Annotated in this window: 45 protein-coding genes, 2 tRNA genes and 1 other RNA gene (1 of these 48 cut by a window edge); 28 read left to right on the top strand and 20 right to left on the bottom strand. The window is 71.0% G+C overall.

Translation table 11 applies throughout. The annotated features are described in order from the left end of the window. The first annotated feature begins 285 nt into the window (after nt 1-285). Together QQX13_RS12770 and QQX13_RS12775 are read left to right on the top strand one after the other, a co-directional pair. On the top strand, nt 286-936 hold the full coding sequence (locus QQX13_RS12770; RefSeq protein ID WP_301153594.1) for a hypothetical protein: 651 nt from the start codon (nt 286-288) through the stop codon (nt 934-936). A gap of 26 nt (nt 937-962) precedes the next feature. After that, on the top strand, nt 963-1,598 hold the full coding sequence (locus QQX13_RS12775; RefSeq protein WP_301153595.1) for a hypothetical protein: 636 nt from the start codon (nt 963-965) through the stop codon (nt 1,596-1,598). Nucleotides 1,599-1,688: 90 nt separating this feature from the next. On the opposite strand, the gene QQX13_RS12780 is transcribed toward QQX13_RS12775, so the two are convergent. Together QQX13_RS12780 and QQX13_RS12785 are read right to left on the bottom strand one after the other, a co-directional pair. Next, a complete protein-coding gene (locus tag QQX13_RS12780) occupies nt 1,689-2,732 on the bottom strand; it encodes an aspartate-semialdehyde dehydrogenase (protein ID WP_301153597.1) in 1,044 nt (347 codons plus the stop codon). Then, the gene (locus QQX13_RS12785; RefSeq protein WP_301121977.1) at nt 2,729-4,000 is read right to left on the bottom strand and encodes an aspartate kinase; all 1,272 of its coding nucleotides are present in this window, start codon (nt 3,998-4,000) and stop codon (nt 2,729-2,731) included. The genes QQX13_RS12780 and QQX13_RS12785 overlap by 4 nt, the downstream gene beginning before the upstream one ends. Nucleotides 4,001-4,116: 116 nt before the next feature. On the opposite strand from QQX13_RS12785, the gene QQX13_RS12790 reads away from it, so the two are divergent. Further along, nucleotides 4,117-5,625 carry a carboxylesterase/lipase family protein gene (locus tag QQX13_RS12790; protein WP_301153599.1) on the top strand — a complete coding sequence of 503 codons (1,509 nt, stop codon included), beginning with the start codon at nt 4,117-4,119 and terminating at the stop codon, nt 5,623-5,625. On the opposite strand, the gene QQX13_RS12795 is transcribed toward QQX13_RS12790, so the two are convergent. Next, entirely contained in the window at nt 5,622-6,185 is a 564-nt protein-coding gene (locus QQX13_RS12795) for a TetR/AcrR family transcriptional regulator (protein WP_301153600.1), read from the bottom strand. The two genes, QQX13_RS12790 and QQX13_RS12795, sit on opposite strands and share 4 nt — an antisense overlap. A gap of 122 nt (nt 6,186-6,307) precedes the next feature. Between QQX13_RS12795 and QQX13_RS12800 the strand changes: the two genes are divergently transcribed. Continuing rightward, on the top strand, nt 6,308-7,249 hold the full coding sequence (locus tag QQX13_RS12800) for an ABC transporter ATP-binding protein (protein ID WP_367281261.1): 942 nt from the start codon (nt 6,308-6,310) through the stop codon (nt 7,247-7,249). Beyond that, entirely contained in the window at nt 7,246-8,415 is a 1,170-nt protein-coding gene (locus QQX13_RS12805; RefSeq protein ID WP_301121971.1) for an ABC transporter permease, read from the top strand. Before QQX13_RS12800 ends, QQX13_RS12805 begins: the two co-directional genes overlap by 4 nt. A 130-nt stretch (nt 8,416-8,545) precedes the next feature. On the opposite strand, the gene recR is transcribed toward QQX13_RS12805, so the two are convergent. The 3 genes from recR to ffs form a co-directional block, all read right to left on the bottom strand. Next, entirely contained in the window at nt 8,546-9,142 is a 597-nt protein-coding gene (recR, locus tag QQX13_RS12810; protein WP_301121969.1) for a recombination mediator RecR, read from the bottom strand. A gap of 44 nt (nt 9,143-9,186) precedes the next feature. Then, nucleotides 9,187-11,229 carry a DNA polymerase III subunit gamma and tau gene (locus QQX13_RS12815; protein WP_301121967.1) on the bottom strand — a complete coding sequence of 681 codons (2,043 nt, stop codon included), beginning with the start codon at nt 11,227-11,229 and terminating at the stop codon, nt 9,187-9,189. A 77-nt stretch (nt 11,230-11,306) separates the two neighbouring features. Continuing rightward, nucleotides 11,307-11,403: signal recognition particle sRNA small type (gene ffs / locus QQX13_RS12820), an RNA gene on the bottom strand. Between the two features lie 67 nt (nt 11,404-11,470). Between ffs and QQX13_RS12825 the strand changes: the two genes are divergently transcribed. Together QQX13_RS12825 and QQX13_RS12830 are read left to right on the top strand one after the other, a co-directional pair. Then, nucleotides 11,471-11,558: transfer RNA gene (locus QQX13_RS12825), tRNA-Ser, on the top strand. A gap of 30 nt (nt 11,559-11,588) precedes the next feature. After that, on the top strand, nt 11,589-12,290 hold the full coding sequence (locus QQX13_RS12830; protein ID WP_301121965.1) for a LytR C-terminal domain-containing protein: 702 nt from the start codon (nt 11,589-11,591) through the stop codon (nt 12,288-12,290). Between the two features lie 49 nt (nt 12,291-12,339). Here QQX13_RS12830 and arfA read toward each other — a convergent pair whose 3' ends face one another. From arfA to QQX13_RS12845, 3 genes are read right to left on the bottom strand one after another with little or no spacing between them, the layout of a single operon-like run. Next, entirely contained in the window at nt 12,340-13,839 is a 1,500-nt protein-coding gene (arfA, locus tag QQX13_RS12835) for an arabinosylfuranosidase ArfA (RefSeq protein ID WP_301121963.1), read from the bottom strand. 39 nt (nt 13,840-13,878) lie between these two features. Continuing rightward, entirely contained in the window at nt 13,879-14,928 is a 1,050-nt protein-coding gene (locus QQX13_RS12840; protein ID WP_301121961.1) for an arabinan endo-1,5-alpha-L-arabinosidase, read from the bottom strand. Further along, the gene (locus tag QQX13_RS12845; protein WP_301121959.1) at nt 14,925-16,232 is read right to left on the bottom strand and encodes an alpha-galactosidase; all 1,308 of its coding nucleotides are present in this window, start codon (nt 16,230-16,232) and stop codon (nt 14,925-14,927) included. Before QQX13_RS12845 ends, QQX13_RS12840 begins: the two co-directional genes overlap by 4 nt. Nucleotides 16,233-16,625: 393 nt before the next feature. Here QQX13_RS12845 and QQX13_RS12850 point away from each other — a divergent pair, with 393 nt between their 5' ends. The 5 genes from QQX13_RS12850 to QQX13_RS12870 all read left to right on the top strand — a co-directional run bounded on the left by QQX13_RS12850 (nt 16,626) and on the right by QQX13_RS12870 (nt 22,080). Beyond that, entirely contained in the window at nt 16,626-18,038 is a 1,413-nt protein-coding gene (locus tag QQX13_RS12850; protein WP_301121957.1) for an ABC transporter substrate-binding protein, read from the top strand. 66 nt (nt 18,039-18,104) lie between these two features. Next, on the top strand, nt 18,105-19,064 hold the full coding sequence (locus QQX13_RS12855) for a carbohydrate ABC transporter permease (RefSeq protein ID WP_301121955.1): 960 nt from the start codon (nt 18,105-18,107) through the stop codon (nt 19,062-19,064). 16 nt (nt 19,065-19,080) lie between these two features. Then, nucleotides 19,081-20,019, top strand: coding sequence for a carbohydrate ABC transporter permease (locus tag QQX13_RS12860; RefSeq protein ID WP_367281262.1), 939 nt, complete (start codon nt 19,081-19,083; stop codon nt 20,017-20,019). Between the two features lies 1 nt (nt 20,020). After that, complete coding sequence (locus QQX13_RS12865) at nt 20,021-21,382, top strand: arabinan endo-1,5-alpha-L-arabinosidase (RefSeq protein ID WP_301121953.1); 1,362 nt, start codon at nt 20,021-20,023, stop codon at nt 21,380-21,382. 8 nt (nt 21,383-21,390) lie between these two features. Continuing rightward, entirely contained in the window at nt 21,391-22,080 is a 690-nt protein-coding gene (locus QQX13_RS12870; RefSeq protein WP_301121951.1) for a YesL family protein, read from the top strand. A 31-nt stretch (nt 22,081-22,111) separates the two neighbouring features. Here the strand turns inward: QQX13_RS12870 and QQX13_RS12875 are convergent, their stop codons facing one another. Beyond that, complete coding sequence (locus QQX13_RS12875; RefSeq protein ID WP_301121949.1) at nt 22,112-23,104, bottom strand: LacI family DNA-binding transcriptional regulator; 993 nt, start codon at nt 23,102-23,104, stop codon at nt 22,112-22,114. A gap of 245 nt (nt 23,105-23,349) precedes the next feature. On the opposite strand from QQX13_RS12875, the gene QQX13_RS12880 reads away from it, so the two are divergent. After that, nucleotides 23,350-25,053, top strand: a complete 1,704-nt coding sequence (locus tag QQX13_RS12880; RefSeq protein WP_301121947.1) for a SulP family inorganic anion transporter — start codon at nt 23,350-23,352, stop codon at nt 25,051-25,053. Nucleotide 25,054: 1 nt separating this feature from the next. Here the strand turns inward: QQX13_RS12880 and QQX13_RS12885 are convergent, their stop codons facing one another. Together QQX13_RS12885 and QQX13_RS12890 are read right to left on the bottom strand one after the other, a co-directional pair. After that, nucleotides 25,055-26,116, bottom strand: a complete 1,062-nt coding sequence (locus QQX13_RS12885) for a DUF998 domain-containing protein (protein ID WP_301121945.1) — start codon at nt 26,114-26,116, stop codon at nt 25,055-25,057. A 59-nt stretch (nt 26,117-26,175) separates the two neighbouring features. Further along, nucleotides 26,176-28,152, bottom strand: a complete 1,977-nt coding sequence (locus tag QQX13_RS12890; protein ID WP_301121943.1) for an amidase — start codon at nt 28,150-28,152, stop codon at nt 26,176-26,178. A gap of 127 nt (nt 28,153-28,279) precedes the next feature. Here QQX13_RS12890 and QQX13_RS12895 point away from each other — a divergent pair, with 127 nt between their 5' ends. From QQX13_RS12895 to QQX13_RS12925, 7 genes are all read left to right on the top strand, one after another. Continuing rightward, nucleotides 28,280-30,184: an amylosucrase gene (locus QQX13_RS12895; RefSeq protein ID WP_301121941.1), complete on the top strand. Its 1,905-nt coding sequence runs from the start codon at nt 28,280-28,282 to the stop codon at nt 30,182-30,184. 366 nt (nt 30,185-30,550) lie between these two features. Continuing rightward, a complete protein-coding gene (locus QQX13_RS12900) occupies nt 30,551-31,525 on the top strand; it encodes a LacI family DNA-binding transcriptional regulator (RefSeq protein WP_436968580.1) in 975 nt (324 codons plus the stop codon). 157 nt (nt 31,526-31,682) lie between these two features. Next, the gene (locus QQX13_RS12905; protein WP_301121934.1) at nt 31,683-32,999 is read left to right on the top strand and encodes an ABC transporter substrate-binding protein; all 1,317 of its coding nucleotides are present in this window, start codon (nt 31,683-31,685) and stop codon (nt 32,997-32,999) included. 53 nt (nt 33,000-33,052) lie between these two features. Further along, entirely contained in the window at nt 33,053-33,997 is a 945-nt protein-coding gene (locus tag QQX13_RS12910) for a carbohydrate ABC transporter permease (protein ID WP_301121932.1), read from the top strand. A gap of 92 nt (nt 33,998-34,089) precedes the next feature. Beyond that, nucleotides 34,090-34,899 (top strand): carbohydrate ABC transporter permease, encoded by an 810-nt coding sequence (locus tag QQX13_RS12915; RefSeq protein ID WP_301121930.1) that lies wholly within the window; start codon nt 34,090-34,092, stop codon nt 34,897-34,899. Nucleotides 34,900-34,937: 38 nt separating this feature from the next. Then, nucleotides 34,938-36,596, top strand: coding sequence for a glycoside hydrolase family 13 protein (locus tag QQX13_RS12920; protein WP_301121994.1), 1,659 nt, complete (start codon nt 34,938-34,940; stop codon nt 36,594-36,596). Beyond that, a complete protein-coding gene (locus QQX13_RS12925) occupies nt 36,593-37,996 on the top strand; it encodes a mannitol dehydrogenase family protein (RefSeq protein ID WP_301121928.1) in 1,404 nt (467 codons plus the stop codon). Before QQX13_RS12920 ends, QQX13_RS12925 begins: the two co-directional genes overlap by 4 nt. 106 nt (nt 37,997-38,102) lie before the next feature. Here QQX13_RS12925 and QQX13_RS12930 read toward each other — a convergent pair. The 3 genes from QQX13_RS12930 to QQX13_RS12940 all read right to left on the bottom strand — a co-directional run bounded on the left by QQX13_RS12930 (nt 38,103) and on the right by QQX13_RS12940 (nt 39,760). Then, nucleotides 38,103-38,193: transfer RNA gene (locus QQX13_RS12930), tRNA-Ser, on the bottom strand. 33 nt (nt 38,194-38,226) lie between these two features. Then, on the bottom strand, nt 38,227-39,324 hold the full coding sequence (locus QQX13_RS12935; RefSeq protein ID WP_301121926.1) for an FUSC family protein: 1,098 nt from the start codon (nt 39,322-39,324) through the stop codon (nt 38,227-38,229). A 4-nt stretch (nt 39,325-39,328) separates the two neighbouring features. Continuing rightward, a complete protein-coding gene (locus QQX13_RS12940; protein WP_301121992.1) occupies nt 39,329-39,760 on the bottom strand; it encodes a nucleoside deaminase in 432 nt (143 codons plus the stop codon). A gap of 108 nt (nt 39,761-39,868) precedes the next feature. Between QQX13_RS12940 and upp the strand changes: the two genes are divergently transcribed. From upp to QQX13_RS12965, 5 genes are all read left to right on the top strand, one after another. After that, nucleotides 39,869-40,510 (top strand): uracil phosphoribosyltransferase, encoded by a 642-nt coding sequence (gene upp / locus QQX13_RS12945; RefSeq protein WP_301121924.1) that lies wholly within the window; start codon nt 39,869-39,871, stop codon nt 40,508-40,510. Between the two features lie 460 nt (nt 40,511-40,970). Beyond that, the gene (locus QQX13_RS12950; protein WP_436968581.1) at nt 40,971-43,892 is read left to right on the top strand and encodes a ribonucleoside-diphosphate reductase subunit alpha; all 2,922 of its coding nucleotides are present in this window, start codon (nt 40,971-40,973) and stop codon (nt 43,890-43,892) included. A 29-nt stretch (nt 43,893-43,921) separates the two neighbouring features. Beyond that, nucleotides 43,922-44,911, top strand: a complete 990-nt coding sequence (locus QQX13_RS12955; RefSeq protein WP_301121922.1) for a ribonucleotide-diphosphate reductase subunit beta — start codon at nt 43,922-43,924, stop codon at nt 44,909-44,911. A gap of 215 nt (nt 44,912-45,126) precedes the next feature. Next, the gene (locus QQX13_RS12960; protein WP_301121920.1) at nt 45,127-46,410 is read left to right on the top strand and encodes a multidrug effflux MFS transporter; all 1,284 of its coding nucleotides are present in this window, start codon (nt 45,127-45,129) and stop codon (nt 46,408-46,410) included. 49 nt (nt 46,411-46,459) lie between these two features. Next, nucleotides 46,460-47,068 carry a DJ-1/PfpI family protein gene (locus tag QQX13_RS12965; protein WP_301121918.1) on the top strand — a complete coding sequence of 203 codons (609 nt, stop codon included), beginning with the start codon at nt 46,460-46,462 and terminating at the stop codon, nt 47,066-47,068. 28 nt (nt 47,069-47,096) lie between these two features. Here QQX13_RS12965 and QQX13_RS12970 read toward each other — a convergent pair whose 3' ends face one another. Further along, a complete protein-coding gene (locus QQX13_RS12970; protein ID WP_301153602.1) occupies nt 47,097-50,150 on the bottom strand; it encodes a sigma-70 family RNA polymerase sigma factor in 3,054 nt (1,017 codons plus the stop codon). Between the two features lie 178 nt (nt 50,151-50,328). Between QQX13_RS12970 and QQX13_RS12975 the strand changes: the two genes are divergently transcribed. Together QQX13_RS12975 and QQX13_RS12980 are read left to right on the top strand one after the other, a co-directional pair. Further along, complete coding sequence (locus QQX13_RS12975; protein ID WP_301121914.1) at nt 50,329-51,102, top strand: hypothetical protein; 774 nt, start codon at nt 50,329-50,331, stop codon at nt 51,100-51,102. Between the two features lie 159 nt (nt 51,103-51,261). Next, the gene (locus tag QQX13_RS12980; protein ID WP_301121912.1) at nt 51,262-51,864 is read left to right on the top strand and encodes a TetR/AcrR family transcriptional regulator; all 603 of its coding nucleotides are present in this window, start codon (nt 51,262-51,264) and stop codon (nt 51,862-51,864) included. Nucleotides 51,865-51,895: 31 nt separating this feature from the next. Here QQX13_RS12980 and QQX13_RS12985 read toward each other — a convergent pair whose 3' ends face one another. The 4 genes from QQX13_RS12985 to dnaK all read right to left on the bottom strand — a co-directional run bounded on the left by QQX13_RS12985 (nt 51,896) and on the right by dnaK (nt 55,876). Continuing rightward, entirely contained in the window at nt 51,896-52,330 is a 435-nt protein-coding gene (locus QQX13_RS12985) for a heat shock protein transcriptional repressor HspR (RefSeq protein ID WP_301121910.1), read from the bottom strand. 14 nt (nt 52,331-52,344) lie between these two features. Further along, a complete protein-coding gene (locus tag QQX13_RS12990; protein WP_301121908.1) occupies nt 52,345-53,316 on the bottom strand; it encodes a DnaJ C-terminal domain-containing protein in 972 nt (323 codons plus the stop codon). Nucleotides 53,317-53,334: 18 nt separating this feature from the next. Next, nucleotides 53,335-53,931 (bottom strand): nucleotide exchange factor GrpE, encoded by a 597-nt coding sequence (locus QQX13_RS12995; protein WP_301121906.1) that lies wholly within the window; start codon nt 53,929-53,931, stop codon nt 53,335-53,337. Between the two features lie 76 nt (nt 53,932-54,007). Next, entirely contained in the window at nt 54,008-55,876 is a 1,869-nt protein-coding gene (dnaK, locus tag QQX13_RS13000; protein ID WP_301121904.1) for a molecular chaperone DnaK, read from the bottom strand. Between the two features lie 347 nt (nt 55,877-56,223). Between dnaK and QQX13_RS13005 the strand changes: the two genes are divergently transcribed. After that, nucleotides 56,224-56,929: the 5' portion of a TIGR03557 family F420-dependent LLM class oxidoreductase gene (locus QQX13_RS13005; protein WP_301121902.1), read on the top strand. 296 nt of this gene lie beyond the right edge of the window; only the first 706 of its 1,002 coding nucleotides appear in the window; the start codon lies at nt 56,224-56,226; its stop codon lies off the right edge, out of view.

The following is a 56,929-nucleotide window of genomic DNA, read 5'->3' on the forward strand; positions in this document are numbered from 1 at the left end:
GTGTGGGCCGCCGCGCGGCCCCCCCCCCCCCCCCCCCCTTCGTCGTCTCCGCCGCGAGTCGTCTCGGCGGTCGGGTGCGCGCCGGCAGTGCGTCGCGCGACGCCTCCCGCCCGCATCGTCGCGCGATGCCCTCTCCCCGCGCGCGGACGGCCGGCACAACCTTTCGCGCCGCCCGTCTGTTCTAGGGTGCGAGGTCCCCAAGGGTGGCCGCGCTCACTGCGACTCGTGGGCCCGTCCAAAGGGGGAGGGCGCCCGCCGGCGCACCGGGGGCCGGGGGAGAGGATCATGACACGATCCACGCTCAAGCCCGCCCTGCTCGCTGTCGCCGCGGCGATCGGGCTCGCCGTGGCGATGGCCACGCCCGCCTCGGCACGCACCGAGGTCGACAGGTACGAGTTCCCGATGGGGCGGCTGTACGACAACCACATCGCCCCGACGTCCGGAGTGACCGCGCTCGAGCAGGACCTGGTCGTCATCGTCGGGTTCAGCGCGCCTCAGTTCTGCGCGGACGCACCGCCGGAGCTCGCCGACGAGCTCGACCGCATCTCCGGCGACGGCACGATGATCCACGAGAGGCTCGTCAACCAGCGCGCCACCATGGAGGTCTACGACGGCGGCGGCCTCGGGGTGTTCGACTACTTCGCCGGCGTGTACTGCCCGGCCCTGGCGGCCGGTGACCCGCCGGAGCCGGTGGGGGTCGGCGTGGCGAACCTGCAGGACCGGTCCGTCGTCGACATCAGCGCGTTCCCGGAGGTCACCATCTCCAGCGTGAACAGCGCGCACGGAACGGTCGTGACCGGCTCCGGCGAGCGCTGGGCGGTCTCCACGTACGCGGAGGTCGACCTCTACCTCGTGATCGATCCGGTGACGGACATGCCGATCGTGTTCGAGCAGTATCCGAGCGTCACCTCGGTCGACGTGCGGAACCGGCGCTGACGCGCGCGGAACTGGAGGAGAACATCATGAAGCTGCCGACTCGTCTCTCCATGCTCGGCCTCGGTGTCGCCGCCCTGGCGCTCGCCGCCGCGGTCCCGGCCGGGGCCGCGCCGTCGGACCCGGTCTACACGGCCGACTATCCCGTCGAGCTCATCTACGACAACCAGGTCACCGGCGGCGTCGAGGACTACGTCGCCTTCGTCGGATGGACGGCGGCCGACGCCTGCGCCTATCCGGCCGGGGACACCCCGGTGACGGCGATGACGGTGAAGCGCACCGGCGCCGACGGCGACGTGTACCGGCTCACCACCCGCGTCCACGCCGAGGTCTACGCCTACACCGGAGGTGGGGTCTTCGACTTCATCGACGAGTACTGCGCGACGGGGCTGCCGGAGCCGTACGCCACAGGCGAGGGCGTCCTCCGCGTTCGCGGCTCGTCGACGTACGCGCCCGGGTTCGAGCTCGGGCCGGACGACTGGTACATCGACGCCTTCTACGCGCCGCCGCCGGGACAGGTCGACCGGTCGGAGCAGAACTGGTTCCGCGGCTCGCTGCGCACCGCGGACGGCGCTCGCGTCCAGGTCGCGGCGTACGCCGCCGTGCCCACGTTCTACGGCCCGCCCGCGGCGGTCTCGATCGACGTCTGGGGCGGCGCCCGCTAGGCAGGCGCCCCGCATCGTCCCGACACGCGCCGAGGCCCGGGTCCCCGCTGGAGGGGGGCCCGGGCCTCGGTCGGACGATGCGGCGGTCGCCTACGCGTTCGCCCCGAGCTTCGCGGCGACCAGCTCCGCGATCTGCACCGCGTTGAGCGCGGCGCCCTTGCGGAGGTTGTCCCCGGACACGAACAGCACCAGGCCACGCGTGCCCTCGAGGGACCGGTCCTGACGGATCCGGCCGACCAGCGAGACGTCGCCACCGGCGGCCGCGAGAGGCGTCGGCACCTCCTCGACCCGCACGCCGGGGGCGGCGGCGAGGATCTCGTACGCGTCCTCGGGGGTGATGCCGCGCTCGAACTCGGCGTTGATCGAAAGCGAGTGACCGGTGAACACGGGCACGCGCACGCAGGTGCCCGCGACCATCAGCTCGGGCAGGCCCAGGATCTTGCGCGACTCGTTGCGGAGCTTCTGCTCCTCGTCGGTCTCGTTGGAGCCGTCGTCGACCACGGAGCCGGCCAGGGGCACCACGTTGAACGCGATCGGCGCGACGTACTTCACGGGCGTCGGGAACTCGACCGCCGAGCCGTCGTGCGCGAGCGCCTTCGCGCCGTCGACCACGGCGGCGGCCTGCGAGTGCAGCTCCTCCACGCCCGCGAGGCCCGAGCCCGACACGGCCTGGTACGAGCACACGACCAGGCGCTCGAGGCCGGCGGCCTCGTGCAGCGGCTTCAACACCGGCATGGCGGCCATGGTGGTGCAGTTGGGGTTGGCGATGATCCCCTTGGGGATGTCGTCCAGCGCCTCGGGGTTGACCTCGGAGACCACCAGCGGCACCTCGGGGTCCTTGCGCCACGCCGAGGAGTTGTCGATCACGATCGCGCCCGCCGCGGCGAAGAGCGGCGCATACTCCTTGGACGCGGCGCCGCCCGCGGAGAACAGCGCGATGTCGATCCCGGCGTAGTCGCCCGAGGCGACGTCCTCGACCACGATCTCGCGGCCCAGGTGCTCGAGCGTGCGTCCCGCGGAGCGGGCGGACGCGAAGAAGCGCACCTCCGCATCGGCGAAGCGCTCCGCGACCAGCTCGCGCATGACGGCGCCCACCTGCCCGGTGGCGCCCACGACTGCAACTGTCAGGCTCATCGTCCCGTCCCTCCGTAGACCACGGCCTCGCCCTCGGTGGAGTCGAGGTCGAACGCGGTGTGCACCGCCTTCACCCCCTTCTCGAGATCCGCGTCGCGGGTGACCACGGAGATGCGGATGTCGGAGGTGGTGATCATCTCGATGTTGACGCCCGCGTCGCGCAGCGCCGCGAAGAACTTCGCGGAGACGCCCGAGTTGGAGCGCATGCCGGCACCGACCAGCGAGATCTTGCCGATCGTGTCGTCCGTCGCGAGGGCGGCGTAGCCGATGCCCTCGTGGTCGCCCTCGATCGCGGCGATGGCCGCGGGGATCGAGGCCTGCGGGAGCGTGAAGGAGATGTCCGTGACGCCCGTGTTGGTCGCCGAGACGTTCTGCACGATCATGTCGATGTTGACGTCGGCACGTGCGACGGCCTCGAACAGCCGGGCCGCGGAGCCCGGGACGTCGGGGACGCCCGTGACCGTGATCTTGGCCTCGGAGCGGTCGTGCGCGACTCCCGCGATGATCGGGTCTTCCATGTCATCTCCTTCCTCGGTGCCGTCCGTCACCCACGTGCCCTCCAGGCCGGAGAAGGAGGAGCGCACGTGGACGGGGACGTTGAACCGGCGCGCGTACTCGACGCAGCGCGGCATGAGGACCTTGGCGCCGGAGGCGGCCAGGTCGAGCATCTCCTCATAGGTGATGCGGGTGAGCTTGCGGGCGGCGGGGACGATGCGCGGGTCGGCCGTGAACACGCCGTCGACGTCCGTGTAGATCTCGCAGACGTCCGCGCCGAGCGCGGCCGCGAGCGCCACAGCGGTGGTGTCGGAGCCGCCGCGTCCCAGCGTGGTGACGTCCTGGGTCTCCTGGTTGAGGCCCTGGAAGCCGGCGACGATCGCCACGCGACCCTGCGACAGCGCGCGCTGCAGGCGGCCGGGTGCGACGTCGATGATCCGGGCGCGGCCGTGGTGCTCGGTGGTGATCACGCCCGCCTGCGGGCCCGTGAAGGCCTGCGCGGGGATGCCCGCGGAGTTGATCGCCATCGCGAGCAGCGCCATCGAGATCCGCTCGCCCGCGGTGAGCAGGATGTCCATCTCGCGGGGGTCGGGTGCGGTGGTGACCTCGTTGGCGAGGTCGATCAGCTCGTCCGTGGTGTCGCCCATGGCGGAGACGGTGACCACCACGTCGTTGCCCGCGCGGACCGTGTCGACCACGCGCGCGGCGACGCGCCGGATCGCCGCGGCGTCCGCGACGGACGAGCCGCCGTACTTCTGCACCACAAGGGACATGCTTCTGCTCCAGAGGGAGGGGGGTCGCTTCGCCCTGCACACGGCGGGCACCGGGCCTCATTCTAGAGGCACGCTGCGCGGCGCACACACGCGAGCGGCTGGGCTACCGTGCCGTCATGACCACGCCCTCCCGACGTCCCGAGGTCCTCACCCGCTCCGGCTCCGCGAGGGGGGTCTGGCGCGAGCATCGTTCCGTCGACGGGGAGGTGTCGCGCGCCGCGGTGTTCCTGGGCATCCCCTACGCCGAGGCGCCCGTCGGTGACCGGCGGTTCCTCGCGCCGGTGCCGCGTGCGGCGTGGGACGGGGTGCGGGACTGCGCCCTGCATGGGTCCACCCCGCAGCGGCGCTCGCCGTGGGCGGACTCCTTCATCCCCGAGCCGACGGTCCCGGGAGCCGACACGCTCACGCTCGACGTGGGCACCCCGGACCCGCGCGCGGGCGCCGCGCTGCCCGTGCTGGTCTACATCCACGGAGGCGGGTTCGTCGGCGGCTCACCCGCGAGCCCCTGGTACGGCGGCCAGGCGTTCCACCGCGACGGGGTGGTCACCGTCACGTTCGGCTACCGGCTCGGATTCGACGGGTTCGGCTGGATCGACGGGGCGCCCCTCAACCGGGCGGTGCTCGACCAGCTCGCGGCGCTCCGGTGGGTCCAGGAGAACATCGCGGCCTTCGGCGGCGACCCGTCGCGCGTGACCATCGCGGGCCAGTCCGCGGGCGGGGCGTCCGTCATGCGCCTGCTGACGATGCCCGCCGCCCAGGGGCTCTTCCGCGGCGCGATCGCGCTGTCCCCCGCGGACGTCCCGGTCACCGTCGACGACGCGCGTGCGTTCGGGACCCGGGTCGCCGACACCCTCGGCGTGGCGCCGGACCTGGCGGGCCTGCGATCGCGGTCGGAGATCGAGGTGCTCGACGCCCAGGGTGCCACATTCCTCGACGGTCCCCCGGGCGAGGACGCCCTCGCGGGCCTGCTCGACGACAACCTGCGGCTCTCACCCGTGATCGACGGGGATCTGATCCCCGGCACGATCACGGAGGGCATCGTGGCGGGCGTCGGGGCCGACGTCGCGCTGCTGATCGGGTCCACCGCGCACGAGTTCAACGCCGTCGCCGCCGGCATGCGCGAGACGCTCGACGGCGTCGAGCCGACCGCGGCGCTGCAGCGTGCCGGGATCAGCGCTCCCCTCGCGGCCGCGATGGCGGCGCGCGTGGAGGGCGGCGATGCCGCCGACGTGGTCGGCCAGGCGCTGTCCGACGCCATGTTCAGGCGGCATGTCGCGCGGTGGGCGTCGCTCCGCGCCGCGGGAGAGGCGGCGTCCCGCACGTGGGCCTACGACTTCCGCTGGAGCATCCCCGAGCTGGGGCAGGCGCCGCACTGCGCGGACCTGCCCTTCGGCTTCGACATCCTTCGCGATCGGGACGCGATCCGTCGGGTGGGGCTCGCCGCGCCGCAGGCGCTCGCGGACGCCGTGCACGGCGACTGGCTCCGCGTCGTCGTCGACGGCACGGTCGACGCGCCGCCGCACGCCGACGGCACGGCCACGATCGTCTACGGCGACCCCGTCCGGGGCGTCGAGGCGGGGTACGCCTTCGAGCGGGCGTTCGCCGCCGGGACCCTGCCGGGCTAGGCGCTCGCGCGGCTCACCCAGCGCGCGAGGTGAGCCGCCTCGAGGTCGAGGGGCTGGGGGTCGCCGAGCGCGTACGCGAGCGCGGCCGCCCCCTCGATGCCGCTCAGCAGGTGGAGGGCGCGCGCCCGTGCCGCGGCCGGCGCGAACCCGAGCTCCTCGAACTGGGCCGCGATCCAGCCGACCAGGCGCTCCTGCAGCGCCACCACGCGGTCGGCGGCGCCCGCACGTCGCAGCTGCGGCGCGAGCGTGCCGATCGCGGTGCCGCGGGCGACGATCTCGGACGACCGGTCGCCGTAGGTGTCGAGGAGCGCCGTCAGCCGGGCGACGGGCCCGTCCTCGAGCGCGCAGGTCGCGAGGATGGCGGCGAGGTCGGAGTCGAGCTCGTCGGCGACGCCGAGCACCATCGCCTCCTTGGTGCGGAAGTGGTAGAAGATCGAGCCCGCGGGAACCCCGGCGGCCGCCGCCACGTCGGCCAGCGTCCAGCCGTCCACCCCCTTGTCGCGGGTCAGGGTGAAGGCGGCGGCGCGCAGCCGCTCCGGCTTGTCCGAGGTACGGGGCATGCGGCGCTCCTGTCGATGGGCGTGCGACTGAGTGAGTCGACTCTATCGAGCGGGCTCCATCGCGCGCTGCCCCCACTATTGGGGGTGCACGCGACACAACGATCACCACTAGGTTGAGCGTCATGTCACACATGGAGGTGGACCGCGGCCTGGCGCTCGAGGCACGTGGCCTGCGCCGTGCCTTCGGCACCGTGCAGGCGGTCGTCGACGCGTCCCTCGCCGTGCCGCCGGGTCACGTCACCGCGCTGATCGGCCCGAACGGCTGCGGCAAGACCACGCTGATGCTGATGCTCGCGGGCCTGCTGCGCCCCGACGGCGGCGAGGTGAGCGTCGCGGGCAGGGATCCGCTCGCCGAGGGGGCGGCGGCCCGGGTCCACCTCGGGTGGATGCCCGACGTGCTCGGCACCTGGGACTCGCTCACCTGCGAGGAGACGCTCACCACCTTCGGACGTGCGTACGGTTTGGCGCGTGAGCCCGCACGCGCGCGAGCGTTCGACCTGCTCCGCACCGTGCATCTGTCGGAGTACGCCTCCCAGCCGGCGAGGGTGCTGAGCCGCGGCCAGAAGCAGCGCCTCTCCCTCGCCCGCGCGCTGGTCCATGATCCCGAGGTGCTGATCCTGGACGAGCCGGCCTCGGGGCTCGACCCTCGGTCACGGATCGAGCTGCGGGAGCTGGTGCGCGCGCTCGCCGCGGACGGCAAGGCGATCCTGATCTCCTCGCACGTGCTGTCCGAGCTCGACGAGATGGTCGACTCCGCGGTGTTCATGTCCAAGGGGGCGACGCTCGGCGCCGACGCCGACGCGGTGGTCGAGAAGGCGCGACGGCGATGGCTGATCACCGCGCTGCCGGGCACGGACGTCCGCGCGGTGCTCGGCGATCTCGGGCGACCGTGGGAGCCGGTGGGCGACGCGCCGGAGCGCGCCGCCGTGCACGTGGTGGACGAGGCGGACGCGGCGGCCCTCCTCGCGGTGCTGGTGGGTGCGGAGGTGCCGCTCATCGCGTTCGGCCCCGCGGGCAGCGCGCTCGAGCAGGCGTACCTCACCATGGAGGAGGACCGGCGATGACCGCGATCGACATCTCCACCGGGGAGACCCGACAGCGCGGAGCGTGGCGACCCTCCCTCTCCGGGATCCTCCTGGTCGCCCAGCTCGAGCTGCGCCAGCGGATCCGGTCGACGCGCTGGAAGTGGGCGCTCGCGGTGTTCGTGGCCCTCGTGGGCGCGGTCACGCTGCTGCTCGAGTCGACGGTCGGCGGCGAGATGTTCTACGGCGGCCCCGGTGATGTGGTGTTCGGGGTGCTCGTCTTCTTCGTGCTCTTCCTCGGGCTGCTGGTGTCGCCGACGCTGTCGGCCACCTCGATCAACGGCGACAACAAGGACGGCACGCTCGCGCCGCTGCAGGTGACGGCGCTGAGCGCCATCGAAATCGTGCTGGGCAAGCTGCTAGCCGCGTGGGCGGCGTCGTTGGCCTTCCTCGCGCTGTCGATCCCGTTCATGGTGTGGGGCTTCGTCGGCTCCGGAGCCCCCGTCGGCGCCGTGATCGTGACGGTGCTGGTGCTCGCCGTCGAGCTGCTCGTCGTCTGCGCGATCGGGCTCGGCTGGTCGGCGATCGCGTCGCGCACCGCGGCCTCCGCCGTGCTGTCGTACGTGTCCGTCGCCACCCTCAGCGTGCTCACGCTGGTGTTCTTCGGCCTGTCGTTCGTGCTGGTGAGCGAGCCCACCACGGTCCGCTACTACGACCAGCAGTACTACTACGACGAGACCGGCCAGGCCTACGACAGCTGGACCGGGGAGCGGGTCGACGACCCGACCGCGGACGGCTGCACGTTCCGCGAGGAGACCTGGGACCAGCCGCACACCGAGCGCACCTGGTGGCTGCTCGCGGCGAACCCGTTCGTGATCGTCGCCGACGCGGCCCCGAGCAACGACGTGGTCTCCGACAGCCGCTACGAGAGCCCGCAGACCATGCTCGGCTCCATCAAGTACGCGGTCCGCTCGGCGCGGCTCGGGCCGGAGACCGTGGTCAACTACTGCTACGGGTACGACAGCTATGAGGAGCCGGAGCTGCTCCCCGAGGAGCTCGAGCGTCGGGAGCGGCTCGCGGGCCTCTCCGCGGTGTGGCCGTGGGGGCTGGCGTTCCACGGCCTGCTCGCCGCGGGAGCCATCGTGCTCGCGGTGCGCCGGCTCGAGGTCCCGCACGGCCGGCTGAGCCCGGGCACGCGGGTGGCCTGACACCGCCTGCCCCCCTTCCCCGGACAGTCCGCACGGAGTCGGTCCCGGGTCTGCGGCGTGTCGATGTTCCTCGTCGGCGCGACCGCGGCGTGTCGTCCCGAGATCCGTGCGCACTGTCCGGGCGGTCGGGTCAGCCGACCTTGCGACGGCCTTCGAACGCGCGGCCGAGGGTGACCTCGTCGGCGTACTCGAGGTCGCCCCCGACGGGCAGCCCCGAGGCGAGGCGCGAGACGGTCACGCCCATGGGGACGAGCATCCGCGCGAGGTACGTCGCGGTGGCCTCGCCCTCGATGTTCGGGTCGGTGGCGATGATGATCTCCTCGACCTTCCCGTCGCCCAGCCGCCCGAGCAGCTCGCGGATGCGGAGGTCGTCGGGTCCCACGCCGTTCATGGGGTCGATCGCGCCGCCGAGCACGTGGTAGCGGCCGCGGAACTCCCGGGTGCGCTCGATCGCGACCACGTCCTTGGGCTCCTCGACCACGCACAGCAGGTCGTCCGCTCGCCGGGGGTCGGTGCAGATGCGGCAGCGCTCCTCCTCGGACACGTTGCCGCAGACCTCGCAGAACCTGACCTTGTCCTTCACCGTGGTGATCGCGTCGGCGAGGCGGCGCACGTCCGCCGGGTCGGCCGCGAGCAGGTGGAAGGCGATGCGCTGGGCGCTCTTGGGGCCGATGCCCGGGAGATGCCCGAGCTCGTCGATGAGGTCCTGAACCGCGCCGTCGTACATGGGGACAAGAGTAGGCGCAGCGGCCCGACCGGGAGGTCAGGCGCTCAGTCGTCGACCACCGTGCCGCCGAGCTCCTTCGCGAGGATCTCCGCCGCGCTGAGCCCCGCATCGTCCGCGCGGGCGTCGTCGTCAGAGATCTCCTCCTCGTCGAACGGGGGCTCATCCCACGGCGGGGGCTCGTCGTCGGGCGGCGGCGACGAGACCGGGGGCATCGGCACGGCGGCCGTCGCGGGGTTCGACGCCGGCGGCGGCTCGGGCGGCGCGACCGGCTCCGGACGGGCGGGGGACGATGCGGACGAGGGCCGGGACGATGCGGACGAGGGCGGGGCGGACGCGGGGGCGGCCGCGGCCGCCGCCATCACCGCGGCGGCGTTGGCGCTGGGTGCCGCCGCGGCCTGAGCGGGTCGCGCGGCCGCGGGTGCGGGCGTGCGGGACGCCGGCGGAGCCGCGCCCATGACCGCCTCGACCGTCACCTGCAGGCCCAGCGTCTCGCGGACCGCGAGCGCGACGTTCTCGGCGTGGCTGCCGCCGCCGAACCGGCTCGCGAGGCTGGCGTTGTCGAAGGCGAGGGTGAGTACGCCGCCCTCGATGGTCGCGACCTGGGCGCTCTGCTTGACCATGGTCCACGTGACGCGCCGGCGCTCGAGCGTGCCGAGCACCTCGTCCCACCGCCGGCGCACCAGCTCGGTGTCCTGGGCGCCGCCGGCCGAGCCCGACGGAGCGGGTGCGGCGGGGGCTGGTGCGGAAGCAGCGCGGGCGGGCTCCGGCGGTGCGGCCGGGGCGCGGTCAGGCGATTCGGACGGAGCCGTCTGGGCGGCAGGAGCGGCCGTGGCGGGTGCCGCGGTGCTCGCCTCGACGGGCGTGGCCGCGACGGTCGGCTCCGGAGCCGCGCGCACGGGGGCCGGGGCAGGTGTGGGCGTCGGTGCAGGCGCCGCTGCGGGCCGCTCGGGGGACGCAGCGGCCGGCCGCGCCACGGCCTCGCGCGGCGCCTCCGACGCCAGCAGGCGCGCGCACAGGAGCTCGAGGTGGAGGCGGGGGGACGTCGCGCCGACCATGTGGGTCAGCGCCTGGTTGACGTGGTCCGCGGCGACCGAGCCGCGTGCGAGCCCGAGCCGACGGGCCTGGTCCTTCATGCGGCCGAGCTGGTCCTCCGGCATGTCGCCCAGCGCCCGCGCCCCGCCCTCCCCCGCGGCGGCCAGCACCAGGAGGTCCCGGAGGCGCTCGAGCAGGTCCTCGACGAAGCGTCTGGGCTCGTGGCCCGTCGACATCACGCGGCTCACGACGTCGAACAGCGAGGCGCCGTCGGCGGCCGCGATCGCGTCGATCGCGTCGTCCAGCATGGTGGCGTCGGTGAAACCGAGAAGCGAGATCGCGCGGTCGTAGGTCACGCCCGAGTCGTCCGAGCCGGCCATCAGCTGGTCGAGCACCGACAGGCTGTCGCGCACGGAGCCGCCGCCCGCGCGCACCACCAGCGGCAGCACGCCGGAGGCGACCTCGACCTGCTCGGCCTCGCACAGGGTCTGCAGGTAGCCGGTCAGCACCGGAGGCGGCACCAGCCGGAAGGGGTAGTGGTGGGTTCGCGACCGGATGGTGCCGATCACCTTCTCCGGCTCGGTGGTGGCGAAGATGAAGCGCACGTGCGCCGGAGGCTCCTCGACCAGCTTGAGCAGCGCGTTGAATCCCTGCGGCGTCACCATGTGCGCCTCGTCCAGGATGAAGATCTTGTACCGGTCCCGCGCCGGCGCGAAGGCGGCGCGCTCGCGCAGCTCGCGCGCATCGTCCACACCGTTGTGCGACGCGGCGTCGATCTCGACCACGTCGACGGATCCGGCGCCTCCCCGCGCGAGCTCCATGCAGGACTCGCAGCGGCCGCAGGGGGTGTCGGTGGGGCCCTCCGCGCAGTTGAGGCATCGCGCGAGGATGCGAGCCGAGGTGGTCTTGCCGCAGCCGCGCGGTCCCGAGAAGAGGTAGGCGTGGTTGACCCGGTCCGCGCGCAGGGCCTGCATCAGCGGCGCCGTCACGTGCTCCTGGCCGACGACGTCCGCGAAGGAGTCGGGGCGGTAGCGGCGGTAGAGCGCGGTGGTCACGGGTACCAATCTAGTGGCGGCCTCCGACACCGCCACCCGCCCGTCCACCGGGCGTGCGCGCGGCCCGCGCCCGGGCATGAGAGGACCCCCCACGCACCCGACAGAGCCCGCTTACCCTTGCTTCATTCCTGACCTGGGGGAGTTGGGCGAGGTATCGCCACGTGAGGGGTCGCCGACCAGTCTAGCGGGCGCCGGAGGCGATTCGTCGCCCGCCTGAACCCCGTGTACCATTGGCGGGCCTGGAGGATTCGCCTAGTGGCCTATGGCGCACGCTTGGAAAGCGTGTTGGGTGCAAGCCCTCGGGGGTTCGAATCCCCCATCCTCCGCCAGATGACGTGTTCCGCGACGGGATGGTGGGTGTGACTCAGCCAGCAGCCGGCCGCCCCGGTGGGCGCCGTGCGAAGGTGCGCCGCCACCGTCGCGAGCGTCAGATCATCGTGTTCGGCGCGCTGGTCCTCGCCACCGGATTCGTCGCGCTGTTCGCGGCGGGCGTCTACAAGGGCACGATCGACGGCCCGTTCTCGGAGCCCTTCGTGACGCCCGAGGGTGCGTTCGATTCCGACGTGAACCTCGTCTGCCCGCCGGTCGACTCCATGCCGCTGACGCCGACCGAGGTCGCGCTGCGCGTGCTCAACGGCACCGACACCGGCGGCCTCGCGGGCAGCCTCTCGGAGGACCTGGCCGGTCGCGGCTTCGTCACGCTCGACCCGAGCAACTGGAGCCGGTCGTACTCCGACTACATCCGCATCGTCTTCGGCGCGGACGGCGTTCAGCAGGCCTACACCCTCGCCCGTCAGTTCGACGGAGCCGTGGACCTGGTGCTCGACAACCGCGAGGGCACGCTCCTCGACGTGATCGTGGGCGACGCGTACGTCGACGACCCGGGCCTGCGGAGCTCGCTCGCGCCGGAGCTGTCGCTCGATCTCGCGCTGTCCGCGAACGCGGAGTGCCTGCCGGTCAACCTGGTCACTCCGGAGCCGGCCCCGCGCAACCTCCCGGACAGCCCGCTCGACCCCGTGACCGACGCGTCGGCGAGCCCGTCGCCCAGCGCCTCGTCCTGACGCGAAGCGCCGCACCGCCCGCCGGTGCGGACGATGCGGCGACCCGCGCCTAGCGGAGGCTTCCGGTGAAGGCGGTCCAGGACTCCGGGGCGAGGCGCAGCGTGAGCGCGTCGCCCTCCTGCGCGACCGGCAGCGCGTCCACCATCCCGTAGGCCTCGGCGGCCTCGCGCCCCTCCCGCGGGCCCACATGGTCCGCGAGCACCGCGGACCCGCCGTCGAGCCGTGCCGTGGCGCCCGGGGTCCGGAGGGTCACGGTCTGCTCCACGTCGGTGCGGTTGGTGACGAACAGCGCGAGCGCCCCGGTCTCCGGGTCGACGGTCGCGGCCGCGGTGACCGCGGGCACGTCGCCGTGCCGCGCGGTCGTGAGGGTCCCGGTGTCGACCTTGACCTGCAGGGCGTCGCCGCGAGCGAGGCGCGCCGCCGTGGCGAACGGGTGGAAGGTGGTCTGCCTCCAGGCGGGACCGCCGGGCTCGGTCATGATCGGCGCGATCACGTTGACCAGCTGGGCGAGGCAGCCGACGGCGACGCGGTCGGCGTGGTTGATGAGGGTCGACAGCATGTCGCCCACCACGACGGCGTCGAGCGCCGAGTAGACGTCCTCGATGATCCGCGGCGCGTCCCTCTGGATCGGCAGGTTGGTCTCGCCGACGAACCGGCTCACGAGGTACCAGACGTTCCATTCGTCGAAGGAGATGGTGATCTGCTTGTCGGAGCGCCGCTCGGCGCCGATCGCGTCCGCGGAGGCGGCGACGCGATCGATGAACGTCGCCATCGCGGTCGCCGACCCGAGGAACGAGGCGCGGTCGCCGTCGAGCTCCTCGTAGTACGCGTGCATCGAGATGTGGTCGACCACGTCGTAGCAGTAGGACAGGACCGTGCGCTCCCACTCGCCGAACGTGTCCATCATCATCGAGCTCGACCCGCACGCGACCAGCTCGATCGACGGGTCCACCTGACGCATCGCGCGCCCCGTCGCGGCGGCGAGCCTGCCGTACTCGTGCGCGTCCTTGTGGCCGATCTGCCACGGCCCGTCCATCTCGTTGCCCAGGCACCACAGCGCCACGCCGTAGGGCTCCTCGCGGCCGTTGGCGATGCGCAGGTCGGCCCACTTCGTGCCGGCCTCGCCGTTGCAGTACTCGAGCAGCGCGATCGCCGCCTCGATGCCGCGGGTGCCCAGGTTCACGGCCATCATCGGCGCGATCCCCTCGCGCTCGCAGTACTGGAGGAACTCGTCCGTGCCGACCAGGTTCGGCTCGACGGTGCGCCACGCGAGGTCGAGGAACGGCTTGCGCTGCTCGACCGGTCCCACCGCGTCCTCCCACACGTAGTTGGACACGAAGTTCCCGCCCGGGTAGCGGAGCACCGTCGCCCCCAGCTCCTGGGTGAGGTCTGCGACGTCGCGGCGGAAGCCGTGCTCGTCCGCGGTCGGGTGGTCCGGCTCGTAGATCCCGGTGTAGACGCACCTGCCCAGGTGCTCGACGAACGATCCGAAGACCCGGCGGTCGACGGGGCCCAGCCGGAAGTCGGGGTGCAGCGTGATGGTGGTCATGGGGCCTCTCCTTCGAGGATCGGGGGACGATGCGGTGGTCTAGTCGGCGAGCTCCTCGGCGGTCCAGGCGACGGGCCAGCCGTCGTCCGTCCAGCCGAGACGGCGGATCTCGAGGCGGAAGTCGCCCCCGTCGTCGCCGTCGTAGTAGTGCAGGGCGAGGTAGCCGTCCGAGTAGGACTGGCCGCCCGGACCGATCATCGATCCGCGCGTGGACAGCAGCTCGTCGCCGCCGTCGTACCTCATGTCGTTGCCCCAGCTGTCGAGGTAGGGGCCGGTGATGGTCTCCGCGCGGCCCACGGCGATCGAGTAGGTCGACTCCGTGCCCTGGCAGCACGAGTCGCGCGAGACGAACAGGTAGTACCACCCGTCGCGGTAGGCGAGGTAGGGCGCCTCGATCGCGTTGGTGGCGGTAGTGCGGTGGGCGATCATCACCGGCTCGGCCCCCGCGATCGGCTTCCCGCTCGGCCACTCGAGCTCGATGAGCTGGATGCCGCCCCAGAAGGAGCCGAACGCCATCCACGGCGTCCCGTCCTCGTCCGTGATGACGCCGGGGTCGATCGCGTTGTACGTGCTCTCCCCTGGGGTGGACCGCCACACCAGGCCCTGGTCCGTCCACCCGTAGTCGGGGTCGTCCGGATCGAGGGTCGGCGAGGTCATGAGCCCGATCACCGAGGCGTTGGAACCGAACGTCGAGGCGGAGTAGTAGAGGTACCAGGTGCCGTCGTGCTCCAGGACCTCGGGCGCCCAGAAGTTGGAGAGCCCCGAGACCTCCTCGTACACCCACGCGACGTCGTCCGGCTTGTCCCAGACGGTGCCCACGTACTCCCAGGTCTCGCCGTCCGTCGAGCGCCGGATCTGCGGGGAGCCGAAACCCTTCTGGACGTCTCCGGTGGAGTACACGTACCAGTCGTGGTCCTCCGTGCCGGCGACCAGGGCCGGGTCGTGCGTGCGGATGTCGCCGTCGACGTCGATCCGCACCCCGGCGGGATCCGCCTCGTCCCAGGGCGCCCACCACCAGGTCCCGACGCCGACCGCCGTCAGGGCGACCGCGGCGGCGGCGCCGAAGAGCAGGGTGCGGCGGCGAGTCATCGCACCGGATCCAGGGCGGCCCAGGCGACGCCGTGGGGCGCGACAGCGGCGACCAGCGCACCGTCCCTGACCCGGACGGGCGACGACGCCCCGCCCCAGAGGTCCGCGAGCGAGATCGTGCCGTGGCCGGTCCCGAGGATCGAGGCCAGCGGCACCTGCGCCTCGTGAGCCTCGTCGCCGGTCCAGAACACGGCGGCGTAGACCCGGTCGGAGCGGGTCGAGCGCGCGGACCAGACGATGAGCTCCCCGCCGTCCATGGGCTCGCGCAGCAGCTCGCGGTTCGCGGTCGAGTCCGCGAGCACCTCCCGCAGCGCGGGGGTGGCGAGGATGTCGAGGGTGCCGGGGTCGGTGGATGGGAGGTCGCCGCCCAGCATGAACGGGGAGCGTCCCATCGCCCACAGGGTCAGCAGCGTGCGCTGCTCGTCACGCGTGAGCCGCGAGTCGCGGGGCTCGCCGCGTTCGGCGCGGATGCCGATGCGCCCCAGGGGCAGCATGTCGGCGTCGGCCCAGCCGCCCTCCTGCTGGAACGGGGCCCAGCGCGCGAGCCGCGCGAACTGCGCGTGCACGTCCTCCCACCGGTCCCACAGGTCGTCGGAGATGCGCCACATCTGCGCGTGTCGCCGCAGGTGCGCGACGTGCTCGGTCGACAGGTGCGTGCCGGGGGACAGCGACAGCACGATCTCCCGCCCCGAGCGTTCGATCGCGCGTGCGTAGGCCTCGATCTCGTCCGCGTAGTACGGCGCCTGCATGTCGTCGGCCTTGATGAAGTCGACGCCCCAGGAGGCGAACTGGGCGACCTGGCCGTCGTAGTAGGCCTGCGCGCCCGGGTGGTCGTGGTTGAGGCCGTAGTTGTCGGGATTCCACGCGCATACCCGCGTGAGGTCGGCGATGTCGCGCGCGGTGTAGGGGGTGCCCAGGACTGGAAGGTTGCGCTCGACCGCCAGGCGCGGGATCCCGCGCATGATGTGGAGGCCGAACTTCAGCCCGAGCGCGTGGACCTGGGCGGCGAGCGGTCCGAAGCCGGCGCCGTCGGCCGCGGAGGGGAAGCGGTTGGGAGCGGGCAGCTGCCGCCCGTGCGCGTCGAGCGACAGAAGTGCGCCGGCGTTGTAGCCGTGGGACCGCGCGGTGGGGTCGTACCAGGCGATATCCACCACGACGGTGTCCCAGCCCGAGGGCAGCAGGCGCTCGGCCATGATCCGTGCGTTCGCGAGGACCTCGTCCTCGGTGACCGTGGTGCCGAAGCAGTCCCAGCTGTTCCAGCCCATCGGGGGGCAGGGCGCGAGCGTCATTGCGGCGTCTCCCATCTACATCGTTGTACGGCAATCGTCGCCCCGATCCCCTCTTTTCGTCAAACTCGGGGCCGATCACAGCGTCATCGACGATCCTCTCACCGGCGCTCGTCGACGCGGCGTCGCGTTGCGCCAATGTTGCAGAAAATTTATAAAGCCTGGCAGAGGTGCAAATTGATGGATGGAAGGGGTGGTGAACCCGAGTGTTCCGCTTGACGGGCGCCCCGTGGGCATGCGAATGTTCCATCGTTGTAAAACGACGGCGGCGCGGTGCCGACGTCATGAGACAGGGGTCGACGACGACCGGGGTCCCCGTCCCGATCAACGGTCCATGGCAGGACCGGCGATCGACGGAGGCTCAGGCTGGACCCTCAGCTCATCAACGACGATGACAGGGAGGCAGCAGTAATGAACAGGAAGCTGACCACGGCGGTGGCCGTGACCTTCGCGGGAGCGCTCATGCTCTCCGCGTGCAGCTCGGGCGGGTCCAGCGGCGACTCGAGCGACAACCCGGACACCTCGGGCGGTGATGCTCCCAACGAGCTCACCTTCATGTTCCGTGGCGGCGAGTACGACAAGCTGGCCTACGAGGCCGCGATCGCGAGCTTCGAGGAGGAGACCGGCGCCGACGTGACGATGATCATCACGGACGCGGACCAGTACAACACCAAGCTGCAGGCCGCGATCGCGGGCAACAAGGTGCCGGACGTCTTCTACGTCGACCCGGCGAACATGATGGGTTACGTCTACGCGGGCGTCCTCGCGGACCTGTCCGGCTACGTGGACCAGTCCGTGGTCGACAACCTGTGGAGCTTCGGCGTCGACGCCTACCGCATGAACATCGAGACCGGCGCGCGCGGCGTGGACGGCGACCCGTTCTACGGCCTGCCCAAGGACGTCGGCCCGTTCGGGTTCGGCTTCAACACGGTCCTGTTCGACAAGCTGGGCCTCGAGCACCCGAGCCTCGACGAGCCGATGACCTTCGACGAGTTCACCGAGCTCGCGAAGCAGCTCACGGTCGACATGGACGGCGACGGCGAGCTCGACCACTGGGGCACCGGCCTCAACGTGATGTGGAACTCGCAGGCCTTCATCTGGGGCGCGGGCGCCGACTGGATCTCGGAGGACCAGAAGACCATCACGGTCGACACCCCGGAGTTCGCCGAGGCGCTGCAGTGGTTCGCCGACCTGGGTCTGGTCGAGGGCGTGACGCCCTCCGCCGAGCAGGCGCAGACGTTGGACACCTACCAGCGCTGGATGGCCGGCGAGATCGGCTTCTTCCCGGTCGCCCCGTGGGACATCGCCACCTACAACGACAAGGCGGCGAACGACCCGGAGAACTTCGGCTACGAGGTCATCCCGTACCCCGTCGCCAACGAGGGTGACGACTGGGCCACCTGGCTCGGCTCGCTCGGCATCGGCGTGTCGGAGAACTCGGCCAACAAGGAGCTCGCGGCTGAGCTCGCGGTCTACCTCTCGACCGACCTGGACGCGCAGAAGACCCTCGCGGACGGCAAGGTGCAGATCCCGAACCTGATCGACTACGCCACGGGCGAGTGGATCGAGACCGACGCGGCCGCCTCCGGCTGGCCCTCCAACTCCAAGGCGTTCCTCGAGATCGCGCAGGAGAAGGGTCGTCCGCTGCCGATGATCTACACCTACACCCCGCAGTGGTACGACAACTTCTGGATCGGCATCGAGAACGTGGTCGACAACGGCTCGCAGACCGCCGCCGACTTCCTCGCGGCCAAGCAGCCGGAGATGCAGCAGCTGCTCGACCAGTCGTGGATCTCCGCCGACCAGGCGAAGGCCCAGGGCTAGCAGCACACTCGAGTGAGGAGGGGCCGGCGCTCCGGCGCCGGCCCCGTCCCTCACGAGGAAGGACTGATGATGGCGACCACGACCGAGGCCGAGCGGACCACCCCCGTCTGGACCAAGGCGGACGCGAAGGCGTCCCGCAAGGCGAACAACAAGCTCCATCGCAAGGAGCACGCGTGGGCGGCGGCCTTCATGGCCGCGCCGGTCATCGGCTGGGTCGCGTTCCTGCTGTTCCCCATGGGGTTCTCGATCTACGCGTCGATGACCAACTGGAACGGCATCGGCAACATGACGTTCATCGGCCTCGACAACTACACGAGGCTCCTTCAGGACCCGTACTTCTGGAAGGCGCTGTGGAACACCGTCTTCTACATGATCGGCATCCCGATCGGACTGGCGATCTCGCTCGCGCTCGCGCTGGCGCTGAGCCGCAACATCCGGGGCCGCACCTTCTTCCGCACCGTCTACTACATCCCGGTGATCTCGTCCCTCGCGGCGATCGCGATCCTGTGGCAGTGGGCGTACAACGGTGACTTCGGCCTGGTGAACCAGGCCCTCGCCCTGGTCGGGATCCAGGGCCCCAACTGGCTGATGGACCCGCTGTGGGCCAAGCCGGCGCTCATCATCATGGCCGTCTGGAAGGGCCTCGGGTACTCGACGCTGCTGTACCTGGCCGCCGTGCAGGCCGTGCCGCGCTCGCTGTACGAGGCGGCGTCGCTCGACGGGGCCACCTCGTGGAAGCGCTTCACCAAGATCACCTGGCCCATGGTGCGCCCGGTCACGTTCTTCCTGGTGGTGACCAACATCATCGCCGGCTCGATGATCTTCACGGAGATCAACATCATGACCCCGACGGGCGGTCCGTCATGGAGCACCGCCTCGCTGGTCTGGTACGTCTGGAACCAGGCGTTCAGGAACCTCAACATGGGCTACGCGACCGCGATGGCGCTGGTGCTCGGGATCCTGGTGCTGATCGTCACGATCATCCAGTTCCGCATCAATCGTGCCAACGACTTCTCGATCGACTGAGGCGAAGGAGACTGCGATGAGCCTCAACGTGAACTCCGCCCGCGCGGCATCCCGCGCGCTCGCCGGAGCCGGCAACCCGACACCCCAGCTGAAGCGCGGGATGTTCCAGAAGAAGGGCGCGACCCAGGAGAGCCCGGCGGTCAACCTGGTCCTGACGCTCGTGCTGTCGATCGGCGCGATCGTGATGGCGGCGCCGCTCGTGTGGATGGTGTCGACCTCCCTCAAGACCAAGGACGGCGTGTACGCGCTGCCCCCGGAGTGGATCCCCGACCCGTTCGTCTGGGACACCTACGTGCGGGTCTTCCAGGACACCTACGTCCTGTCCGGAATCAAGAACTCGCTGATCGTGGCCGTCTCGGTCACCGTGATCGGGTCCGTGTTCTCGGCGCTTGCGGCGTTCGCGCTCGCGAAGCTGCGGCTGCCGGGCAAGAACGCGATCTTCCTGCTGCTGCTGTCCGGCATGATGGTGCCGTTCCCGACGCTGATGATCCCGCAGTTCGTGATGTTCTCGCGCATCGGCTGGGTCGACACGCTGCTGCCGCTGATCGTCCCGGTGATCCTCGGCAACGTGATCATGATCTTCTTCCTGCGGCAGTACCTGCACAACGTGCCGGACTCGCTGGTCGAGGCCGCGAAGATCGACGGCGCCTCGTACTGGAAGATCTTCTGGTCGATGATCATGCCGCTGATCCGCCCCGCGGTCGCGGCCCAGTTCATCCTCTGGTTCATGTTCGTCTGGAACGACTACCTCGCGCCGATCATCTACCTGAACTCCCCCGAGCGGCAGACGCTGCAGGTGGTGATCGCGAACATGAACGTCCAGTACGCCACCCAGCGCGACTACCCGCTGATCATGGCGGCCTCGGTCATCTCCGTGATCCCGATCCTCATCGTGTTCCTCGTGTTCCAGCGGCAGATCATCGAGTCGATCGCCCTCACCGGATCGAAGACCTGACATGACGGAGATCGAGGCGGCCCCGGCGTCCACCGGCGGGGCCGCGGGCGAAGCACTCCCTGATCCCGCCACGTGGGGCGCGCGCAACTCGCACGACCCGACGGCGGTGAGGGACGACGACGGCGTCTACTGGCTGTTCTCCACGGATGCCGACGCCGACGGGCCGCTCCGGTCCTCCGGGGCGCAGATCCGCCGGTCCACGGACCTCGTGAGCTGGGAGTTCGTCGGCTGCGCGCTCGACGGCGTGCCCGCCCCCGCCCGCGCGCATGCCGGCGCGGAGGGGCTCTGGGCGCCCGACGTGGTCCGGGTCGAGACCGCCGCGGGTGTGCAGTGGCGCATGTACTACTCGGCGTCGTCGTTCGGCTCGCGCACCTCGGCGATCGGCCTCGCCGTCGCCCCGCACCCCGCCGGCCCGTGGGAGGACCGGGGCATCGTGGTCGCGACGGTGCACGACCGCGACGGCCACAACGCGATCGACGCGCAGCTCGTGATCGACGGTGCCCGGCACCACCTGGCCTACGGCTCGTTCTTCGGCGGCCTCCACCTCCTGGAGATCGACCCGGCGACCGGCTTCGCGCTGGACGCCCCGGCGCCGGGCGCCCCCGCATCGTCCCCCGGGACGCTCATCGCCCGACGCCCGCGCTCGGTGGACACCGCGATCGAGGGGCCGTTCATCCTGCCGCGGCCCGGCGGCGGGTGGGCGCTGATCGTCTCCTACGACTCCCTGGTCAGCACGTACCACGTGCGGGTCGCCGTGGCCGAGGACCTGTACGGGCCGTACGTGGATCCGGACGGCCATGAGATGACCGACCTGGACGCGGATCCGCTGACGGTGGGCCTCACGGTGCTCGCCAGCCACCAGCTCGAGGGGGGCCGCGGCGTGCTGGCCCCGGGCCACGCGTCGGTGCTGACGGAGCCCGGCCATCAGCTCCTGGTCCACCACACCCGGTTCGTCGATCAGCCGCGCCAGCACGAGGTGCAGGTCCGGCGGCTGGTCTGGACCCAGGAGGGCTGGCCGCTCGTGTCGATCCAGCCGTGGGGCGGGAGCCATGAGGACGATGACGAGGCCGCCTGGCCGTCGGACGTCGCCGCGCTGCGCGGCGACTGGGAGATCGTCGACCTCGGCGGCCCCACGGACCAGGTCGCGCCGGCGCGCCGGGTGACGGTGGACGATGCCGCGCTCGCCGGCCTCGTCCCGCACGGTCGCGGGCGGTTCACCAGGAGCGGTGACGCTCCCGTCGACGCGGTCGTGTTCCCCGCGTGGGACACGGTGCGCGGTCGCGAGACGCTCGCGTTCGCGGCGCGCGGCCCGCGTGGCACCGTGGTGGTCGGGACCGCCGTGCCCGAGGGCGCGGTGGGATGATGGTCACCATGGCCGAGCGCGAGGACAAGCGGCGTCGGGTCCCCCTCGAGGGGTCTCCGACCGACATCGGCGAGGTCCCGGGATGGTCGGGACGCCTCATGGTGTGGCTCCGCGTCGCCGCCCAGCTCGCCGCGATCCAGCTCATGATGGTCGCCGGCACGCTCCTCGGCCTCGTGATCGTGGGCCTGGGGCCGGCGCTCGCCTCCGGCGCTACGCTGCTGCGCCGGATCGTGGACGGCGACCCCTCGGACGCCCTGTGGCGGGACTTCTGGCGCGGCTATCGCGAGGAGCTGCGCCGCGCGAGCCTGGTGACCGCGCCGTTCCTCGCCGTGATCGTGGTCGCCTGGTACGAGGCGCTGGTCCTGCTCGCCCACGGCCAGGGGCCGCTCGCGGCGGTCCTCACCGGCGCGGTGGTGGCCGTGGGCGCCTACGCGGTCGCCTGCCTCGCCTATGCGCCTCACGTGCTGCGGCGCTACGACGACGGACCCGGCCGCACGCTGAGGTTCGTCGCCCTGTCGCCCTTGCTCTCGCCGCTGACGGCGGTGGGCACCGTGGTCACGGCGGTCGCGATCGCGGCCATCGGCCTGCGGTTCCCGCCCGCGTTCCTGCTGGTCGGGCTGTCCATCCCGGTGCTGCTCGGCGGCCTGATCGTCGACCGGTGGCTGGACAAGGTCGACGCGCGGACCGCTCAGGCCTGAGCGCGCGGTCCCCTGCCTCGGCGGGGCGCCGTCACACGCGCGTGGACTCGCGCTCGACCACCTCGAAGTCGGAGACCACGCGCCGGAACGGCTCGCCGTCGCCGCCGATCCGGGCGACGAGCTGCTCGACCGCGGTCGCGGCGATCTGCTCGCGCCCGGGTGCGATGGTGCTGAGCGTGGGAGACGAGTACGAGGCGTCCTCGATGTCGTCGAAGCCGATCACGGCGATCTCGCCGGGCACGTCGATCCGGCGCGCGTGCAGCGTGTGGAGCGCGCCGAGCGCGAGCGCGTCGTTGAGACCGAAGATCGCATCGACCGTGGTGCCGGACTCGAGCAGGCGGGTGGTGCAGTCCGCGCCGGTGGCGCGGTGCCACAGGCCGCCCTCGACCACCAGCGACGGGTCCATCGGGATGCCGTTCGCGGCCAGCGCCGCCTGGTAGCCGAGCAGGCGGAGCGCCGCGGATCCCATCGTCTCCCCGGCGTGGGCGCCGATCACCGCGATCCGGCGCCGGCCCTGGTCGATCAGGTGCTGGGTGGCCGCGCGTGCCGCCTCGACGTTGTTCATGGTGACGTGGTCCCAGTCGCCGCCGAAGATGCGCTCGCCGAGGACCACCAGGGGGTAGTCGACCTTGAGCGCCTCGGTGTCCTCGGGGCCCAGCGCGAGCGGCGAGAAGATCAGGCCGTCGGTGAGCTGGCGCCGCTCCGAGGTGAGCACCTCGAGCTCGTGCTGGCGGTCCGCGCCGGTCTGCTCGATCAGCACCACCACGCCGCGCGCCTCGGCCGCGCGGATGACCGAGTCGGCGAGCTCCGCGAAGTACGGCAGCGAGAGCTCCGGGAGCGCGAGACCGATGATGCCCGTGCGGCCCTGACGCAGGTTCCGCGCGGAGATGTTCATCTTGTAGTCGAGCTCGGCGATCGCCTTCTCGACCTTCTCGCGCGTCGCGGGCCGGATGTGCGGGTAGTCATTGACCACGTTCGAGACGGTCTTCACGGAGACGCCCGCGAGCTTCGCGACGTCGTGCATCGTGACAGCTCCGTGCGATCGGCTTCCGCTCACGTGCTCGTGCCCTCCTCATCGACGGGTCCGGCGACGCGCCATCGCCGTGCCCGCGGCCCTCCAGGGAAGCATGCCAGATCCCTGGGGCCCGGTCGCGTACGCGCGGTGGCGGCGCCCGATCTACAACGATGCACAGTCTATCGCGGCAGGTCAGCGGGCACCGCAGCGGCGCGTCGGCGCCTCCTGCGGAAGGATGGAGGGGGAGGCCGACGATGGAGTCAGGGTGGGTGGCCCGCTGGGTCCCGGGCGTGCGGGTCGCACGCGGCTACCACCGCGCGTGGCTGTGGCCCGACCTGCGGGCCGGGCTGATCGTCACGGCGCTGCTGATCCCGGCCGGCATGGGCTACGCGCGCGTCGCCGGGCTGCCGCCGGAGACCGGCCTCTACGCGACGATCGTCCCGCTGGTGGTCTACGCCCTGGTGGGTCCCTCCCGCATCCTCGTGCTGGGTCCGGACTCCGCCCTCGCGCCGATCATCGCGGCGTCGATCCTGCCGCTCGCGGCCGGCGACCCGGGACGCGCGGTCGCCCTCGCGGGCCTGCTGTCGATCCTGGTGGGCCTGCTGATGCTCGTCGGCGGCGTCCTGCGCCTGGGCTTCGTCACGGACCTGCTGTCGAAGCCCGTGCGTGTCGGCTACCTCAACGCGATCGCGGTGATCGTGATCCTGTCGCAGGCGCCCGCGCTGCTCGGGATCACGCTCGAGGCGTCCGGTCCGGGCGGCCGCGCGGTCGCGCTCGTCGCCGCGGTGGCGGACGGCGACGCCGTGCCGTTGGCGGCCGCGCTCGGCCTCGGGTCGCTCGCGGTGATCCTGGTGCTCCGGCGGCTGCGGTCCCCGGTGCCGGGCGTGCTGGTGGTGGTCGTGCTCGCCACGGTCGCGACCTGGGCGCTCGGATGGGACGGCTCGCTCGCGGTGGTGGGCGCGCTGCCCCCGGGCCTGCCCGCGCCCGCGCTCGCGGGCCTCGCGTGGTCGGACGTGGGCGCGCTGGTGGTGCCGGCCGCCGGCATCGCGCTGGTCGCGTTCACCGACAGCGCGGTGCTCTCGCGCACGCTCGCGGCCCGCCGCGGCGAGTCGGTGGACGGGAGCCAGGAGCTCATCGGCATCGGTGCCGCGAACGTCGCCGGAGGACTCCTCGGCGGCTTCGCCGTCTCCGCCTCCTCCTCCCGCACCCCCGTCGCCGAGCAGGCGGGATCGCGCTCGCAGCTGACGGGGCTGGTGGGCGCCGCGCTCATCGTGCTGTTCATCCTCGCGGCGCCCGGCCTCACCGGATACCTGCCCGTCGCGACCCTCGCCGCGGTGGTGGTGGCGGCCGCGCTCAGCCTCATCGACGCACCGGCGATGGCGCGGCTGTGGCGCATGGACCGGCTCGACCTCGCCCTGTCGGTCGCGGCCTTCGTCGGCGTGCTCGTCGTCGGCGTGCTGGAGGGCATCGCGGCCGCGATCGTGCTGTCGCTGCTCGCCTTCGTGCGCCGCTCGTGGCGGCCGTACCGCGCCGAGCTCGGCCGCGTGCCCGGCCTGCGCGGCTATCACGACCTCTCTCGCTACCCCACCACGGGGAGGCGCCTGCCCGGCATCGTCATCGTCCGCTTCGACGCCCCGCTCTTCTTCGCCAACGGCGAGTCGTTCGACGACTGGGTCCGCGAACGGGTCGCCGAGCGGCCCGACGTGCGCACCGTGATCCTCGCGGCCGAGCCCATCACGGCGATCGACACCACCGCGGTCGAGCAGCTCGTGGAGCTCGACGACCACCTCGCGCGGCACGGGGTCGCACTGGTGCTCGCGGAGATCAAGGACCCGGTCCGCGACACGCTCGCGCGCTACGGCTACGCCGAGCGGTTCGGCGCCGAGCGCGTGTACCCGACGGTCGGCGCCGCCGTCGACGCGATCACCGGCGAGTTCCGCACGGACCTCGACGGGTGAGTCAGGACTCGGCGAGCGCCTCGTCGCGGCCCACGTCGGCGTCGAGCGCGCCGACGGTCCGCAGGAACAGGATGATCCACGCGAAGATCAGCACCCCGGCGACCAGCTCCACGGCGGTCAGCGTGTAGTAGCCGATCGCGAACATCACGGCGAGCACGAAGATCACGCCGAAGAACAGCCAGCCGACCGGGAGGAACGCGCGGGAGATCCCCGGGATCCACGCCTTGAGCCGGATGGTGAGCACCGCGAAGGCGATCGCCATGCCCGACGCCACCGCGGTGTGGATCCAGAACTGCGTGTCCACCTTGAAGATGCCGACGCAGCCGAGGAACACGCCGATGACGATCAGGGTGAGCCGCACCCGGCCGACGCTGCTGTCCTCCGCGGTCGGGATGGCGCGGGTGGCGTAGCGGGCGAGCACCGTCAGCAGGAAGCCGGCGACGATCAGCGTCAGGTTGAACGCCAGCGCCGACAGGTCGGACGTGATGCCCAGGGAGCTGAGGTTCTCCTCCCACCAGTGCGGATCGCTCGCCGTGAGCATGCTGGCGATGATGCCCAGCACGAGGAACGTCGCGAGCACCACCGCGAGCAGCTGGGCGTCCAGGTGGGTCGCCGAGAGGAACGCGACGTAGGCGGAGACGGCGGCGGCCGCCCCGCTCAGCGCGAGGATCGGGAGCCAGAACACGGTCGCGTCGATGAACGACTCCGCCATGATGCGCGCGACCAGCGTCCATCCGAGCAGGGCGATCACGCCGTGCGCGAGGGCGAGCACCGCGACGTCGATGACGTCGAGCGCGCCGGTGATGCGCGGCCCGCCGCGCAGGTGCAGGGCGTAGCGTCCGGCGGCGAACGCCAGCATGGTCGCCACGGCCGAGGCCAGCGCCGCGTACGTGCCGACGGACCCCTCGCCCGCGATCGGCGCGTCGTCGAACCCGAACACCAGCAGGGCGATCCCGGCGACCGCGGTGTAGGCGACGGCACCGAGGCCCATCGCGGTGAGCTCGGTCGCGGTGTTGACGCGCGTGGACATGGGCTGTCCCGAGGAGGCCGGCGAGGTGCTCACCCTCGGAGGATAGTGCGCCCGGTCCCCACGGCGCCGGGGGACGAGGCGCGCGCCGTGTCTCAGGCCGAGGGCAGCGGGGCCAGGCTGTACGCCGCAACGCCGCGGCCGGGCTTGACCAGCACCATGACCTCCTCGACCAGGCGCGCCCGCCGCCGCGAGATGCGCCCGGCGAAGGTGCCCGGCGCGCCCTCGACGGGCCCGAGGATGTGGCCGTCCGCCCACACCTGGACGCCCTCGGCCGGGTCGTCCACGCGCACCGTGACCTCCCAGAACGCCTCGCCCGCGGCGATCGCGACGGAGTGCGCGGCGGACGATGCGGCGGTCGGGTCGGGCGCGCGGCCTCCCGGGGCGGCGGCCGGGATCAGATCGCTGGGCAGGCCGGGGGTGAGGAACGCGGGAAGGCGGTGCCGGGTCGCCTGCTCGTAGGCATGCGCGCGGTCGATCAGCACGTCGTCGCGGTAGGCGGGTCCCGCGAACGTCAGCCCGACGGGCATCTGGGTGTCGCCCATGAAGCCCATGGGGACCGTCACCGTGGGGATGCCCAGGTGGCGGATCACGCGGTTGCCGTTGGAGTAGACGACGCCGTTCCGCGACGCATGGGCGAGGCTCTCGGGACGGGTGAACAGGTCGTCCCGGCCCACGTCGCCGGCGGCGGGGAAGACGATGAGGTCCAGCCCCTCGTCGTCGAGCCATCGCTCGAAGTCCTGCCGCCGCGCCTCCTCGAGGCCCGTGAGCAGGTGGTCGAAGCCGGGGACCTCGTCGAACGACGACGGCACGCCCGCCTTGACCAGCTCGGCCAGCCGCTGCCAGTCGAAGCCGCCGCGAGCGCGGGTGATCCACACGGGCCACAGCGCGTCCTCGATCGGGAACACGGAGTCGCCGTCCACGTCCGCCCAGGTGCCGAGGTCGGGGTCGCCGTTCACGCGCAGGAACTGGTCGAGCACCATCGCGGTGACCGGGCCGCCCTCCATGGTGCGCCAGTTCGGCGGCACCAGGCCGCGGGACGCGAGGCCCTGGGCGCCCGGTCGATCCTCCTCGTAGTTCTCCCACGCGGGGAAGCCGACCTCGACCACCTCGGCGCCCAGGGAGCGGAGGTCGTCCGCCGCCCGGTCCCACAGGGCACGCACGCTCGGCCGGATGACCGGGGGCTCGAGCGGCGCATCGTCCTCCCCGATGAAGATCCGCGGCACGCCGATCCGCAGGCCCTCCAGGCGCGTCGGGCGCTCGCGGACCAGCGGCCTGGGCATGACGTCCTCGGGGCGGGGGAGCGCCACGGCGGTCTGCTGGCGCCAGAAGTCGCCGGTCGTGTCGGGGTCCTCGGCCACGAGCACCTCCAGCAGCACCGTCAGGTCCTCGACCGTGCGGGTGTGGGGGACCACCACGTCGCAGGTGGGGCGCAAGGGCCAGTTGCCGCGGATCGAGATCAGCCCGCGCGACGGCGTGTACGCGACCAGGGCGTTGTTGGAGGCGGGGGAGCGGCCGGAGGAGACGGTCTCCTCCGCCATGCCGAACGCGGCCATGGAGGCGGCGGTCGAGGTGCCCGAGCCGTTCGACGAGCCGGAGCCGTAGGCGGCCGTGATGTAGTCGGGGTTGTACGGGCTGCGGGCGTAGCCGTAGACGCCGGGCTGGATGCCGCCCGCCGCCATGGGCGGCATGTTCGTCTTGCCGAGCAGCACCGCGCCGGCCCCGCGCAGCAGCGCCACGGTCGCGGCGTCGTCGGTGGCGACCAGGTCCTTGAGCGCCGGGCTGCCGGAGGCGACCGTGAGCCCCTTCGCCTTGTAGCTGTCCTTGATCGTGTAGGGGATGCCCTCGAGGGGGCCGGCCTCGCCGCGCGCGCGCCGCGCGTCGGACTGGGCGGCATCCGCGAGACAGTCGGGGTTGAGCACGGCGATCGCGTTCAGGCAGGGGCCGGTGCGGTCGTAGTACGCGATGCGGTTGAGGTACGCGCAGACCAGGTCGACGCTGGTCACCTCGCCCGCCGCGAGGGCGGCCCTCATCTCGGCGATGGTCATCTCGACCACATCGATCGTCCGCATCATCATCCCTTCCGTGCGCCCAGGTGCCTCATCCTTCACCCCGGTGGACCGTGCGGGAAGCCCGGCGCGCTCGAGACGCACGATGCGTGCGCCGGATCGATAGCATCGTCATGACGGAGGGACGACGATGACGCTTCTCGATGCCGACGCCGGTGTGGACGAGGAACGGATCCTTGCCGCGATCGAGGCGGAGCACGGGCCGGACGAGGATCTCCGCCGTCGCGTCGGCGACCAGTTCGCGCGCCTCCACTCGCTGTTCGGGCGGCTCTACGGGACCAGGGACGATGCGTTCGAGCAGCTCGCTGCGGTAGTCGCCGAGGCGGCCGCCTCCGCGCGTGCCCGCCCGGCCGACCTGCGCGAGCGGGATCGCGCCCTGGAGGCGGATCCCGGGTGGTTCGAGTCCGAGCGCATGGTCGGCGGCGTGTGCTACGTCGACCGCTACGCCGGGACGCTCGCCGGGGTGCGCGAGCAGATCCCGTACTTCCGCGAGCTGGGCCTCACCTACCTGCACCTCATGCCGCTGTTCGAGAGCCCGGAGGGCGACGACGACGGCGGGTACGCGGTGTCGAGCTACCGGCGCGTCGACCCGCGGTTGGGGACGATGCAGGAGCTGGCCGAGCTCGCGACGGACCTGCGGGCCGCGGGGATCTCCCTGGTGGTGGACTTCATCTTCAACCACACGAGCGACGAGCACGAGTGGGCGCGCAGGGCGGTCGCCGGGGAGGAGGGCTACGAGGACTTCTACCTGATCTTCCCCGACCGGGAGATGCCGGACCTCTACGAGCGGACCACGCGGGAGATCTTCCCCGACGACCACGCCGGGTCGTTCATCCAGCTGCCTGACGGCAGGTGGATCTGGTCGACCTTCTACCACTTCCAGTGGGACCTCAACTATGCGAACCCGGCGGTGTTCCGCGCCATGGCGGGCGAGATGCTGTTCCTCGCGAACCAGGGCGTCGCCGCGCTCCGGATGGACGCCGTCGCCTTCATCTGGAAGCGCATCGGCACCGCCTGCGAGTCGCTGCCCGAGGCCCACCTCCTGCTGCAGGCCTTCAACGCGGTGGTGCGGATCGCGGCGCCCGCGATGCTGTTCAAGTCGGAGGCGATCGTCCACCCGGACGAGGTCATCGAGTTCATCTCGCCCGACGAGTGCCAGCTCTCGTACAACCCCCTGCAGATGGCGCTCACCTGGGAGGCGCTCGCGACCCGCGACGCCCGCCTGCTCCAGCAGGCGCTCGACACGCGTCACGACCTTCCGCCGGGGACCGCGTGGGCCACCTACGTCCGCGGCCACGACGACATCGGCTGGACGTTCGCGGACGAGGACGCGATCCAGTTCGGCGTGGTCGGCGGGCCGCACCGGCGCTTCCTCAACGACTTCTACGTGCGGCAGGCGCTGGGCTCGTTCGCGCGCGGCGTGCCGTTCCAGGAGAACCCGCGGACGGGCGACGCGCGCGTGACCGGCACCACCGCGTCGCTCGCGGGAGTCGAGTCGGGCGACGCGGGCGGCGAGGACCGGGTGGTGCTCGCCCACGCCATCGCGATGTCGACCGGCGGGATCCCGCTCATCTATCTGGGTGACGAGGTCGGCCAGGTCAACGACTACTCGTACCGGGAGCGGCCCGACGAGGCGGGCGACACCCGGTGGGTCCACCGGCCCTACCGTCCGGTCGGTCTCTACGAGCAGCGCCACGATCCGACGACGGTCGCGGGCCGCCTGTTCCACCGGATCTCGCGGCTGATCGCCGTGCGCGCGGCGACGCCGGAGCTCGGGGGCAACGCGTTGATCCCGTTCCACGTGCAGGACCCGGGGGTGCTCGGCTATCAGCGCCCGGGTCCGACCGCCGATGACCCTCGGGTGCTGGTGCTCGCGAACGTCGGGGACGACCCGGTGACGGTGGAGGCGCTCACGCTCTCGGGCCTCGAGAGCGGAGCGGTCGACCTCGTCACCGGCGCCGCGGTGGAGATCGGCGCGGGGATCGTGCTCCCGGCGCACGGCTTCGTGTGGCTGCGGGTGCGCGCCCTCCGGTGACCCCAGGCGGCGGTACGCGGAGGTGAGGACGGCGGCGCGCGAGCGGCGCGGGGCCGCGATGGCCCTCGTTGCGTGCTTCGCGTCCTGTTCCGCTCGGAGCACTCCGCAGGTCGGCGTTCTCCCCGGGGGGCACCCGGGGAGCGTCCACGTTCCGCCTGGGTGGTCGCGCGATTCGCCTAGAATCGATCCGCGAGCTGGAGGCAGCAGGGGGCGAGAGACCGCATCGTCCGGCATCGGGCGACCACAGGTACGTCGTCGGTCTGCCTTCGGAGGCTCGTGGAGGTATCTGGCACCAGAGAGCGGAGAGGCGGCGTGGCCGTAACACGGGCCGATGTGGCCCGCCGAGCAGGAGTCTCGGCAAGCACCGTGTCCTACGTGCTCAGTGGTGAGCGCCCGATCTCCGAGGCGACGCGCGACCGGGTGCGGGCTGCGATCGCCGAGCTCGGCTACACGCCCAACGCTCTGGCGCGGGGCCTCGCGGGAGGGTGGCGCGGCATGATCGGCCTGCACTGGCCCCTGGGCGATCGACCGATCAGCACCACGGAATCCGAGTACATCGCCGCGGTGTCGGACGCGGCCCGTCGTCGTGGCTTCCACCTCCTCCTCTGGTCGAATCCTGTCGATGAGACTGACGAGTGGAAGCTCGTCCTCTCGCAGGGCCTCGTCGACGGTGTCGTGCTCATGGAGGTGGTCACCGACGATCCGCGCCTGCCGGTGCTCGACAAGCTCGGCACGCCGTACGTCATCGTGGGGCGGGACGATGCGCGTCCCGAGGCCAACCACGTGGACGCCGACTTCGACGACCTCGCTGAACGCGCCGTGGCCTACGTGGGGGAGCATGGCCATCGCGAACTGGTCCTCCTCAGCCAGACCGAGCAGATCGACCGCAGCGGATACGGGCCGGTGTCACGGATGCGGCGGTCGCTCGAGCGTGCGTCCGGGCGGGCAGGCGCTCGCCTCCATACCGTCCACGCCCCGCTGTCGATCCGCGGGGGACGGCAGGCCTTCCTCGACATGAGGCGTATCGCGCCAGAGGCCACCTGCGTGCTCGAGGTCAACGAGCCGGCGACGATCGGTCTGCTCGAGTCCGTCACCGCGGCCGGTCTCGACGTGCCGCGGGACCTGTCGGTTCTCGCGCTCAACCAGGGTCGCGTCGCGATGGAGATGGTCGTGCCTGAGCTGTCGGACGTCTCGGCACCGCCTCACGAGATCAGCGCGCGCGCCGTGGGCGCCCTCATCGACAGGGTCGAGGGCGCGTCGGCCCATCCGATCGCCGAGCTGGTGCGAGCGGCCACCACCGAGCGGCAGAGCGTCGCTCGCGCACCCGCCAGCCGACGCTGAGCACCCGCCGACCGACGTCGCGCACCCGCCGACCGTAGCGATCCCACGTCGTTCTATCGACGCGCGTCGACTTTGGTGTTATGGTTCATCGACGCGCGTCGATAACTGCGGCGTGGCGGCGGCGGAGAGTCGCACAGGAAACAAGGAGGTTTCACACATGAGCACGACACGACGAATCATCGGCGGGGCGGCAGCGGTGACGGCGGGTGCGCTCGCCCTCGGGCTCGCGGGGTGCAGTGCGGATGCGGGGGAGCAAGCAGGAGGCGAGTCGCCGGACGAGCTGACGATCTGGTGGATCCAGTCGCCGGACTCGCCTATCGGACAGGGATGGCAGATGGCTCTCGATGAGTTCGAGGCTGCTCATCCTGAGGTCGAGGTGACCTTCGAGACGAAGTCCTGGGACCAGCTGCGCCAGACCGGACAGATGATCCTGAACTCACCCGAGGCGCCCGACATCCTCGAATACCCGAAGGGCAATGCGTCGGCCGGCACGGTCGTGAAGGCGGGCCTCCTCACGGACCTCGAGGATGTCGCCGTCGAGCGCGGGTGGACCGAGATCCTGCCCGAGAGCCTTCAGACGGTGGGCCGGTACGACGAGCGAGGGCTCATGGGGTCCGGCGCCCTGTACGGCGTGCCCGGCTACGGCGAGTATGTGTCGGTCTTCTACAACGTGGACGTGCTCGCGGAGCGCGGCTACGAGCCGCCCACGACCGTGGCGGAATTCGAGACGATCATGGCCGACTTCACGGCCGACGGCGTAACCCCGATCGCCCTGGGTGCATCCGACTATCCTCTGGTCCATCTGGTGTACGCCCTCGCCCTGAGCGAGGCCGACCAGCAGTGGGTGCGCGACTTCCAGTTCTTCGACGGACCTGTCGACTTCCACGACGCGGCCTGGACGTTCGCCGCCGAGAAGATCGCCGAGTGGACCGAGGCCGGATACATCGGCGCGGACGCCACGGGAATCGACTCGGTCGGTGCTGCGACGGGCTTCAAGAGCGGAGCGAATCCGTTCTTCGTGAGCGGCTCATGGTTCCACGGTGAGTTCGCCACGGACATCACGGACTTCGAGTGGGGCACGTTCAGGTTCCCCGGAAGCGGTCTGAGCCTCGGTTCGGGCGGCCACATCTGGGTCGTGCCCGCGCAGTCGGAGAGCAAGGAGCTCGCCTACGACTTCATCGACTACGCGCTCTCGCCTGAGGTCCAGACGGCCATCGCGAACCTCGGGGGCATCCCCGTCGCCGCGGACCGGGCGAGCGTCACCGATCCGGTGGGTCAGATGGCGGTGGACGACTTCGACCAGATCCTCGCCGACGACGCGCTCGGGCTGTACCCCGACTGGCCGGTCGCGGGCTACTACGAGGTCTTCCTCGCCGCCGGGCAGCAGCTCGTGCTCGGCAGCACGACGCCCGACGAGTTCCTGGACACGATCGGCGCGGCATACGAGACCGGCAAGGCCGACGCCGGCCTGTGATGGGACCGGGGGCGGGCGCCGACGCGGCGCCCGCCCCTCCCGAAGGGACGACCATGACACCGACGACGCGCACCCTCTCCGCACGACGGACCGACGGACGGCTCAAGCGCGGAGAAGCCAGTCGCTACTACCGCTACCTCATTCCCGGACTGCTCGGGCTCATCATCGTGGTGATCGTTCCGGCCCTCGCCAACCTCGGACTGAGCTTCACCCAGTGGTCCGGTGTGGGGACCCCCGAGTTCGTCGGGTTGGACAACTACTCCGCGCTGATGGGAGACGCGACCTTCTGGCGGGCATTCGGCAACAGCGCCGCCACGATCGTCGCGATGGCGATCATCCCGACGTTCGCCGGGCTCTTCCTCGCCGCGCTGCTCTTCGACTTCCTCGCGCCGCGCTTCGGCGGCGCGACATCGAGTCTCTTCCGGACGGTCATCTACCTGCCGCAGATCATCCCGATCGCGGTCGCGGGCGTGCTCTGGGACTTCCTTCTCCAGCCCCAGACGGGAGCCGTCAACGCGGCGCTCCGCGCGGTCGGACTCGACCAGGCGGCGAGCAACTGGCTCGGCGATCCGAGCCTGGCGCTTCCCACGGTGATGGTGATCCTGGTGTGGCTGCAGCTGGGCTACACGGTCGTGATCTTCGTGGCCGGAATGTCGCGAATCGATCCCGCCCTGCATGAGGCGGCGAGTCTGGACGGCGCGTCGTGGCTGCAGCGATTCCGTGTCATCACGGTGTCCTCGCTCGCGCCGGAGATCATCGTCATCCTGCTCACGACCACGGTGGCAGCGCTGAAGGTCTTCGCGCCCATCTACGTGCTCACCGCGGGCGGGCCGGCCAACGCCACGATGGTTCCTTCGTACTTCGCGTTCTACAACTTCTTCAGCACGCTGAAGGTCGGGTACGGGGCCGCGATCTCCACCGTGCTCGCCGTGCTGCTCACCGTGCTCGCGGTCGTGCTTCTTGCGATCCAGCACCGCCATCAGGAGGGATCACGATAGTGACGACGACAGCCTCAAACACGACGCCGGCGAAGGCATCGCCGCACCGGCCCGTCCGTCGACAGCGCTCGGCGATCAACCGTCGAACGCCGATGTCCTGGGTGATCCTCGGGGGCTTCGTCGTGCTGTCCCTGGCGATGCTCTCACCCATCGTGCTGGCGGTGATCAACTCGGTGAAGACGTCCGAGGAGTACGCCCGCAACGGCCCGTTGGCGCTTCCCGAGGGCTTCGACCTCTCCGGCCTCACAGAGTTCTGGGTCAGCGTCGACTTCACGAACAAGCTGCTCAACAGCGTGCTGATCAGCGTCGGCGTCGCGGCCCTCGGCGTGGTGCTCAGCCTGCTGACGGCGTATGGGCTCGGGGTCGGGAGGGTGCGGGGCCGATTCTGGATCCTCGCGCTGTTCATGGTCGCGTTCACCCTCCCCCAGGAGGCGCTCGTCTACCCGCTGTACTTCATGTCCAAGAATGTGGGTCTGTACGACTCGCAGCTCGCGGTCATCATCATCATCGGTGTCCTCCAGGCGGCCTTCGGCACCTACCTTCTGTCGTCGGTGCTCTCCAGCGTTCCGGACGAGGTGCTCGAGGCCGCGCGGGTCGACGGCGCGGGCCGCTTCCGCATCCTCACGCAGATCGTCACGCCGCTCGTCCGGCCGACGCTCATGGTGCTGGGCGCGTTCTTCTTCGTGTGGACGTGGAACGAGTTCTTCATCCCCCTGGTGCTCCTCCCGTCCGGCCGCAACCAGACCGTGTCTGTCGCGTTGGGCTCGCTCTTCGGCCAGTACACGAGCGACCCGGTGACCACGGCGGCAGCGGCGGTGGTCGGCATCCTGCCGGCGCTCGTCTTCTTCATCCTCTTTCAGCGCACCCTGATGCGCGGCGTCAACATGGGAGCGGTCAAGTGACATCTCAGCATGCGGCAGCAGTGGCCCTCGATCCCCTGATGGACCCCGACTGGTGGCGGGATGCGGTGGTCTACCAGGTCTATCCGCGGAGCTTCGCGGACTCCGACGCCGACGGTCTGGGCGACCTCCGCGGGGTCATCTCGCGGGTCGACTACCTGCGCAGTCTCGGGATCGACGCCGTATGGCTCAGTCCCTTCTACCCGTCGCCGCTGGCAGACGGCGGCTACGACGTCGTGGACTATCGTGACGTGGACTCCAGGCTCGGCACTCTCGCGGATCTCGATGACCTGATCGAAGCGCTGCACGAAGCCGGCATCCGGCTCATCATCGACATCGTCCCGAACCATTCGTCCTCCGAGCACCCGTGGTTCCGTGCTGCGCTCGCGTCACCTCGCGGGTCGGAGGAGCGCGAACGCTACGTGTTCATGGAGGGAGCGGGCGCTGACGGGTCCGAGCCGCCATCCGACTGGCAGTCCCACTTCGGCGGGTCGGCCTGGGAGCGGACCCCCGACGGTCAGTTCTACCTCCACCTCTTCGCCGAGGAGCAGCCGGACTTCAACTGGTCGCACCCGGACGTGAGGAAGGAGTTCCTCGCGATCCTCGGCTTCTGGTCCGACCGTGGCGTCGATGGCTTCCGCATCGACGTGGCGCACACGTTGGTCAAGGACCTTGCGCATCCGCTGCGCAGTCAGCCCACCATCGATTCGCTTCTCCCGGAGGATGGGTCCGACCCGCTCTACGACCGCGACGAGCTCCATCAGATCTATCGCGAGTGGCGGGAGCTCTTCGACCGGTACGACCCGCCCCGCATGGCGGTGGCGGAGGCGTGGGTCCCTGCGTCACGCCGGGTGCGCTACGCGTCTCCCGAGAGCCTCGGGCAGGCGTTCAACTTCGACCTGCTGCGTGCGCCGTGGGATGCGGCGGCGTTCGCGGAGATCATCGCCCGGAACCTCCGATTCGCGGACGAGGCGCACAGCTCCTCGACGTGGGTGCTGTCCAATCACGACGTGGTCCGGCACGCGACCCGCTATGCCCTCCCCGACGGTGCGGACCTCGACGCCTGGCTTCTCGAGGGTCGGCCGCTCAGCCCCGCGCAGGCGCTCCAGGGTGATCGGCGAGCACGTGCGGCCGCGATGCTGGTGTTGGCCCTCCCGGGCTCGGTGTACCTCTATCAGGGAGAGGAGCTCGGGCTGCACGAGGTGAGCGAGATCGGGATCCAGGACCTCCAGGATCCGATCTGGCGCCGTAGCGAGGGGCGGCAGAAGGGGCGTGACGGGTGCCGTGTGCCGCTTCCGTGGACGGCGGCCGGAAGGTCCTTCGGCTTCGGCGCGAATGGGAGCCACCTGCCGCAGCCGCGCTGGTTCGCGTCGCATGCGGCGGATGTCGAGGAGCGTGATCCAGGGTCGATGCTCAGCCTGTATCGCTCCGCGATCGCGTTGCGGCGACTGCTGAGGACGGAGGGCGGTGTGTCGGGGCTCCCCGCCGTGCGCCGGGACGGCGACCTCGTCGTGATCGAGCGCGAGGGTGGCCTGACGAGCGTGACGAACTTCTCGAGCGAGCCCGTCCGGTGGAGCCACGGCGGACGCGTGCTGCTCTCGAGCTCGGATCTCACCTCGGAGCCGACCATCCCGGGAGAGACCACGGTGTGGTTCGGCGAGCTCCACGAATCATCGATCGCCGAGGAGGCGGGATCATGACGGACCTGACGGAGGCGACACACGTCCCCCACCCGGAGTACGACCGTCAAGCCATCCGCGTGGGGATCGTGCACTTCGGGCTCGGGAACTTCCATCGCGCCCACCAGGCGATGTACCTGGACAGGCTGATGACTGCCGGCATGGGCCAGGACTGGGGGATCTGCGGCGTCGGGACGCGCCCGGCAGACCGGCGGATGCAGCAGGTTCTGGAGGACCAGTCGTATCTGTACACCTTGGTGCTCAAGTCGGGCATCGGCGAACCCTCCCCGACGATCATCGGCTCGATCGTCGACCACCTGATGGCGGCGGACGATCGCGATGCGGTGCTGGAACGTCTCTCCGACCCTGGCGTACGCATCGTCTCGCTCACCATCACCGAGGGCGGGTACCGCCGCGGCGGCCCACCTGCCGAGGGATCTGTCGACGTCTTCGACCTCATCGCGGAGGGACTGGAGGCGCGACGCACAGCAGGAGTGCAGCCGTTCACGGTGATGTCGTGCGACAACCTTCCGCACAACGGTGACGCCGCGCGACGTGCGGTCGTCGATGCGGCTGGTCGCCGCGAACAGGAGCTCGCGGACTGGGTCGATCGTGCGGTGGCGTTCCCCAACTCGATGGTGGATCGCATCACCCCGGTGACGACCGAGGAGGACCGCGAGCTCGTGCGGACGCGGTTCGGGCTCGACGACGACTGGCCGGTTCCCGCTGAGCCGTTCGCGCAATGGGTGCTGGAGGACCATTTCACCCTCGGGCGCCCTCCGCTCGAGGAGGCCGGTGTCCAGCTGGTGGCGGATGTCGCACCCTTCGAGCTGATGAAGCTGCGCCTGCTCAACGCGAGCCACCAGGCCATGGCCTACTCCGGGATCCTCCTTGGCCACTCGAGCGTGGCGGCGGCGGCAGGCGATCCCCTCGTGGAGGAGTTCCTCCGGCGGTACATGGCCGAGGCGCGCCCGACGCTGCCACCGGTGCCCGACACCGATGTGAGCGCATACGCGGAGTCGCTTCTCGAGAGGTTCCGGAATCCCGCGATCGCCGACACTCTCGAGCGTCTGGCGACGGATTCGGCGAACCGCCTGGCCGCGTTCCTCATTCCGGTCGTGCTCGACAACCTGCGCGCAGGTCGACCGGTGAGCGCCTCGACTGCGGTGCTCGCGTGCTGGGTTCACGCATGTGCGAACACAGTCGGCGACGCGCAGCCGCAGGTGCCGTCCGCGCTCCGCGCTGCGGCCTCGGCTGCCTCCGAGGACCCGTCGGGATTCGCCGAGGAGGTCGACATCCTCCAGCCGGTGGTCGGCTACGCGGAGTTCCGCACCGCGCTCGCCAGGGACATCGCATCGATTCGCGACCGAGGGGTGAGGGCGTTCCTCGAGGGGGTCGCATCGGAGCCAGGCTTCCGTTGACGTCACCTCGCGGACAGCGGCCGCAGCCTGGGGCCCACGCCCCGGGGATACGACGAAGGCCCTCCCATGGGGAGGGCCTTCGTCGACGAGCATGCGAGATCTCGTATGGCGGTGACGGTGGGATTTGAACCCACGGTACGGGGTTACCGTACACAGCATTTCGAGTGCTGCACCTTCGGCCGCTCGGACACGTCACCGCGGAAGAGAATACCCGTTGTTCACCCTGCGACCTAATCGGCCGGACGGGGCGGGGGGTTGATGCTGGGGCGTCCCGGAGGCCCGGGCGCGTGGACCAGGGCGGTCAGGACCGCGAGCCCCGCGCCGACCACCGTGTCGAGCACGCGCTCGCCGATCACGGCGTGCGTCCCGAAGTCGCCGGTCGCCGACGTGACGATCGTGAGGGCCAGCGGCGTGACCGCGGCGGTGGCGACCGCGTAGTGCCGGGTGATGGACATCTCCGTGATGAACTGCAGGGCGGCGAGGATCGCGGCGAGCAGCCACGGGTTCGGCGGCAGCGAGCCGATCGCGAGGAACGCGAGCGCCCCGGCGAGGGTCCCGACGGTGCGGTGCAGGCCGCGCGAGACGGCGATCCCGCGACCGGGGACGATCCCGACGACGACGACTCCGGCCGCCACGGTCCAGTAGGCACGCTCGGGGTCCGTGTAGAGGAGGCTCACGGCGGTCCCGACCACGGCCACGATCGCGGTGCGGATGACCAGCTCCCTCGCGCCTCGGTCCCACTCCGGCGGCGCGAGCAGCACGCGCAGGGGGCGCGGCTCGACGTGCCAGTGCGTGCGGCGGATCAGCGGGGCGATCGAGGCGATCACCGCGAAGGCGCAGCCGGCGGCGACCCAGCCGACGAGCGTGAGCGGGCTCTCGCCCCCCGCGACCGCATGCGCGGACATCCCGTAGACGATCACCGGGAACAGGGGCCCGGGCGGGCCGAGCCGGTAGCCGTGGACGGCCGCGCCGACGGCGGTCGCGACGGCCGCGAGCCCCGCTGCGGCGGCCAGCGGGTACGGCCCGAGCGCCGACCCCAGCGCGGACGATGCGATGAGCACGAGTCCCGCGAGGGGCCGCAGGCGCAGCCTCTCGAGGCGCGGCAGCGCCGCGAAGTACGGCACGGTGAACGCGCCCACGCAGGCGATCAGCCCGAGCTCGAAACGGTCGAGGGCGGCGCCGAGGATCAGGGGCACCGCGAGCACGATCGTCGTCTGAAGCGCGATGGGCCACCGCGGCTCCTTCGGAGGGGCGAGCGTGCCGAGGCTGGCGACCGCCCGGCGCATGCCGTCCACCCAGATGTCGCGGCGCCGTGCCTCCTCGCTCATCGGCTCACCGGCGGGCCTCGAAGAAGGCGGAGAGCAGCGTCGCCGACTCCGCGGCACGGACGCCCGGCACCACCTCGACCTTCGCGCCGAGCCGCGCGTCGCGCACCACGTCCCACTGCGAGCCGGTTGCCCCCGCCTTCACGTCCCACGCCCCGAGGACGATGCGCGGGATCCGCGACTGCAGGACCGCGCCGGCGCACATGAGGCACGGCTCGAGGGTCACGACGAGAGTGCACCCGTCAAGGTGCCACGTGCCGAGGGACGATGCGGCGGCGCGGATCGCGACCACCTCGGCGTGCGCGACCGGATCGCCCTCGACCTCGCGCAGGTTGCGTCCAGTCCCGATCACGGCGCGGTCGGGGTCGAGCACCACCGCACCCACGGGCACATCGCCCGCGTCGCCCGCCGCGCGAGCCTCGTCCAGCGCGATGCCCATCGCCTCGTCCCACCGTCCGTCCACGCGGCCAGGCTACCGGCGCATCGTCCCCTCCCAGGGGCGTGCACCGCCCTGTCCCGACCCCCGTGCAGGCGATACGCTCGACCCATGCAGCTGCACGTCGCCGATCACCCGCTCATCCGCCACAAGGTCACCGTCCTGCGCGACAAGGAGACCAAGTCCCCGACCTTCCGCCTGCTGGTCGACGAGCTGGTGACGCTGCTCGCCTACGAGGCCACGCGCCAGGTGCGCGTCGAGGAGTGCGAGGTCGAGACGCCGCTGACCGTGACGACCGGCACCAAGATCGCGGACCCCGCGCCGCTGATCGTGCCGATCCTCCGCGCCGGGCTCGGCATGCTCGACGGCATGACCCGGCTGATCCCGAGCGCCGAGGTCGGCTTCCTGGGCCTCAAGCGCGACGAGGAGACCCTCGAGGCGATCACGTACGCGAACCGCCTCCCCGACGACCTCACCGGCCGGCAGGTGTTCCTGATCGACCCGATGCTCGCGACGGGCGGCTCGCTCGTGATGGCCATCGAGTACGTGCTGCAGCGCGGCGCGACCGACGTGACCTGCGTCTGCCTGCTGGCTGCGCCCGAGGGCATCGACCACGTGCGCGAGGCGATCGGCGACCGGGCGGACGTCTCCGTGGTGGTCGCCCAGGTCGACGAGAAGCTGAACGAGGTCGGATACATCGTCCCCGGCCTCGGCGACGCCGGCGACCGGCTCTACGGGATCGTCGACCACTAGACCGCTCTTCTCCGGCGCCGCATCGTCCCTCGCGGACGGTGCGGCGCCGTCGTCTGCGCGGGCGATGTCAGACCCCGGTGAGAGTCTCGAGAGGTGGGAAGCCGGGCGGACGGAGCAGTGTTCAACAGGAACGCGCCTCGGGTGTGGAGGACACGCCGCACTGTCCACACTCTTTACACAGGTTTCTCCACAAGACCACAACATCTAGGGGCAGAAATGCAGGACACCCCCTATATCTAGTTCGACAAGCCTGTAATTCCGCGCTAGATTCAAGGCACGCCTCACACGGACGACGACGGCTGGTACCCCCGGGACTCGCCGTCCAGCGAGCGTCACCTCAACATCCGTTCGCAGGGCCTGGCAGGGCCCGTCTTTGAGCCTCTCGAGGGGGAGCACCGTGACGATCACCGAGAACAACGCAGCGGCGCAGGCCGCGACGACCACCGGGGCGGTCCCGGTCGTGGCCGGCGGCATCCACGTCACCAAGCGTGACGGCACGCGCGAGCCGTACGACGCCGATCGCATCAACAAGGCGATCGAGCGCGCGGCCGCGGGCCTGCCCGACCAGATCGCGATCACCACCCAGGTGGCGTCCGAGCTCGCGATCACCCTGTTCGACGGCATCACCACGGAGCAGCTCGACGAGGCCGCCATCGGCGTCGCCGTCCAGAACGTCAAGGACGACCCGCAGTTCGACATGGTCGCCGCACGCCTGCTCCGCAAGGTGATCTACAAGCGCGTCCTCGGCGGCTACGACACCGAGCTCGAGCTCGCTCTGCTCCACCAGGCGCGCTTCCCGGGGTACATCCGCGACGCCATCGAGGAGGGCCTGCTCGACGTCCGCCTCCAGGAGCTGTTCGACCTCGACGCCCTCGCGGCCGCGCTGGACCACACGCGTGACGACCTGCTGAAGTACATCGGCACGGTGACCATGCGCAACCGCTACATGATCACGGACCGCCACCGGAAGTCGCTCGAGGTGCCGCAGTACTTCTGGATGCGCGTCGCGATGGGTCTCGCGCTCAACGAGGCCGACCCGACCGGGACCGCGCTGAAGTTCTACGAGAAGATCTCGACGCTCGACTACCTGCCGGCGGGCTCGACCCTGGTGAACGCGGGCACCTCCTACCCGCAGCTCTCCAACTGCTTCGTCATGCAGATGGAGGACGACATCGAGCACATCGCCAAGTCCGTGCGCGACGTCATGTGGCTCACCAAGGGCACCGGCGGCATCGGCCTGTCCGTCACCAAGCTGCGCTCGGAGGGGTCGCCCATCCGGTCGAACAACACCACCTCGACCGGCCCGATCCCGTTCATGCACACGATCGACTCGACGCTGCGCGCGGTCAGCCGCGGCGGCAAGAAGTTCGGCGCGCTCGCCTTCTACATGGAGAACTGGCACCTCGACTTCCACCAGTTCCTCGACCTGCGCCAGAACTCCGGCGACCCCTACCGCCGCACCCGCACCGCGAACACCGCCGTGTGGATCTCCGACGAGTTCATGAAGCGCGTCGCCGCGGACCAGGACTGGTACCTGTTCGACCCCGCGGAGACCCCCGACCTGGTGGAGCTCGTGGGCTCGGAGTTCTCGGCCCGCTACGCCGAGTACGTCGCGCTGGCCGAGGCCGGCAAGATGCGCACCTTCCGCAAGATGCGCGCCCGTGAGCAGTACAAGCAGATCCTGGTCACCCTCCAGACCACCTCGCACCCCTGGCTGACCTGGAAGGACACGATCAACAACCGTGCCCTCAACACCAACACGGGCACGATCCACCTGTCGAACCTCTGCACGGAGATCTGCCTGCCGCAGGACCGCGACAACATCTCGGTCTGCAACCTCGCGTCCGTGAACCTGCCGCAGCACCTGGTCGACGGCAAGATCGACTGGGACCGCATGGAGCAGTCGGTGCGTCTCGCGGTGCGCCAGCTCGACAACCTCGTGGACATCACCCTGTCGTCCGTGCCCGAGTCCGAGTTCGCCAACCAGGAGAACCGTGCGGTGGGCCTGGGCGTCATGGGCTTCACCGACATCACCGAGCGCCTGGGCCTCGCGTACGAGTCGGAGGAGGCCTACGACCTCATCGACCAGATCGTCGAGTTCGTCAGCTACCACGCGATCGACGCCTCGGCCGACCTCGCCCGCGAGCGTGGCTCGTACAACAACTTCGCCGGCTCCGGCTGGTCGCAGGGCAAGGTGCCCTTCGACACGATCGCCGAGGTCGAGGCCGACCGCGGCGTGCCGGTCACGGTCAACCGCGTGACCCGCCTCGACTGGGACACGCTGCGCGACAAGGTCAAGGGCGGCATCCGCAACGCGACCCTCATGGCCGTGGCGCCCACCGCGTCGATCGGCCTGGTCGCCGGCACCACGCCCGGGTTCGACCCGCAGTTCTCGCAGATCTTCTCCCGCAACACCTCCTCGGGCAAGTTCCTCGAGGTCAACACGAACCTGGTGAAGGACCTCCAGGCGCTGGGCATCTGGGACGAGGTGAAGGACCAGCTTCTCGCCGCCCAGGGCGACCTGAGCAAGGTCGACGGCGTCCCGCAGCACCTCGTGGACGTCTACAAGACCTCCTTCCAGCTCGACCCGCACGCCTTCCTCGAGGTGGCGGCCCGCGCGCAGAAGTGGATCGACCAGGCCATCAGCCGGAACATCTACCTCGAGGACCGCGACGTCGACAAGATGATGGAGCTGTACGCCTTCGCGTGGGAGAAGGGTGTGAAGACCACCTACTACCTCCACATGAAGCCGCGCCACACCGCCGAGCAGTCGACGGTGCGCGTCAACAAGACGGAGAACATCAACCGCACCGGCTCCGCGTCGGGCCGTGCGGCCGGCGGCGCGGCCAGCGGCGGCGCCCGCAAGGGCTTCGGCGGCGCCCGCAAGGGCTTCGGCGGCGCCAAGGCCGCCGCGGCGCCCGCCGCGGACGCCCCGGTCGCGGAGGCTCAGGCGGAGGAGGCTCCGTCGACCACGGCGGCGGCCGCTCCCGCCTCGGCGTCACGCGGCTTCGGCGGCTTCGGCGGAGCGAAGAAGCCGGCCCCGGCCACCACCGAGATCCCCGCGGTCACGGACGGCGAGGCCGTGGCGACCACCCCCGAGGAGAAGGCTCCGGCGGCGGCCCCCGCGTCGGTCCTGTCCTCGATCGCCGCGCAGGCCTTCGCGACCGCTCCGCAGGAGCAGCCCGAGGTGCCGCCGGTCACCCTTCCCGAGCCGGCGCCGGAGCCCGCAGCCCAGCAGCTCTCGACCTCGGCGGCGGCGCCGTCGAGCGCGGCCCTGCTCGATGTGGTGGAGACCGTCGCCTCCGGGGACACTGAGATGATCGGCGGCGTCGCCTGCCCGGTGGACCCGATGGAGCGGCTCCAGTGCGAGTCGTGCCAGTAGCCGATCGATAGAGACAGGAGACACAGACCATGGCCATCCTCGGCAGCGGAGTCCAGGACGGGCTCCTCCTGAAGCCCGTGACCTACCAGTGGGCGATGGATCTCTACGACCAGGCCGTCGCGAACACCTGGTTCCCCAACGAGATCCAGCTCGGTGAGGACCTCGCGGACTTCAAGAAGATGACGGAGGACGAGAAGCACGCGCTCCTCCACCTCATCTCGTACTTCAACCCGAACGAGCTGCTGGTCAACAAGGCTCTCGCGTTCGGCGTCTACCCCTACATCAACGCTCCCGAGGGTCACCTGTACCTCGCGAAGCAGATGTGGGAGGAGGCGAACCACTGCATGACGTTCGAGTACATCCTCGAGACCTTCCCGATCGATCGCGACAAGGCCTACTCGGCGCACGTCGACGTCCCGTCGATGGCCGCCAAGGAGGAGTTCGAGTCGAAGTTCATCAAGCGGATGACCGAGGACACCCTCGACATCAGCACCACGGAGGGCAAGAAGGACTTCATCCGGAACCTGATCGCCTACAACATCATCCTCGAGGGCATCTGGTTCTACTCGGGCTTCATGGTGGCGCTGAGCTTCCGCCAGCGGAACCTGCTGCGCAACTTCGGCTCCCTCATGGACTGGATCATCCGCGACGAGTCGCTGCACCTCCAGTTCGGCATCAACCTCATCCTCACGGTGCTCGAGGAGAACGAGGACCTCCAGGACGAGGAGTTCGCCGAGGAGATCCGCGGCATGATCCTCCACGCCGTCGAGATGGAGGAGGCCTACAACCGCGACATGTTCCCGCGCGGCATCCTGGGCCTCAACGCCGACTACGTGAACCAGTACGTCAAGTACCTCACGGACCGTCGCCTCGAGGAGCTCGGCTTCGAGCCCGAGTTCAACGTCGCCAACCCCGCGAAGTGGATGGCGGCCGCGAACGACACGCTCCAGCTCGTCAACTTCTTCGAGCAGCAGAACACGTCGTACGAGGTCAACGCCCAGGCGACCAAGACCAGCTAGAGGGCGGGCCGCCGAGCCCGTATACTCTCGTCAAATACACGAGACGCCCAGCGCAGAGCGATCGCGCTGGGCGTCTCGTCGTCTCCGGAATACCGGAGCGTCGCGAATCGTTACGACTCGCGTCTCGTGCCCGGCGTGCCAACCGCGCCCCGCACCCGTCACATCCGGGCCGTCGAGACGGCCCCCGTCTCGCTCTTTCCTCCGGAGGCCCCTGCATGACCGCCACCACGGCGCCCACCCCCGTCATCGCCGATCAGCCGGTCGCTGTCCCGCGCCGGCACCAGATCGTCGTCGGCAGCACCATGACGCGGCGCCAGAAGCTGGTCTACATCCTCATGCTGGGCGCGCTCGTCGCGCTGGGCCCGTTCACCATCGACCTCTACCTCCCGGCGTTCCCGAGCGTCCAGGCCGAGCTGATGACCACCGCGGCCGCGATCCAGCTCACGCTCACGGCGACCACCGTCGGCTTCGGTCTCGGCCAGCTGATCGTCGGGCCGCTGAGCGACGCGTTCGGACGCATCCGGCCGCTGCTGTTCGCGACCGCGCTGCACATCCTCGCCTCGGTGGGCGTGGCCCTCGCCCCGACCGTCGAGTGGGTCATGGCCGGCCGTGTGCTCCAGGGCATCGGCGCGGCGGGCGGCGGCGTCGTCGCCATGGCGATCGTCCGCGACCTGTTCGCCGGACAGGCGCTGATCCGCATGCTGGCGCGGCTCGCGCTCGTCACCGGCCTCGCTCCGGTGCTCGCTCCGGTGATCGGCTCGCAGCTGCTGCGCTTCATCGACTGGCGTGGCGTGTTCGTGGTCCTCGCGATCTACGGCGTGCTGGTCCTGGTCGCCGCGCGCTTCGTCATCCGCGAGACCCACCCCGTCGAGCGGCGCGGCGGCACCTCGCTGCGCGCCTACCGCACCCGCTACGCACACCTCCTGGGCGACGCTTCCTTCGTGGGCATCGCCGTGGTCGGCGCGACCACGTTCACCGCGCTGTTCTCCTACCTGTCGGCGTCGTCGTTCGTGCTGCAGGAGGTGTTCGAGCTCTCGGCTCAGGAGTACGGCATCGTCTTCGGGCTCAACTCGGTCGGCCTCGTGATCGCGAACCAGACGTCGGCGCGCCTCATGCGCGTCTTCGCGCCGCGCGCGGTGGCGGGCGTCGGCCTCAGCGTCATGCTCACCGGATCGCTCCTTCTGTTCGTCACCGACGCGCTGTCGCTCGGGCTGTTGGGCGTGCTCGTGCCGCTCTTCTTCGTGGTCGCGTCGGTGGGTCTGATCATGCCGACCGTCCAGGTCACCGCGCTCGCCAACCACGGCGCGGAGGCCGGCACCGCCGCGTCGCTGATCGGCGCGCTGAACTTCGGCGTCGCCGGCGTGATCTCGCCGCTCGTCGGATTCATGGGCGTCTCCGTGGTCTCGATGGCGACCGTGATGGTGGGCGCCCTGGTCGTGGGCAACCTCATCTTCTGGCTGGTCGTGCGACCGCGCGTCCAGTCGTCCGTCATCGCCTGAGAACGGACGACGCGTACCGCGACGCGGCGCGCGCCGGTAGCGTGTGGTCATGACCATGCGCGTGGCGATCCTCCTGTTCGACGGCTTCGACCTGATCGACGCGGGCGGGCCCTACGAGGTGTTCCTGACGGCGTCCCGGCTCCTCGAGCGGGACGGCCTCCCGCCCGCCTACGAGGTCGTGCTGGCGACGCCCGGCGGGGACGATGTGGTCGCCTTCGGCGGCATGACGCTCACGCGCTTGACCGACACCGACGCGCTCGACTCCGCTGACATCGTCCTCGTACCCGGCACGATCGATGTCGCGTGCGCGCTGTCCGACAGCGCGCTGCGCGAGGCCATCGAGCGCCTCGCGGCGTCCTCGTCGCTCACCGCATCGGTCTGCACGGGAGCGTTCCTGCTCGCCCGTGCCGGCCTGCTGCGCGACAAGCCCGCGACCACGCACTGGGAGGACCTGGGCGACCTCGGCGGCTGCGGTGACGTCGCGGAGGTGATCGCGGGGGTGCGGTGGGTCGACGCGGGGGCGGTGCTCACGAGCGGCGGGCTGACGTCGGGCATCCACCTCGCGCTCCACCTGGTGGCGCGCACCACCTCGGTGGACCTCGCTCAGCGCACGGCGCGTCAGCTCGACATGGACTGGAGCCCCGACCCCGCGCGGTGACGCCTGGTGGACCTTCTCCGGCGCCGACCTACTCGTCGCCCTCGATGGTCACGACGATCGAGCTGAGCATGATCGCGTCGGACCGCCCGCTCGTGAGCTCGATGACGTGGTCCCCGGCGGACACGCTCGTGGTCTTGAACAGCTTGGCGTCGGTGCCCAGGCTGTTGGAGAACGGTGAGCCGAAGGCGGTCGAGTCCGCGGCGTTGTCGGGGTTGCCGCCGATGGTTCCGGTGCCGGACCAGCCCCACGGGTTGAGCGTGTCGTCGTCGATCGAGACGCGGGTGTCGTGGCGGCCGCGGTCACCCTCGAAGGCGACCATGCCGAGAGTCACCTTCGCCTTGCCGTCCGTGCTGAACGGGATCTCGGCCGAGTCGTCGTAGAGCCAGTGGGTCCCGTCGAGGACCAGCACGGTGGCCTCGGGCAGGCTCGCGTCCTCGTACACCACCGTGATCGCGAAGCCGGCGTAGTAGTTCGGGGCCAGCGACCGGAAGGTGTCGCTCAGCGCGATGTCCGCCAGCGCGTACCCGCCGTTGCCGGCGGCGGCGACCACATCCGTGATGTCCGCGGTGGCCTGGTAGAACAGGTCGCCCACGAACCAGTTCGAGGTGACCTCGTCGGCGGTGATCTCCTGGTACTCGCCGCCCGGGGCTCGGAGCATCGCGGTGTCCAGGTCCGACGACCACGAGTCGAACGGACCGCGGTTCGCTGACCAGGTCAGCGTCGCGCTCACGACTGTCGCGCCCTCCGGCAGCAGCGAGGTGCTCAGGACGGTCTCCGCGGAGCTCGACGCGCCACCCGCAAGGTTGAGCGGACGCATCTCCTGCGTGTTGTTGTCGTACTTGACGTTCGCGTCGGCGCCGCGGAAGCCCATGACGTCCTGGCACGAGGTCAGCAGGACGTTGCATCCCAGGAGCGGCGCTCCGACCACGGTCGCCGCGACGTTGCCCGTGATGCTGAAGTCGTGGTCGAGGCCGGGGACGCGCTCGCTGAGCGCCGTGCGCACGGAGTAGGTCACCGAGTCGTCGCCCGACGATGCCGTGAAGGTCGTCAGGGCGTCATCGCCCAGCACGGCGTCCGCGTCCACCGCGTCGAGTGAGAGGAGCAGCTCGGTCGACGCGCCGGCCGCGAGCGTGTCGAGCGTGCAGTCCGCGACACCGCGGTCGTCCGTGAGCTCGCAGGTCCAGTCGCCCGCCTCGATCGTGCCCTCGTTGGCGAACTGCAGGTAGGAGGCGATCGCCGCCGCGTCCGCGGGCTGGCGGGACCCGGCACCTGCGCCCGGAGGGGCGAACGACAGGCCGGCGGGGAGCGTGATGCTGGCGGCGATGTCGGTCGCCGCGGCGTCGCCGTCGTTCGACAGCGACATCGAGAGGCTGGGCGAGAGGCGCGAGACCGTGAGCACGCTCAGCGGCGCGGGCGCGATCGCCAGACGCGTCGTCGTGGTCCCGGAGCCCGTGCCGGAGCCAGTGTCGGTGCCCGAACCCGAGTCGGTTCCAGAGCCGGAGCCAGTGTCGGTGCCGGAGCCGGTGTCGGTTCCAGAGCCGGAGCCGGAGCCGGAGCCGGAGCCGGTGTCGGAGCCGGTGTCGGTGCCGGAGCCGGTGCCGGAGCCGGAGCCGGAGCCGGAGCCGGTGTCGGTGCCCGAACCCGAGTCGGTTCCAGAGCCGGAGCCGGTGTCGGTGCCCGAACCCGAGTCGGTACCCGTCCCGGAGCCAGCGCCCGTACCGGAACCCGTGCCCGCACCGGAGCCAGAACCCGTGCCCGACCCGGTATCGGTACCCGACCCGGTCACGCTCTGGGTTGCCGGGGGCACCAAGGCGGGCGTGCCGTCGTCGTCCGCGGCGGTGGTGGTCTCGGCGCCCGCGGCGGGAGCCTCGTCCTCGCCGATCTCCAGGTCGCCGCCGACCACCGGCTCGTCACCCGCATCGTCCGCCTGACCGGAGTCCGCCGACGGCGCGGTCGAGCTGCCCGTCACGGACTCCGCGGCGGGCGAGCCCGCGGCACCCGCCGGGGTCTGGTCGCCGGAGTCGCCGGTCCGCCCGATGAGGCCGAAGACGCTCGCACCTGTCACGGCGAGGGACACCACGCCGACCGTCGCGGCCACAGGGATGGCGATCGCGGCCAGGCCGTTCGCGATGGTGGCGAGCCCGCCGCCGACCAGGCCGGAGGTCGCGGCGGTCGAGGCGACGCCACCGCTCGCGGCCGCGGCGCCGCCGGCGCTGCCGCCGGCCGCGCCCGTACCCGCTGTCGCGGCGCCCGAGGCGAAGGCGCCGCCGACGGGCATCCCGCCCTCGAGCGCCTTGACGCCGAGCAGGCCCATGAAGATCGGCGCGATCACGGCGCGCAGGCCACGGTTGACATCCTCGAGCTCGGCGACCAGCGCCATGCACTTGTCGCACGAGCGGACGTGCTCGTCGACGCGCGTGTGCTCTCGCTTGCTCAGCCCCCCGCGCACGTAGGCACCGAGCTGCGTGTTGGCCTCGAGGCACCCGACCGAGTCGGCGGCGCCGAGGTGCTGCTGGAGGTACGCCTGGCGGAGCGCCTCGCGCGCACGGTAGGCGAGCGCCGCCACGCCGTTCGCGGACAGGCCCAGGAGCGGGGCGACCTCCTTCGGCGTCTTCTTCTCGACCTCCGTGTACCAGAGGACCGCCCGCCACCGCTCGGGCAGCGAGGAGAAGGCGTCCGCGACCATGGTCTGCTCGAAGCCCGCCATCGCCGGCTCGTCGGAGCCGCCCTCGAAGCCCATGGCGGATTCGTAGGGCGCCATGTCCTCGCTCGGGCGCGCACGGTTGGCGCGCTCGATGATGTCGAGGCCGGTCCGTCGCACGATCGTGAACAGGTAGGCGCGGAACGCGAGGTCCGGGCCATCGCCGCGCTGGAGCGCGCGCAGGATCCGGGAGAACGCCTCGGACACCACGTCCTCGGCGTCGGCGGCGCTGTTCGTGTAGTGGAAGGCCACCTTGCGGGCCGCATCCGCGTGCCGCTCGTAGAGCACGCCGAAGGCCGCCGGATCACCGGCGCGCACGCCCGCGATCAGCTCGGGGTCGCTGGACGTCTCGGTCCAGAGCGACAGGGCCTCCTGGCTCATGACTCGGCTGCTCCCTGCAGAAGGTGGAGTTATCCCATTGTTCCCGGTCCGTATCCCAGCGGACAAGGCGCGCCGTGAGGGATTCGTCACACGGCGCTTGCGGGGTGGTCGCCAGGCGGCCCGAAAAAAACTTTCGGAATCTGCGTCATAGCGGTGGGGGACCCCCCTCTCATCGGGCATGACCAGCGAGGTGAACACCCCAGGCGCGGAGTCGCCGTCGCCGCTGATGCGGCGATGGGAGTCGGCGAGCCTCGGCACGGTCTGGCGCCGTCCGGGCGACTGGTTCACCCCTGCGGGGGAGGCGCTTGCGGAGGCGCTCGAGGCGCGGCTCGACACGGCGCCTGCGGCCTTCCGACTCGGCACGGCGCGCGCGATGGCCGGCGTGGGCATCACCGAGGCTATCGACGACATGGCGGTGCTGTTCCGCGCGGCCGGCTACGAGTCGGCCCCCATCCGCACGCTGCGGTCGCTGTGCGAGGGCTGGACGGAAGGTGAGGCGACGCACCGCGTCGCGCCGCTGATGACCGACGCGGAGTCGGGCCTGGGCACGGTCGAGTACCTGATCACCCGGCTCGCTGAGATCTACGGCGCCGCGGAGCGCGACGGCGACGACGTCCCCGTCTCCCACGCGCTGGTGCTGGTCGACGTGGCCGCGGCCGACACGGACCCGTGGCAGCGCATGGCGCGCAACGCCGCGATCGGCCGCGCGCTGCAGGACGCGTACGGCAAGGGTCACCCGATGGCGCGCGTCTCCGACGGCGTCTACGCGGTGCTGGTGGCACGCGGGCCCGAGATGGGCTCCGGCGTGGCCAGCCTCCGCGATCACATCTCCCACCGCGCGACGCAGATGCGCGTCGGCAACCTGATGCGGCAGCCTCCGCGCGTGTGGATCGAGTCTCTGCCAGGAACGCACGACTACGTGAGAGACGTGCTGGAGTCCCTGCAGAGGTAGAGGGGGGCGCAAGGGGTCGGTACCGAGCTGAGGGCGGTGCCGACCCCTTTGCGTTGCCCCCGCGGCTGACTTGCATTAGTGCAACATGTGGCGCACTGCACAGGCCTTAGGACCTTGGTGCGAAAAATATTGCTGTTACATGAAATATCATTGATTCTCATGTTTGAGAACGAGAATTCCGATCTGAGGGGCCGGCTGCTCGAGGGGGCGCTGCGGATCGTCGACACCCAGGGTGCCGCCGGGCTGACCGTGCGCGCTGTCGCCGCCGCGGCCGGCTGCTCGACCATGGGCGTCTACACGCACTTCAAGGGCAAGTCGGGCCTCATCGACGCGGTCGTCGAGTGGGGCTTCGGTCAGCTGGATGCGACCCTCGAGGAGGCCCACGAGGCGGCGGGCGGCGGCTGCCACGGCCTGGTGGCCGGCGCGCGCGCCTACTGCGAGTGGTCCCTGGCGCACCCCACCCAGTTCCAGGTGATGTTCGTCGCCGCGATCCCGGGCTACGACCCGTCGGAGACCACGCGCGAGCGTGTGTGGGACTCGTTCTACTCCCACCGCGCGCGCGTGGCATCGGCGCTCGAGGGGCCCGACGCGGACCCGGCGAGGTGGCACGATGCGGCGGCATCGCTCTGGGCCAACGTCCACGGCCACGTGATGATCGAGATGCTGCGCCGCGCCTACGGCGACCACCGCCCCGAGCTGTGCGACATCCAGGAGGCCATCGAGGCCACCGTCGCCGGGCTCGACCCGTCCTGCGCGCGCTGACGCTCGGCGCGGCCCGCGCCTAGGGCGGCGCCTACCCGTCCGTCTGCTCGTCCTCGGACGGCAGCCCGGCCCACAGCACGATCGCCCGGCCCTCGTCGCGGCGGGCCCGGCGTCCGCGCTCGACGATCACGACGTTGCCGGTGGGCCCGGTCGTGAAGATCCGTGAGCCGACGTCGGCACGCGGACGGAGCCGCTCGACCTCGTGCTCGAGCTGCGTCACGCGCTTGGTGAGCGACAGGATGCGGGCGATGCCCGCGAGGTTGATGCCCTCGTCCTGGCTCATGCGCTGGACCTCGCGCAGCGTGGCGACATCACGAAGCGAGTAGCGGCGGCCGCCGCCGGGGCGGCGGCGCGGCACCACCAGGCCCAGGCGATCGTACTGGCGCAGCGTCTGCGCGTGCATGCCGGCGAGCTCCGCGGCCGCGGAGATGAGGAACACCGGCTCGTCGACGTCTGGCTGCTCCATGGTTCACCTTCCCGCTAGCGGGCGGCCTCCGTGTAGAGCGACGCGCGGGGATCCTCACCCGCGGTGGCATCGGTGAGCGCCTCAAGCGCCTTCTTGGCATCGCGGGAGAGCTTGCGCGGCACCGCGACCTCGACGGTGACCATGAGGTCGCCGGTGCCCTTCTTGGAGGCGAGTCCGCGACCCTTCACCCGGAGCACCGTGCCCGACTGCGTGCCGGACGGCACCTTGACCTTGACCCGCTCCCCCGACAGCGTCGGCACCTCGACATGGGCGCCGAGCGCGGCCTCGTCGAACCGCACCGGCAGCTTCATCTTGAGATTGAGCCCGTCGATGGTGAACACGGGGTGCCGCTGCACGTGCACCGTGAGCAGCAGGTCGCCTGCTGGTCCGCCGTTCGACCCGGGCCGGCCCTTGCCGGGCACGCGGATCCGCTGGCCGTCCTTGACGCCCACCGGCAGCCGGGTGGTGATGCGCTGGCCGTCGGAGCCGAGCGTCACGGTCGACCCCTCGGCGGCGTCGCGGAAGGTGACCTCGACGGCCGCGGCGATGTCGCCGCCCTTCTGCGGTCCGCGCTGGAAGCCGCCGCCGAACATCGACCCGAGGATGTCCTCGAAGCCGCCGGTGCCGCCACCCGAGGTGCGGAACTGCGCGCCCCCGCGTCCGCCGCCGCCGAACATCCCGCCGAGGATGTCCTCGAAGCCGGCCGCGCCGCCCGCGCCGCCGCCGCCCGCCTGGAAGCGTGCGCCGCCACCGCCCATCGCGCGGATCGCGTCGTACTGCTGGCGGTCCTCGGTGTCGGACAGCACGGCGTAGGCCTCGCCGACCTCCTTGAACCGCTTCTCCGCGGCCGCGTCCCCGGGGTTGCGGTCCGGGTGCAGGTCGCGCGCGAGCTTCCGGTACGCCTTCTTGATGGCGTCCGCGTCGGCGTCCTTGGAGACGCCGAGCGTCGCGTAGAAGTCCTTGTTGAACCAGTCCTGGCTGGGCATGGCGCCTCCCTCCTGGGGCTACTCGGGCTGCGCGACGATCACGCGCGCGGGGCGGAGCACGCGCTCGCCCACCTTGTGGCCGGGCTGGGCGACGTGCTGGACCGTGGGCTCGGCCACCTCGGTGCTCGGCTGGGACATGAGAGCCTCGTGCAGCTGCGGGTCGAACTCGTCGCCCGCGGTGCCGTAGCTCGACCAGCCCAGGCGGCCGAGCGCTCCCTCGAGCTTCTCCGCGATCGCGGCGAAGGGACCTTCGGCGAGGTCGCCGTGGTCGCGCGCCGCCGCGATGTCGTCGAGCACCGGGATCAGCGCCTCCACGGCCTTCGCGGTCGCGTTCACGGCGATGAGCTCCCGGTCCCGGTCGACGCGCTTGCGGTAGTTGACGTACTCGGCCTGGAGCCGCTGAAGGTCGGCGAGGTGCTCGGCGGCCTTCTGATACGCGGCGTTGAGGGCGTCGTCGGCGCCCGTCTCGTCCGCCGTGAGGTCGTCGACGCCGTCGTGGTCCTCGTCGAGGAACGTGCCCTCGGGGACCTCCTTGCCAGCCTCGTTCAGGATCGACTCCGCCTGGGCCAGCGCATCGTCCTGCGGCTCCTCGGGAGTGGGGGTGTTGTCGGTCATGTCACGCCTCCGTAGGGCGACGGCGGGCGGCGGCTCGGCATCGTGTGCCGTGGCCGCGCGCCCGCCGTCAGCTCGGTTACTTCTTCTCGTCCTCGTCGTCGACGATCTCGGCGTCGACCACGTCGTCGTCGGACGGCTGCCCGGACGCGGCCTGGGCCGCGGAGTCCGCGTCCACGTTCACGCCCTCGGCCTGCTGAGCGGCGTAGACCGCCTCGCCGATCTTCTGCGCCTTCTCGACCAGCGTCTCGTGCTTCGCCTTCACCTCGTCGGTGTCGTCGCCCTCGAGCGCGGTCTTGACCTCGGCGATCGCGGACTTGACGTCCTCCGCGACCTCCGCGGGCACCTTGTCCTCGTTCTCCGACAGGATCTTCTCGGTCGAGTACGCGAAGGTCTCGGCGTTGTTGCGGACCTCGGCGTCCTCGCGGCGCTTCTTGTCCTCCTCCGCGTGCTCCTCCGCGTCCTTGACCATGCGGTCGATGTCCTCCTTGGAGAGGGCCGAGCCGCCGGACACGGTGATGGACTGCTCCTTGCCGGTGCCGCGGTCCTTCGCGTGGACGTGGACGATGCCGTTGGCGTCGATGTCGAACGTCACCTCGATCTGGGGGACGCCGCGCGGGGCCGGGGCGATGCCCGACAGCTCGAAGGTGCCGAGCAGCTTGTTGTCACGCGCGAACTGGCGCTCGCCCTGGTAGACCTGGATCAGCACCGAGGGCTGGTTGTCCTCGGCCGTCGAGAAGACCTCGGACGACTTGGTCGGGATCGCGGTGTTGCGCTCGATCAGCGTGGTCATCACGCCGCCCTTGGTCTCGATGCCGAGGCTCAGCGGGGTGACGTCGATCAGCAGGACGTCCTTGCGCTCGCCCTTGATGACACCGGCCTGCAGGGCGGCGCCGACGGCGACCACCTCGTCCGGGTTCACGCCCTTGTTGGGCTCCTTGCCGCCGGTGAGCTCCTTGACGACCTCGGTGACCGCGGGCATGCGGGTCGAGCCGCCGACGAGCAGCACGTGGTCGATCTCCGACAGCTTGATGCCGGCGTCCTTGATGACCTGGTGGAACGGGGCCTTGGTGCGCTCGAGGAGGTCGGCCGTCATCTGCTGGAACTGCGCGCGGGTGAGCTTGCTGTCCAGGTGGACGGGGCCGTTCTCGCCGATGCTGAGGTACTGGAGGGAGATGGTGGTCTGCTGCGCGGAGCTGAGCTCCTTCTTGGCCTGCTCGGCCGCCTCGCGGAGGCGCTGCAGGGCCGAGCGGTCCTTCGACAGGTCCACGCCCTCGGTGTTCTTGACCTCCTTGACCAGGTGGTCGACGATCCGCTGGTCCCAGTCGTCGCCGCCGAGGCGGTTGTCGCCGGCGGTCGCGCGCACCTGGATGGTCGAGAAGTCGTCGTCGTCCTTGCCCACCTCGAGCAGGGACACGTCGAAGGTGCCGCCACCGAGGTCGAAGACCAGGATGTGCTCGTCCTCCTTGCCCTTGTCGAGGCCGTACGCGAGCGCCGCCGCGGTGGGCTCGTTCACGATGCGCAGGACGTTGAGGCCCGCGATGGTGCCGGCGTCCTTGGTCGCCTGGCGCTCGGCGTCGTTGAAGTACGCGGGCACGGTGATGACCGCGTCGGTCACCTGCTCGCCCAGGTACTCCTCGGCGTCGCGCTTGAGCTTGCCGAGGATGCGCGCGGAGATCTCCTGCGCGTTGTACTTCTTGTCGTCGATCTCCTGCGACCAGTCCGTGCCCATGTGGCGCTTCACCGAGGCGATGGTGCGGTCCACGTTGGTGACGGCCTGGCGCTTGGCGATCTCGCCGACCAGGACCTCGCCGGTCTTCGAGAACGCGACCACCGACGGGGTGGTGCGGGCGCCCTCGGCGTTCGCGATGACGGTGGGCTCGCCGCCCTCGAGGACGGAGACGACCGAGTTGGTGGTGCCGAGGTCGATGCCGACTGCTCGTGACATGTTCTTTCCTCCTACTGCGGCGGGGCGCCGCGTGAAACCTCCGCTCAGGACTTGAGCGACTGAGACTCAAGTTACGTCGCGAGCGAGGTTGCGTCAAGTCGACGAGGCAGAAGTTGAGCGAACTCTGCTCAAGTTCCCAGGAGCGCGCTGTGCTGTGCCGGGTCGGGGCGCTCATCTCCCCCGAGGAGGCGCGGACTCGCGAGAGATGGCGGTCAGTTCCCCGCACGAGGTGGGCGAGACAGGGGCCGGGGCGTAGGTGTGGGGACCACGCGCGGCCACGGCTTAACCCCGGCGAAATGTTCAGCCTCCTACGATACGAAAATCCGAGGCGGGCACGAGGAGTGGTGATGTCAGATCTGCAGGTCGGCTACGCGGCGATGCTCGAGCAGTTCGCCCCCATGGAGGCCGTCGCGCTGAGCGAGTACGCCGAGAGCAGGGGCTTCTCCGGCGTCATGGCCGCCGACCACTTCCAGCCCTGGGTCCCGCAGCAGGGCCAGTCCGCGTTCGTGTGGAACGTGCTCACCGCGATCGGCGAGCGCACCACGGGGGACATGGGCCCCGGTGTCACCGCCCCGACCTTCCGCTGGCATCCGGCGATGGTCGCGCAGGCGTCGGCCACGCTCGCCGCGATGTACCCGGGCCGGCACTGGCTCGGTCTGGGCGCCGGCGAGGCGCTCAACGAGCACATCGTCGGCCAGTACTGGCCCGAGCCGCCCGAGCGCATCAACCGCATGTTCGAGGCCATCGACATCATCAAGAAGCTGTTCGACGCCTCGATCGCGGGCAAGGACGTCAAGCACCAGGGGACGTTCTACCGCCTCGAGACCACGCGCCTGTGGACCATGCCCGAGGTCGCTCCGCCCATCTACGTCGCGACGGCGGGTCCGGTCGCCGCCCGCCGCGCGGGCCGCGAGGTCGACGGGCTCATCACGGTCGGCGCGCCGAAGGAGAAGATCGCGCACCTCTTCTCGCGCTTCGAGCAGGGGGCGCGCGAGGCGGGCAAGGACCCCGACTCCATGCCGCGCATCCTGCAGCTGCACATGTCGTGGGCGC

The sequence above is a fragment of the Demequina lignilytica genome (genome assembly GCF_030418375.1).
Classification (GTDB): Bacteria; Actinomycetota; Actinomycetes; order Actinomycetales; family Demequinaceae; genus Demequina; species Demequina lignilytica.

Excerpts from the sequence above, each read along its gene's own strand:
- QQX13_RS12770 (WP_301153594.1), top strand. The coding sequence starts at position 286 with ATGACACGATCCACGCTCAAGCCCGCCCTGCTCGCTGTCGCCGCGGCG.
- QQX13_RS12775 (WP_301153595.1), top strand. The coding sequence starts at position 963 with ATGAAGCTGCCGACTCGTCTCTCCATGCTCGGCCTCGGTGTCGCCGCC.
- QQX13_RS12780 (WP_301153597.1), bottom strand. The coding sequence starts at position 2,732 with ATGAGCCTGACAGTTGCAGTCGTGGGCGCCACCGGGCAGGTGGGCGCC.
- QQX13_RS12785 (WP_301121977.1), bottom strand. The coding sequence starts at position 4,000 with ATGTCCCTTGTGGTGCAGAAGTACGGCGGCTCGTCCGTCGCGGACGCC.
- QQX13_RS12790 (WP_301153599.1), top strand. The coding sequence starts at position 4,117 with ATGACCACGCCCTCCCGACGTCCCGAGGTCCTCACCCGCTCCGGCTCC.
- QQX13_RS12795 (WP_301153600.1), bottom strand. The coding sequence starts at position 6,185 with ATGCCCCGTACCTCGGACAAGCCGGAGCGGCTGCGCGCCGCCGCCTTC.
- QQX13_RS12800 (WP_367281261.1), top strand. The coding sequence starts at position 6,308 with ATGTCACACATGGAGGTGGACCGCGGCCTGGCGCTCGAGGCACGTGGC.
- QQX13_RS12805 (WP_301121971.1), top strand. The coding sequence starts at position 7,246 with ATGACCGCGATCGACATCTCCACCGGGGAGACCCGACAGCGCGGAGCG.
- recR (WP_301121969.1), bottom strand. The coding sequence starts at position 9,142 with ATGTACGACGGCGCGGTTCAGGACCTCATCGACGAGCTCGGGCATCTC.
- arfA (WP_301121963.1), bottom strand. The coding sequence starts at position 13,839 with ATGACCACCATCACGCTGCACCCCGACTTCCGGCTGGGCCCCGTCGAC.
- QQX13_RS12840 (WP_301121961.1), bottom strand. The coding sequence starts at position 14,928 with ATGACTCGCCGCCGCACCCTGCTCTTCGGCGCCGCCGCCGCGGTCGCC.
- QQX13_RS12845 (WP_301121959.1), bottom strand. The coding sequence starts at position 16,232 with ATGGGAGACGCCGCAATGACGCTCGCGCCCTGCCCCCCGATGGGCTGG.
- QQX13_RS12850 (WP_301121957.1), top strand. The coding sequence starts at position 16,626 with ATGAACAGGAAGCTGACCACGGCGGTGGCCGTGACCTTCGCGGGAGCG.
- QQX13_RS12855 (WP_301121955.1), top strand. The coding sequence starts at position 18,105 with ATGATGGCGACCACGACCGAGGCCGAGCGGACCACCCCCGTCTGGACC.
- QQX13_RS12860 (WP_367281262.1), top strand. The coding sequence starts at position 19,081 with ATGAGCCTCAACGTGAACTCCGCCCGCGCGGCATCCCGCGCGCTCGCC.
- QQX13_RS12865 (WP_301121953.1), top strand. The coding sequence starts at position 20,021 with ATGACGGAGATCGAGGCGGCCCCGGCGTCCACCGGCGGGGCCGCGGGC.
- QQX13_RS12870 (WP_301121951.1), top strand. The coding sequence starts at position 21,391 with ATGGCCGAGCGCGAGGACAAGCGGCGTCGGGTCCCCCTCGAGGGGTCT.
- QQX13_RS12875 (WP_301121949.1), bottom strand. The coding sequence starts at position 23,104 with ATGCACGACGTCGCGAAGCTCGCGGGCGTCTCCGTGAAGACCGTCTCG.
- QQX13_RS12880 (WP_301121947.1), top strand. The coding sequence starts at position 23,350 with ATGGAGTCAGGGTGGGTGGCCCGCTGGGTCCCGGGCGTGCGGGTCGCA.
- QQX13_RS12890 (WP_301121943.1), bottom strand. The coding sequence starts at position 28,152 with ATGCGGACGATCGATGTGGTCGAGATGACCATCGCCGAGATGAGGGCC.
- QQX13_RS12895 (WP_301121941.1), top strand. The coding sequence starts at position 28,280 with ATGACGCTTCTCGATGCCGACGCCGGTGTGGACGAGGAACGGATCCTT.
- QQX13_RS12905 (WP_301121934.1), top strand. The coding sequence starts at position 31,683 with ATGAGCACGACACGACGAATCATCGGCGGGGCGGCAGCGGTGACGGCG.
- QQX13_RS12910 (WP_301121932.1), top strand. The coding sequence starts at position 33,053 with ATGACACCGACGACGCGCACCCTCTCCGCACGACGGACCGACGGACGG.
- QQX13_RS12915 (WP_301121930.1), top strand. The coding sequence starts at position 34,090 with ATGTCCTGGGTGATCCTCGGGGGCTTCGTCGTGCTGTCCCTGGCGATG.
- QQX13_RS12920 (WP_301121994.1), top strand. The coding sequence starts at position 34,938 with ATGGACCCCGACTGGTGGCGGGATGCGGTGGTCTACCAGGTCTATCCG.
- QQX13_RS12925 (WP_301121928.1), top strand. The coding sequence starts at position 36,593 with ATGACGGACCTGACGGAGGCGACACACGTCCCCCACCCGGAGTACGAC.
- QQX13_RS12935 (WP_301121926.1), bottom strand. The coding sequence starts at position 39,324 with ATGAGCGAGGAGGCACGGCGCCGCGACATCTGGGTGGACGGCATGCGC.
- QQX13_RS12940 (WP_301121992.1), bottom strand. The coding sequence starts at position 39,760 with ATGGGCATCGCGCTGGACGAGGCTCGCGCGGCGGGCGACGCGGGCGAT.
- upp (WP_301121924.1), top strand. The coding sequence starts at position 39,869 with ATGCAGCTGCACGTCGCCGATCACCCGCTCATCCGCCACAAGGTCACC.
- QQX13_RS12955 (WP_301121922.1), top strand. The coding sequence starts at position 43,922 with ATGGCCATCCTCGGCAGCGGAGTCCAGGACGGGCTCCTCCTGAAGCCC.
- QQX13_RS12960 (WP_301121920.1), top strand. The coding sequence starts at position 45,127 with ATGACCGCCACCACGGCGCCCACCCCCGTCATCGCCGATCAGCCGGTC.
- QQX13_RS12965 (WP_301121918.1), top strand. The coding sequence starts at position 46,460 with ATGACCATGCGCGTGGCGATCCTCCTGTTCGACGGCTTCGACCTGATC.
- QQX13_RS12970 (WP_301153602.1), bottom strand. The coding sequence starts at position 50,150 with ATGAGCCAGGAGGCCCTGTCGCTCTGGACCGAGACGTCCAGCGACCCC.
- QQX13_RS12975 (WP_301121914.1), top strand. The coding sequence starts at position 50,329 with ATGACCAGCGAGGTGAACACCCCAGGCGCGGAGTCGCCGTCGCCGCTG.
- QQX13_RS12980 (WP_301121912.1), top strand. The coding sequence starts at position 51,262 with ATGTTTGAGAACGAGAATTCCGATCTGAGGGGCCGGCTGCTCGAGGGG.
- QQX13_RS12985 (WP_301121910.1), bottom strand. The coding sequence starts at position 52,330 with ATGGAGCAGCCAGACGTCGACGAGCCGGTGTTCCTCATCTCCGCGGCC.
- QQX13_RS12990 (WP_301121908.1), bottom strand. The coding sequence starts at position 53,316 with ATGCCCAGCCAGGACTGGTTCAACAAGGACTTCTACGCGACGCTCGGC.
- QQX13_RS12995 (WP_301121906.1), bottom strand. The coding sequence starts at position 53,931 with ATGACCGACAACACCCCCACTCCCGAGGAGCCGCAGGACGATGCGCTG.
- dnaK (WP_301121904.1), bottom strand. The coding sequence starts at position 55,876 with ATGTCACGAGCAGTCGGCATCGACCTCGGCACCACCAACTCGGTCGTC.